The following is a 57,671-nucleotide window of genomic DNA, read 5'->3' as shown; positions in this document are numbered from 1 at the left end:
CCGGGATCAACGTCGGACCAGGCGCCGTTCTCCTTCTCGGCCCGCGCTTCGGCGGCGTCGGGATAGTCGGGGGAGGCCAGCATCGCAGCGGCGATTGTGGCCATCCACTGTCCGTCCAACCCGATCGCCGGGTCCAACAGAATCAGCGCGTCGACCAGGTCGGGGCGTGCCGCAGCCAGGTGCAGGGCGATGGCGCCGCCGAAGGAATGCGCCACCACCGGGACCGGCCCGTCGGCCGCCTCCTCAAGGAGGGAAGCCAGTGCCTCCACGTTGGCGTCGATGGACCACGGCGCCGCCCACGAGGAGCGTCCGTGGCCGATCAGATCCGGTGCCGCGACGGCGACCTCGGGCAGATGGCCGGCCACAAAACGCCAGCGGGCTCCGTGGCCGGTCAGTCCGTGGACCGCCAACAAGCCCACGGGGCCGTCCGGGCCGTAGCGGTGCACGTGCAGTCGTTGCTCGGGATTCACGCGTCGATGGTGCCAGCTGAGCCGGTACTTGTCAGAGGGCAGTGCTGTCATAGGAGGCATGGCACAGCACTGGGGTTCGCAGGCCGCGCAGGTCGCCGCGGTACTCGACCCGCGGGCCTCCGGCGTGGTCCAGGTGCGGGGCGGGCCTGGAACCGGCAAGACCACCCTGTTGGCCGAGGCGGCTAGCGCGCACATCGCTGACGGTGTGGACGCCAATTCGGTGCTGCTGCTGACGGGGGCGGGCCGGCTTCCCGCCGCGGACCGGGGGGCGCTGACGGCACGGTTGCTGGCTGCCGGCGCGCCTGCGGCGGGCCGAGCAGTCCGCGAGCCACTGGTGCGCAGCGTGCATGGCTACGCCTTCGCGGTGCTCCAACGCGCTGCGCGGCGGGCCGAGGCCACCCCGCCGCGGCTGGTGACCGGTGCCGAACAGGACAGCGTTATCCGCGAACTGCTCGCCGGGGACGGTGCCGGGGCCTGGCCGCCGGCCTTGCATGCGGCCCTGGCCACCGACGGGTTCACCACCGAACTGCGTGACTTGATGGCACGGTGCGCCGAGCGCGGAGTCGACCCGGCTGAGTTGATCAGGTTGGGCAAACGGTGCCGCCGCCCGGAGTGGACCGCCGCCGGCCGGTTCGCCCGGCAGTACGAGCAGGTGATGCTGCTGCGTGCCGCGGTCGGTACTGCAGCGCCCCAGGCGACCACGCCGGCGCTCGGTGCCGCGGAGTTGGTCGGGGCGGCGCTGGAGGCGTTCGCCACCGACCCGGATCTGCTCCTGGACGAACGCAGCCGCATCCGGCTGCTGCTCGTCGACGACGCGCAGCAGCTCGACCCACAGGCCGCCCAGCTGGTGCGGGTGCTCGCTGCCGGAGTGCACCGCACGGTGATCGCCGGTGACCCCGACCAGGCGGTGTTCGGCTTTCGTGGCGCCGAACCCACCGTGTTGCTGGACCGCGACGTGCCGGCTGATCGGGCCGCGGTGCCGGTGGTGACGCTGACGACCTCGCACCGCTGCGCCCCGGCGGTGGCCCGGGCGATCAGCTCTGTCGCCCGCCGCCTGCCCGGCTCCAGTGCCACCCGTCGGCTCGACGGAACCGGAGCGGACGACGGCGTGGTTCGCGTGTGCACCGCGCCGACCGCCCACGCCGAGGCCGCCCTGATCGCGGACACGCTTCGGCGTGCCCACCTGATCGACGGCGTGCCCTGGTCTCAGATGGCGGTGATCGTGCGGTCTGTGCCGCGGGCGGCCGCACGGCTGCCCCGGACGCTGGCCGCCGCAGGCATCCCGGTCGCGCTCCCGGCCGGCGGAGGGTTGCTGGCGGAGCAGCCCGCGGTCGCTGCGCTGCTCACGGTGCTCGAATGCACGGCTGAGGCGGTGGATGGACCACGGGCACTGGCTCTGCTCAGCGGGCCCATCGGACGGGTGGATCCGATCTCCCTGAGGCAGCTGCAACGCACGCTGCGCCGCGGCGCGGCCGGCTCCCCGGATTCGGCCGACCCCGGTGCACCCCTGGCGGCGGTACTCACCGGCGCGCCCAGGGAGCTGCCGGCCGCGCATGCCCGTGCACTGCGGCGGGTGCGTGCGGTCTTGCAGGCCGCCGCCCGCAGTCATGCCGGCGGCTGCGACCCGCACCACACGCTCTGGCAGGCCTGGAATCGGTCCGGCCTGCAGCAGCGCTGGCTCTCGGCCTCCGAGCGCGGGGGTCCGGCCGGGGCCCAAGCCAGCCGGGATCTGGATGCGGTGACCGCGCTCTTCGACCTTGCCGAGCAGTACGTGGCGCGCACGGCCGGCACCACCGTGACCGGACTCGTCGAGTACGTCACGGCCATGCAACTGGCGTCGCCGCGCACCGAATCCACGGTGGGCGCCGAGGCGGTGGCGGTGCTCAGTGCGCACGCCGCCCTCGGACGCGAATGGGATCTGGTGGTGGTCGCAGGTGTCCAGGAAGGCTTGTGGCCCAACACCGTTCCGCGGGGCGGTGTGCTGGGAACCCAGCGGCTTCTGGACACCCTGCACGGATTCGGTGAAGAGGTCTCGGCCCGGGCACCGTTACTGGCCGAAGAACGGCGCCTGCTGGTGGCTGCGCTGGGCCGAGCCCGGCGCAGGTTGGTGATCACCGCCGTCGACGGCGACGTGGACGGCGGCGCCGACGAACAGATCCCCTCGGAGTTCGTCGCCGAACTCGCCGCTTGCGCCACCGGCGAGCAGGCCCGCGTGCCCGCGGCGCCCGGTGTAACCGCGCCGGTGCTCTCGGCAGCCGGGCTGGTGGGCCGCCTGCGCGCCGTGGTCTGCGCACCTGAGGGGGTGGTGACCGATGCCGAACGTGCCGATGCGGCACGGCAGTTGGCGCGCCTTGCCCGGGCCGGGGTGCCCGGTGCCGATCCGCAGGGCTGGTATGGCACGGCACCGGTGAGCACGGAGGAACCGTTGTGGCGCCCCGGCTCGGGGGAGGTCGTCACCTTGTCACCCTCAGCCGTGCAGAGCCTGCTGGACTGTCCGCTGCGTTGGTTGGCCGAACGTCATGGGGGAACCGATGGCCCAGATCTGCGTTCGACGATCGGATCGGTGATACACGCTCTGGTCGCCGAATCGGGCCGCAGCCCACAGGAAATGATCGCCGAGCTGGACCGGGCATGGCAACAGCTGCCCTTCACCTCCCGGTGGTACTCGGCCAACGAACACGACCGGCACCGGGCCTTGATCGAGGCTTTTGCTGCCTGGCGAGCCCAGACCCGCGGCGAACTCACCGAGGTGGGCACCGAAGTGCCCTTCGACGGTGTGATCGACGCAGGCGAGGGCGTGCGCCTGCGCGGCCGGATCGACCGGGTTGAGCGTGACGCCGCCGGGCGGCTGGTGGTGGTCGACGTCAAGACGGCGAAGAGCCCGGTCAGCAAGGACGACGCGCAGCAGCACGCCCAGCTCGCCGTCTACCAGCTGGCGGTGGAGGCCGGCCTCATCGGTGCCGACGAACAGCCCGGCGGCGGCCGGCTGGTGTATCCGGCCAAGCCGGGCGGGGACGGCGCCACCGAACGCGAACAAGACGCCCTCACCCCCGAGACCGGTGGCCAATGGACGGAGCGGATCGCGCAGGCAGCCGCGGCCACTGCCGGGCCGCAATTCGCCGCCCGTGTCAACGACGGCTGCCGGCATTGCCCGATGCGTCCGGTCTGCCCGGCGCACGCTCCGGGGTGCGGCGCATGAGTGCCCGCTACGAACCCGCCGAACTGGCAGAGGCGCTGGGACTGCATCAGCCTACCGAGGAGCAGGCCGCGGTCATCGCCGCACCACCGGGGCCCCTGGTGGTGATTGCCGGCGCGGGCGCCGGCAAAACGGAGACGATGGCCGCCCGGGTGGTGTGGCTGGTCGCCAACGGCTATGCCGAACCCGGGCAGGTGTTGGGTCTGACGTTCACCAGAAAGGCAGCGGGCCAGCTGCTGCGCCGGGTCCATTCGAGACTGGCGCGGCTGGCCGGTGCCGGGCTGATGGCGGCAGAACCGAGCCAAACCGGACCGGGAAGACTCGACGCTGCCTCGGCGGCAACACCGGTGGTGAGCACCTACCACGCGTTCGCGGGTGCCCTGCTGCGCGAGCACGGGCTGTTGCTCGGAATCGAGCCGGACACCCGGCTGCTGACGGAGACCGCCTTGTGGCAGATGGCTTTCGACGTGGTCAGCGGTTATTCAGGGGAACTACGCACCCATCGGGACCCGGCTGCGGTCACCGCCATGGTGTTGCGTCTCTCCGGTGAGCTGGCCGAACATCTGGTGGACACCGGCTCACTGCGCCACACGCACCTGGAATTGGAGCGGCTGGTGCTGACGTTGCCGCCCGGGCCGCGCCAGCGTGCCGATCCCAGCCAGTCGCTGCTCAAGATGTTGGACACCCAAACCGAACGCGCTGAACTGGTGCCGCTGATCGATGCGCTGCACCAGCGCATGCGAGCGGAACGGGCCATGGACTTCGGCGCCCAGATGGCCACCGCCGCTCGCCTGGCCCGTTCTCACGAGGCGGTCGGGGCCCGGTTGCGTGCCACCTACCGGGTGGTGTTGCTCGATGAGTACCAAGACACCGGACACGCCCAGCGCATCGCCTTGTCGTCGCTGTTCGGAGGCGGCGCCGACGACAGCCTGGCGCTCACGGCGGTGGGCGACCCGATTCAGTCGATCTACGGCTGGCGCGGCGCCTCGGCAACCAACCTGCCCCGTTTCGCGACCGATTTCCCGATGTCCGACGGAAGCCCGGCCCCCACGCTGGAGCTGCGGACCAGCTGGCGCAACCCACCCGAGGTGCTGCACCTGGCCAATGAGGTCTCCGCCGAGGCGCGGCAGCGCTCCGTCACGGTGCAGTCGCTGCGGCCTCGCCCCGCCGCACCCCCCGGCGACGTGCGGGTGGCGCTGCTGCCCGACGTGACCGCCGAAGTCGAGTGGGTCGCCGAGTCGTTGCAGCGCTGCTACCAGCAGGCCGGGGCCGACGGCGTTGCCCCGCCCACCGCCGCGGTGCTGGTGCGGCGCAACGCCGATGCCGCGCCGCTGGCCGCGGCGATCCGCGCCCGCGGCGTCCCGGTGGAGGTGGTGGGCCTTGCCGGGCTGCTGTCCGTTCCGGAAGTGGCAGACCTGGTGGCGATGTTGCGACTGATCCAAGAGCCGACCGCCGGAGCTGCGGCAATGCGCGTTCTCACCGGACCGCGTTGGCGCCTGGGCGCCGCCGATCTGGCCGCGCTGTGGCGGCGTGCGGCCGAGCTGGCCCGGCCCCACGCGTCGAGCGCACCGGCCTCGGCCGCGGAGATCGCCGCCGCGGCCGGGCCAGATGCCGACACCGCCTGCCTGGCCGACGCACTCGCTGATCCCGGACCCGCCGAACGCTATTCGGCGGTGGGGCACCGCCGCATCGTGGCCCTCGCCGAGGAGCTGACCCTGCTGCGTGGCCACCTCTGGCATCCGCTACCCGACTTGGTGGCTGAAGTTCGTCGGGTGCTGGGCCTGGACTGTGAGGTGCTCGCCGCCCAGCCGCTGACGACAGGGGGATCGGGCACCGACCAACTGGACGCCTTCGCCGACGTGGTGGCCGGGTATGCCGACGCGGCCGGGGCACCTGCATCGCTTCCCGGCCTGCTGGCCTACCTGGAGGCGGCTGAAGTGGTCGAGAACGGGTTGGCGCCGGCGGCACCGGCGGTGGCCGCCGACCGCGTCCAGATCTTGACGGTGCACGCCGCCAAGGGGCTGGAATGGCAGGTGGTCGCGATCCCGCACCTGGTGGCGCGGGTGTTTCCCTCGACCGCATCGCGGCGCAGCTGGCTGTCCGACGCGGCAGAACTACCTCCGCTGTTGCGCGGCGACCGCGCTCAACGCGGTGGCGAGTTCGTCGAGGGAGTCCCGATTCTCGACACTGACGCGGTCACCCACCGCAAGCAGCTGTCCGATGCCATCGCCGAACACCAGCGCCGGCTGGACCAGCGGCGGGTCGATGAAGAGCGCCGGCTGCTGTATGTGGCGGTGACGCGGGCCGAGGACACCCTGCTGGTCTCGGGGCACCACTGGGGGGCGGGGGAGACCAAGCCGCGCGGGCCCTCGGTGTTCCTCACCGAGATCAAGGCGGTGATCGACAACGCGGCGGACGCGGGGACCCCCTGCGGAGTCGTGCAGCACTGGGCGCAGGAGCCCGCCGAAGGTGAGGCAAATCCCCTGCGCGACAGCGCCGAAGAAGGAGTATGGCCGGTCGATCCGCTGGCTGGACGGCGCGGCCACGTCGATCACGGTGCGGCACTGGTGTCCGCACAGCTGCAGGCCGACGAATCGTCGGACGGTGAGCTGCCGTCCAGCCCGTGGGCCGCCGACGTCGATGCCCTGCTGGCGGAGCGTGCCTCCTCCGCGGGGCAGCCGGTCCGCACGCTGCCCCAGCAACTTTCGGTGAGCGGCCTGGTCGAGTTGAGTCGTGACCCGGACGGCGCGCCGCAGCGCCTGAGTCGGCGCCTTCCCGCCCGTCCGGACCCGCATGCGTTGCTGGGCACGGCGTTTCACGATTGGGTTCAGCGGCTCTACGGGGCGGAGCATTTGTTCGAGCTCGACGATCTGCCAGGCGCAGCCGACGCCGACATGGCCCGCGCTGATGCGCAGGAGCTGGCCCATCTGCAGGCGGCTTTTCTGGAGTCGCCGTGGGCCGCCCGAACACCCACCGCCGTCGAGGTGCCTTTCGAGATGACCCTCGGCACTCACGTGGTGCGGGGCCGGATCGATGCGGTGTTCGCAGAGCCGGACGGCGGCGTGACCGTCGTGGACTGGAAGACCGGCACGGCTCCCGACGGCCCGGACGCTCGCCGGCACGCCGCGGTGCAGTTGGCGGTCTACCGGCTCGCCTGGGCCGCGCTGAGCGGCTGTCCGGTATCGCAGGTCCGAGCCGCCTTCCACTACGTGCGCGCCGGCAGCACTGTCGTGCCCGATGAACTGCCCGAACACCATGAGCTGGCCGCGCTGCTAGACAGCTGAGTCGTGTGGTTACAGTGGGTCCGTGCGTCACGTGCGACCGATGACCGCCCCTCGTGGCAGGGGCTAGCTGGAGGCGGTTGCGTCGCCTCGATGAGACGCTGACCGCCCAGCCCAGTTACGCACTCGTCGGCGTGCTTCGCATGCCGCACGGGCAGTACAGTCCGGGCCGCACCGTCTACCGGCGCAGCCTCATCGCACTGGCGGCGCTGGTGGTTTCCGCGTTGTTCGTCTATGTCGACCGCGACGGCTACCAGGATGTCCAGGGCGATCGCCTGACCTTCCTGGACTGCCTTTATTACTCGGCGGTGACTTTGTCGACCACGGGGTACGGCGACATCACGCCCGTCACCGAGTTCGCCCGCATGATCAATGTCCTGGTCATCACCCCGCTGCGGATCGCCTTCTTGATCTTGCTGGTCGGAACGACAGTCGAGGCGTTCACCGAGACGTCCCAGCAGGCATACCGCATTCAGCGTTGGAGGAAAAGAGTGCGCGACCACACCATCGTCATCGGCTACGGCACCAAAGGGAAGACCGCCATCGCGGCCATGCTCGGCGACGACGCGACCACCCCGAGTGACATCGTTGTGGTGGACAACGACCGGGCAGTACTCGATCGAGCCAAGAGCGCTGGGCTGGTGACGGTGGACGGCGATGCGACAAGGTCGGATGTGTTGCGGCTGGCCAGCGCTCAGCGTGCCAAGGCGATTGTGGTGGCCACCGGAGCCGACGCCACGGCGACGCTGGTGACGTTGACGGCCCGCGAGATCGCCCCCAATGCCACCATCGTGGCGTCCATCCGGGAAGCCGAGAACCAGCACCTGCTGGAGCAATCCGGCGCCGACTCGGTGGTGGTGTCCTCCGAGACCGCGGGGCGCCTGCTCGGCATCGCCACCACCACGCCCAGCGTGGTCGAGATCATCGAGGATCTGCTCACCCCCGACGCCGGGTACGCCATCGCCGAGCGGGAGGTGGAGCACAAGGAGGTCGGCGCATCGGCCAAGCACCTCAACGAGATCGTGCTCGCCGTGGTTCGCGGTGGGCGGCTGCTGCGGTTGGACGCGCCCGAGGTGGATGCGATCGAGGCCGGCGACCGGCTGCTGTATGTGCGCACGGTGAGCAACCAGTGACCCGCGGCGGGCAGCGCTGATGGGGAATTTCCAGTTACGCCAGGTTCCCCTGTTGTCTCGGGTCGGGGCCGACCGTGCAGATCAGTTGCGTACGGACACCGACGCGGCCGCCGCCGGGTGGTCGACTGCCGCGCTGATGCGGGTCGATCCCCGCAATCAGGTACTGGTTGCCGACGGCAAGGTGCTGCTGCAGGAGGCCGCCGAACTGGGCGCCACCCCGCCACCGGACGCGGTCTTTCTCGGCCGCATCGCCGACGGGCGCCATGTCTGGGCGGTCCGCGGCGCGCTGCAGGCACCATCGGGCGCCGACGTCTCCGTACTGGACTTTCGTGCCACCGGCGACCTCTTCGACGATGTCAGCGCTCAACTGGTGTCGTCGGCCATCGCATTGCTGAATTGGCATGACGCCGCGAGGTTTTCGGCTGTCGATGGCACACCGACCAAGCCGGTGCGCGGTGGGTGGGCCCGGGTCAATCCGGTCACCGGCGCCGAAGAGTTCCCCCGGATCGACCCGGCGGTGATCTGCCTGGTGCACGACGGCGCCGACCGCGTGGTACTGGCCCGACAGCACAATTGGCCGCTTCGGATGTTCTCTCTGCTGGCCGGGTTCGTCGAGGCCGGCGAGTCGTTCGAGGCGTGCGTGGTACGCGAGGTCCACGAAGAGGTCGGGTTGGCGGTACGCGACGTGACGTACCTGGGCAGTCAGCCCTGGCCGTTCCCGCGCTCCCTCATGGTGGGATTCCACGCCATCGCCGATCCCGGCCAGACGTTCGTCTTCAGTGACGGCGAGATCACCGAGGCGGCCTGGTTCACCCGTGATGAGGTGCGGGCTGCGTTGTCGGCCGGGGCGTGGAACAGCGGTGATTCGACGGCGAAACTGCTGCTGCCCGGGTCCATCTCGATCGCCAGGACCATCATCGAGTCCTGGGCCGAGTCCAGCTGACGGGCGGCCGAGCTATCCGCTGAGTTGCTCCAGCTTCGCCTTGACTTCGCGCCCGGTCGGGTTGGTCAGGGTTGAGCCGTCGGGGAAGCGCAGGGTCGGCACCGTGCGGTTGCCACCGTTGGCCGAGCTGACGAACTCCGCCGCGGTCGGGTCCTGCTCGATGTCGATCTCCTCGAAGGGGATCTCAAGCTTCTTCAACGCCGCCTTGAGCTGTCGGCAGTAGCCACACCATTGAGTCGTGTACATGACGAGCTGGTCCATAACTGCCCAAACCTAATAGGTCGCCCGATGATTCCCGAATCGGAGTCGGGGGTCGTCGGGGGCGCCTGCCAAGATGGACGCCATGGATGCGCTCATCGCCGGTCTGGACGAAGAGCAGCGCGCTGCGGTGCTGGCCCCGCGCGGTCCGGTGTGCGTACTCGCCGGCGCCGGCACGGGCAAGACCCGCACCATCACCCATCGGATCGCCCAGCTGGTGGCCGGCGGGCACGTCGCACCCGGACAGGTCCTGGCCGTCACGTTCACGCAGCGCGCCGCGGGGGAGATGCGGTCGCGACTGCGGGCACTGGGCGCAGCGGCCGGTGCCGGAGCGGCCGCCGGGGTCGGCGGAGTACAGGCGTTGACGTTCCACGCCGCGGCCCGCCGGCAACTGCGCTACTTCTGGCCGCGGGTGGTCGGTGACACCGGGTGGGAGCTGCTGGATCGCAAGTTCGGAGTGGTCGCCCGCGCCGCCGGTCATGTCGGCCTGCGGTTGAGCAACGACGATGTTCGCGACGTCGCCGGCGAGATCGAGTGGGCCAAGGCTTCCCTGATCGGGCCGGAGCAGTATCCCGAGGCGGTGGCCGCCGCCGGCCGCGACACCCCGCTGGAGGCTGCGAAGCTGGCCGACGTCTACGCAGGCTACGAAGCACTCAAGGCCCGCGGCGAAGTGGCGATGCTCGACTTCGATGATCTGCTGCTGCACACCGCGGCCGCGATCGAGAACGACGCCGCGGTGGCTGCCGAATTCCGGGATCGCTACCGCTGCTTCGTGGTCGACGAATACCAGGACGTGACTCCGCTACAGCAGCGGGTGTTGACGGCCTGGCTCGGCCAGCGCGATGACCTGACCGTGGTCGGCGACGCCAATCAGACCATCTATTCGTTCACCGGTGCCTCGCCGCGGTACCTGCTGGACTTCACGCGTCGATTCCCCGACGCGGCGCTGGTCCGCCTGGAGCGTGACTACCGGTCCACTCCCGAGGTGGTGTCGCTGGCCAACCGGGTGATCGCCGCCGCGCGGGGGCGGGTCGCCGGCAGCAAACTCAAGCTGATCGGCCAACGTGAATCCGGTCCGGCGCCGATCTTTCGGGAGCATCCCGACGAGGTGGCCGAGGCCACGGCCGTCGCCAAGTCCATCGCCCGGTTGATCCACGACGGCACCCCGGCGGCCGAGATCGCCGTGCTGTACCGGATCAACGCCCAATCGGAGGTCTATGAGGAGGCGCTCACCGAGGCCGGCATCGCCTACCAGGTCCGCGGCGGCGAGGGGTTCTTCACCCGCCAAGAGATCCGACAGGCGCTGGTTGCCCTGCAGCGGGCCTCCGAACGCGGAGCCGACGGTCCACTGCCGGAAACCGTGCGCGGTGTTCTCGAACCACTGGGCCTGACCACCGAACCGCCCACCGGGGCCAAGGCGCGCGAGCGCTGGGAGGCCCTGGGTGCCCTGGCCGAGCTTGTCGACGATGAGGTCGCCCAACGCCCCGAGCTCGACCTGCCGGCGCTGCTGGTGGAACTGCGGATGCGCGCCGATTCCCGGCACCCTCCGACCGTGCAGGGTGTCACCCTGGCCTCCCTGCACGCCGCCAAGGGGCTGGAGTGGGATGCCGTGTTCCTGGTGGGACTGGCAGACGGCACGCTGCCCATCTCGCACGCCCTGGCGCACGGTGCGGACAGCGAGGCCGTCGAAGAGGAACGGCGACTGCTCTATGTGGGTGTCACCCGGGCCCGGATCCACCTGACACTGAGCTGGGCGCTCGCCCGCGCTCCGGGCGGGCGGGCCGGGCGTAAACCGTCGCGCTTCCTCAGCGGCATCGCACCACAGGCCGATGCCAGCACCACGCCCGCCAAGCGCCGCGCCCGCGGCGCACCGAAATACTGCCGCATCTGCACCAAGGCGCTGAACACCCCTGCGGCGATCATGCTCAACCGATGTGAGACCTGCGCGGCCGAGGTGGACACCGAGTTGCTGGTGGCCCTCAAGGACTGGCGGCTGCGGACGGCCACCGAACTGAAGGTGCCCGCCTACATCGTCTTTTCCGACAACACATTGACCGCGATCGCCGAAATGCTGCCCGGCGATGAGGCGGCTCTGGTGGCCATCCCGGGCATCGGCGCACGCAAGCTGGAGCAGTTCGGCCCCGATGTGCTGGAGCTGGTCCGCAACCGGAGTTGACCGCTGCCGGAATTAATTCGGTTGTGGGCTCGCGGGGCCAGCGGCTACCCTCGGATGCCATGACCACGATCAGCGCCCTGTGGGTACGCGCGGCCGGCGCGCGCCATGCCGCCGCTGCGCAGGCGGCGGTGCGTCACGCAGCCGTCGCCGTATCCGCGTCCGTGCATCGAGGTTCGCCTTAGGGCTCCTTGCCCCAGCCACATCGATGGCCACGGACCTACCAGGATCCGTGGCCATTTCTCTTTCCTCGGCAGCCCGCCGTCCGGCCCGGATCGCACCACCACGAACCGACCGGAAAGCAGGTACATCATGTCGAGAACACTGAAGTTGCCGTGTCACAGCGATCCCGACCTGTGGTTCGCCGAGAACCCCGCCGACTTGGAGCGGGCCAAGGCGCGCTGCGCGCACTGCCCGATCCGTCAGCAGTGCCTGTCAGCGGCCTTGCAGCGCAGCGAGCCGTGGGGAGTGTGGGGCGGCGAGATCCTCGATCGCGGCAGCGTCATCGGTGCCAAACGGTCGCGGGGCCGCCCACGTAAGCAACCCCTCGCCGCCTGAGTGAGTCCCTAGGCGGGATCGGCCGAGAGTTCGGGGTCGGCGAAGCCCGGCACCAGTTCTTCGGAGATTCGCCGGATCGGAACGTGGGCGTCGAGCTGGCACATGATCGCGGTGGTGGAACCGAGCACCCGCATGGGCATCGCCAGCTTGGGCGGCAGATCCAGCTGGCGGGCGGTCTTGAGCTGCTCGACCGGCCGTTCCAACTGCTTGCCTGCGATCCGCATCAGCCATTTGCGGGTGTAGTGGAACACCTCGACCTCGACCGGTTCGACATGCTGGCGCAGCATCTCGTCGATCTCGCGCACGGAGACGGTCTGCCCCTTCTGGATGAAACCGCCGCGGCGCATGGTCGCGATGACGTTGTCGTAGTCCTTGTCCCGGGCGTAGCGCACGGCCGCACCCAGTTCGGGCGGGAAACCGCCGGGCATCGGCGCCACCGCACCGAAGTCGATGATGCCCATCCGGCCGTCGGGCAGCAGCATGAAGTTTCCGGGGTGAGTGTCGCCGTGGATCAGCTCCAGGCGGCGCGCCGCGTCCCAGGTGAATTCGGCCAGTCGGGTGCCGATCAGGTCGCGCTGCTCGACGGTGCCGTTGCGGATGATCTCGCCCATGCCGACGCCGTCGATCCACTCCTGGATCACCGTCTTGGGGGCGCTGGCCACCACGTTCGGGATGAGGAAGTGCGGGTGGCCGGCGTAGGCCTTGGCGAAGATGCGCTGGTTGTCGGCTTCGAGCCGGTAGTCCAGCTCCATCTCGGTGCGTTCGATCAATTCATCGACGACGCCCTTGACATCCACTCCGGGTGCCAGCTGCTTGAAGACGCCGGTCAACCGGCGAATGGTCTTCAGGTCCGCGCGCAGCGCCTCGTCGGCGCCGGGGTACTGGATCTTCACGGCCACCGGGCGGCCGTCAGCCCACACGGCCTTGTGCACCTGTCCGATGCTGGCCGAGGCGATCGGGGTGTCGTCGAACTCGGCGAAGCGCTCTCGCCACTTGGTGCCCAGCTGCGCGTCGAGCACGCGGTGCACCTTGTCCGCGGGCAGCGGAGGCGCGTCCTTCTGCAGCTTGGTCAGCGCTTCCCGGTAGGGCTCGCCGAACTGCTCGGGGATGGCCGCTTCCATCACCGACAGCGCTTGGCCCACCTTCATGGCGCCGCCTTTGAGCTCACCCAGGACGGTGAACAACTGGTCGGCGGCCTTCTCCATGAGCTCGGCGGTGACGTCGTCCTTGGACTTGCCGGTCAGCCGCTTGCCTAGCCCGAGTGCCGCCCGGCCGGCGAAGCCGACGGGCAGGCTGGCCAGTTTCGCATTGCGCGCCGCGCTACCGCGTTTGATCTCTGACACGTGTCCATCATCCCCCATGGCGTTGTGGTCCGGGTCACCGCGTTGACAATTTCTCGGCGGAGCAGACGGACCTAGCAGCCGCACAATGGGTGGCGAACCCATCGCCGGGTGACGATTGATCCGGTGGACAGTTCCACTTCCAGGGTGGCGTTCAGGGTCGCGGGGGCGCGCACGTCCCGCTCGGCGGCCGCCCCGCGCACCGCGGTGATCACCTGTTCGATCTGGCTGAGTGCCAGCGCAACCGTGGCCAGGATCGTGGCCCGGTCGGCGTGGGTGACGGTGTGGCGCAGCTGGGCGGCCACCGCCGGCCACGCCGAGTCCCTGTCACGCCGGTGCAGGTCCGCGCACCCCAGGCAGCTGGTGACTCCGGGCAGAACCAGCGGGCCGATGACTCCGGTTCCATCACGCACTCGCACCGGCAGGTGCGGGACCCGCTCAGCGTGCAGTTCGCGCACCAGCCGCGGATCGGTGACCAGATAGTCCGACAGCACCACGAGATCGGTCCCGGCGTGGCGAACTGCCGCATGCGGGTGACTGCTGCGCCGGACCACGGCGCTCGAGCAGCGCAGCGACTCGACCAGTAGGTCCGACAGCGGCCCGCGGCCGTGCACTCGCAGCGACACCGTGCGGCACTGGCGCCCCGGGGCGTGATTGCGGACGGCGACGCGTGCCGCCACCAGGGCTGCCAGCAGATTGTCCAGCTCGGCGGTGTCGACCGGGCCGTGCCGGGCGGCTTCGCCGCGCAGCGCGGTGACGGTGGTCGGGATCTGCATCGACCGCAAGACGGCGGCGAGCGTGGTCGGGGTCAGGCCGCGCGGCGGCTGCACCAGCACGGCCCGGCGCGGGTCCCAGCCCACCTGGACGACCCCGTCGGGGCGCACCAGCACCGGCAGTGCCGGGTCCAGGGTGTAGGAATCGGTCGCCACGGCTTGACCCTGGCATGGCCGGCGCCGCCGTCCCTGCCGTTATCCACAGCCGTGTGGGTTGGTCAGGTCTCGTCGGTGTTGCCGGCCTCGCGCTGGAACTCCGCGATCGCCTGGTCGATGGCCGAGTCCAGGTCGCTGGATCCACCAAGGATCCGGTCGATGAACGCGGCCGGCTCGTCGAGATCAGCGGGGCCGGGCAGCAGATCGGGGTGCTGCCACACCTTGTCGCGGGCGTCGGCACCGACCGCCTCGGTGAGTCGTTCCCAGAGCACCGCGGCCTCGCGCAGCTTGCGGGGGCGCAGTTCCAGGCCGACCAGAGTCGCGAAGGTCTGCTCGGCCGGGCCTCCGGTGGCACGGCGGCGGCGCAGCATTTCCGAGAGCGCGGCGGTGCCGGGGATCCGTTCGCCCAGTGCCGCGTTGACCACGGTCTGTACCCACCCCTCGATGAGGGCCAGCAGGGTCTCCAACCGCTCCAGGGCGGCGAGTTGCTCCGGGGTGGATTTGGGTTCGAACACGCCCTGGTTGAGCAGTTCGTTCATGGCAGAGGGATCGGCCATCGCCGCCGGGTCGAAGCCCTGAGCCAGTTCTTCGATGCCCCGGATGTCGATCTTCATGCCGCGGGCGTAGGCCTCGACAGCACTCAGCAGCTGATGGGACAGCCACGGCACGTGGCTGAACAGCCGGTGGTGGGCGGCTTCGCGGGCGGCCAGGAAGGTGACGATCGCACTGCGCGGCTGGTCCAGGCCGCCGGCCAACTCCTCGATGGCACCGGGCATCAGCACGGCGACCCCGCTCGGTCCCAGCGGAAGCCCGATATCGGTGGAGGTCAGCACCTCACCGGACATCCGGCCCAGCGCCTGGCCCAACTGCGAACCGAACGCCAGCCCGCCCATCTGCGACATCACCGACAGCAGCGGGCCGGCCATGGCCTTGGCCTCTTCGGGCAGCGCCGTGGCCCACACCGATGACACCTGCTCGGCCATCGGGTCGCACAACCGCTGCCACGTGCTCATGGTGTGCTCCACCCAGTCCACGGGGGTCCAGGCCGCCGCACTGGTGGTGCCGGCCGGCAGCGAGGTCGCACCGTCCAGCCAGGTCTCGGCCAGGTGCACCGCGTCGGTGACGGCGGTCGCGGTGGACGCGGAAACGGGCGTGACCGTGCCGATCGACTTGGTCGCCACCTGTCGGGCCAGGTCGTAGTTCACCGGTCCTGCGGGGCTGCCGTCGGCCGACATCCGTCCGGCGCCGCTGAACATCTGCCCGAGCTGGGTGAAGACCTGGCCCAGATCGGCCATGTTGAAGCCGGCGCCCATGCCGAACGGATCGGTGGGGCCAGAGCTTCGTTCGCGGTCGGGGTCATCCCCGGAAGAGAAACCGAAGGGCAGATCAGCCATAGATATAACCGTACCCACCGGCAACGTCCTGCGGAACGACACGCGCCCACAGCGGTCGGGCCGTCACCGCCTAGGGGGAGGCCGTTTACCATACGCGGGGTGAACAGGCGGATTCTGACGCTGTTGGCGGCACTGCTGCCGGTGGTCGCGTTCGGCGTACTACTGACGGCCGTGACCGTGCCCTTCGTGTCGCTGGGTCCGGGGCCGACGTTCGACACCCTCGGCCAGATCGACGGCAAGCAGGTGGTCGACATCGAGGGGACCACCACGCACCCCACCACCGGTCACCTGAACATGACCACGGTGGCTCAGCGTGACGGCCTGACGCTGGGGGAGGCGCTGGCCCTGTGGCTGTCCGGGCGCGAGCAGCTCATGCCCCGTGACCTGGTCTATCCGCCCGGGAAGTCCCGTCAGGAAGTCGACGACAACAACGACGCGGAGTTCCGGGCGTCGGAGAGTAGCGCCGAGTACGCCGCGCTGGGCTACCTGCGCTATCCGTCAGCGGTCACCCTTGCCGATGTTCAGGACCCGGGGCCGTCGGCGGGCGCACTGCAGCGCGGCGACGCGGTGGACGCCGTCAACGGCGAACCGGTCTACACGGTGCAGCAGTTCACCGCCCGGTTGGCAGACACCAAGCCGGGCCAGACGGTGGTCCTGGACTACCGGCGCAAGAACGCCGCGCCCGGTACCGCCCGGATTACGCTCGGAGAGAACAAGGACCGACCCAATGGATTCCTGGGCGTGTCCGTCCTGGATGCCCCGTGGGCGCCGTTCACGGTCGAGTTCAACCTGGCCAACATCGGCGGGCCGTCGGCGGGCCTGATGTTCTCCCTGGCCGTCGTCGACAAGCTGACGACGGGCACCCTGGCCGGACAGAATTTCGTCGCCGGAACCGGTGTGATCAAGGCCAATGGTCAGGTCGACTCGATCGGTGGCATCACGCACAAGATGGTGGCGGCCCGCGAGGCCGGGGCGACGGTCTTCCTGGTGCCCGCGGACAACTGTTATGAGGCCCGCTCCGATGACAAGGGGCTGCAGCTGGTCAAGGTCGACAGCCTGGCCCAGGCGGTCGGGGCGCTGCGCACGATCGCCGATGGGGGTCAGCCGCCCTCTTGCTGAGCCAGGAGTTGGCTACAGTGGGGCCGTCAGGGTCAGCCGAGCTAGGGAGCGTGTCACGTGGGGATGCGGCCCACCGCGAGAATGCCGAAATTAACCGCCCGTAGCCGGATCATGGTCGGCAGTGCGTTCGTCGTGATCGCCCTGCTGTTGGTGGGGCCGCGGCTGATCGACGGTTATGTCGACTGGTTGTGGTTTGGCGAGTTGGGCTACCGCTCGGTGTTCGTCACGACCTTGCTGACCCGTCTGATCACGTTCGTCGCGGTGTCGCTGGTGGTGGGCGGCATCGTGTTCGTGGCCATGGCCATGGCCTTTCGGGCCCGGCCGGTCTTTGTCCCCACGAACGGGGTCAACGACCCGGTGGCGCGGTATCGCACCACGGTGCTGTCGCGACTGCGGCTGGTGGGATTCGGTATCCCCGCCGGGATCGGTGTGCTGTCGGGAATCGTGGCCCAGAGCTACTGGGTGCGCATCCAGTTGTTCCTGCGCGGCGGCGACTTCGGGATCACCGATCCGCAGTTCGGCAAGGACCTCGGTTTTTATGCCTTCGATCTGCCGTTCTACCGCCTGGTGGTCGGGCTGTTGCTGGCCACGTTGCTGCTGGCCACCATCGCCAACATCACGACGCACTACATCTTCGGCGGCATCCGGTTGTCGGGTCGCGCCGGCGCGCTGAGTCGTCCGGCACGCATCCAGATGGTCAGCCTGATCGGCACCCTGGTGCTGCTCAAGGCCGCCGCCTACTGGCTGGACCGTTATGAGCTGCTCAGCCACACCCGCACCGGCAAGCCCTTCACCGGCGCCGGCTACACCGATATCAACGCGGTGCTGCCGGCCAAGATGATCCTGCTGGCGATCGCGCTGATCTGCGCGGTCGCGGTGTTCTCGGCGATCGTGCTGCGCGACTTGCAGATTCCGGCGATCGGTCTGGTGCTGCTGCTGCTGTCGTCGGTCGTGGTCGGCGCGGGATGGCCCCTGATCGTCGAACAGTTCAGCGTCAAGCCCAACGCCGCGCAGAAGGAGAGCGAGTACATCTCGCGCTCCATCGCGGCCACCCGGCAGGCCTACGGCCTGACCGAGGACGTCGTCACCTATCGGGACTATCGCGGCGATGCGCGCGCCACGGCCGCGCAGATCGGCGCGGATGCGGCCACCACCTCCAACATCCGGCTGCTGGACCCGACGATTGTCAGTCCGGCGTTCACTCAGTTCCAGCAGGGCAAGAACTTCTACTACTTCCCCGACCAGCTCACCATCGACCGCTATCGCGACGACGACGGCCAGCTGCGCGACTATGTGGTGGCCGCCCGTGAGCTCAACCCCGATCGGCTGATCGACAACCAGCGTGACTGGATCAACCGGCACACGGTGTTCACCCACGGCAACGGGTTCATCGCCTCGCCGGCCAACACCGTGCGCGGCATCGCCAACGACCCCAACCAGAACGGCGGCTACCCGGAGTTCCTGGCCAGCGTGGTGGGCGCCAACGGCGGCGTGGTCTCACCCGGCCCCGCTCGCCTGGACCAGCCGCGGGTCTACTACGGGCCGGTGATCGCCGACACCGTCGCCGATTACGCGATCGTGGGGCGCAACGGCGCTGACCGCGAGTACGACTACGAGACCAACACCGAGACCAAGAACTACACCTACACCGGCAAGGGCGGTGTGGATGTAGGAAACTGGCTGGCCCGCAGCGTCTTCGCCGCGAAGTTCGCCGAGCGCAACTTCTTGTTCTCCAACGTGATCGGTGCCGACAGCAAGATCTTGTTCAACCGCGACCCGGCCGGCCGGGTGCAGGCGGTGGCCCCGTGGTTGACCACCGACTCCACGGTCTATCCGGCGATCGTCAACAAGCGCCTGGTGTGGATCATCGACGGCTACACCACCTTGGACAACTACCCCTACTCGGAGTTGACGTCCCTGTCGTCGGCGACCATGGATTCCAAGGACGTGGAGTTCAACCGGTTGCTGCCGGATCGGCGGGTGTCCTACATCCGTAACTCGGTCAAGGCCACCGTCGATGCCTACGACGGCACCGTGAGTCTGTACGCCCAGGATGAGCAGGACCCGGTGCTGCGGGCGTGGATGAAGGTGTTCCCCGGCACGGTCAAGCCGAAGTCGGAGATCTCACCGGAACTGGCCGAACATCTGCGCTACCCCGAGGACCTGTTCAAGGTGCAGCGGATGTTGCTGGCCAAGTACCACGTCAACGACCCGGTGACGTTCTTCTCCACGTCGGATTTCTGGGATGTGCCGCTCGATCCCAATCCGTCGGCCAGCAGCTTCCAGCCGCCGTACTACATCGTCGCGAAAAACCTTGCCAAGGGCGACAATTCGGCGTCCTACCAGCTGACCAGCGCGATGAACCGGTTCAAGCGTGACTACCTGGCCGCCTACATCAGCGCCAGCTCGGACCCCGACACCTACGGCAAGATCACGGTGCTCACCATTCCCGGGCAGGTCAACGGACCCAAGCTGGCCAACAACGCGATCACGACCGACACCACGGTCAGCCAGGATCTCGGTGTGATCGGACGGGACAACCAGAACCGCATCCGGTGGGGCAATCTGTTGACCCTGCCGATCGCCCAAGGTGGCCTGCTGTATGTCGAGCCCGTCTATGCCTCCCCGGGGGCCAGTGACGCCGCGTCGTCGTATCCCCGCCTGATCCGGGTGGCGATGATGTACAACGACAAGATCGGCTACGGGCCGACGGTGTCTGACGCACTCACCGGTCTGTTCGGGCCTGGCGCGGGCGCGGCGGCCACCGACATCGCTCCCACCGACACCGGGGCGGCGTCGCAAGGGGCGCCGCCGTCGCCCACCCCACCCGTCGCGGCGGTGCCGACGCCTCCGGCTGCCGAAGCCGCGTTGTCGCCGGCGAAGGCCACAGCGCTGCGAGAAGTTGAATCGGCGCTGAGCGCGGTCCGAGACACCCAGCATCGCGGTGACTTCGCCGCCTATGGTGCTGCGCTGCAACGCCTTGACGACGCGATAGCGAAGTTCAACAGCGCCAAGTAGGACTCACCTGGCCGCGGTCGGGCTGTGCTCGGCCGCGGTGCCCAGGGCCGCGCGGGCCCGGGCGTTCCAGTGGTGCCGGGGTGCCAGCGGTGAGAGCTGACTCACCCGGACGAATTGGCGCAGTGACCAGCGATCGACGGCGCTGACGCTGACTCCGGTGAGCTCGCGGGCCGCAGGATGTTGCAGTGCACGGATGGCGGGGTGGGGGACCGTGCGCATCCACCAATCGGTGGGGGCGAAGATCTGTTCGCGAAACGGCTCGAAATGCGGGCCGGCCACCAGGTGGGTGCGGCAGTAGCCCTCGAAGTAGTCCAGGAATTCCGGCCAGGTGGCGGGCATTGGCCGAGTGGAGATGCCGTAGCGGCGATACCACGCGCAGCACTCTTGGTAGAGCTGCTCGTGCTCGTCGGCATCGAGCGGGCGGATGAACGTGTTGACCATGAACACGAGGGATTCGACGTACGTGGCGTGCTGGAAGTGGAAGAGCTCGGGAGCCAGGGCGTGGTACTTGCTTCCCGCAGCGTCCACACCCTTGACGTGCTCGTGGGCGAAGCGCATTTGGGGCCGCATGTCGTCGTCGCTGTAGGCGTAGTTGACGGCGGCGGTCACGGTGCGTTTCTTGTGCAGCCAGATGCGGTTTCGCATGAGCGCGTGCTCGGTGATGCCCGCGGCGATGCTGGGGTGCAGCATCAGCAGGCAGACCGCCCTGGGCAAGACGAACAGGAAGCGGCGGTCGGCCAGGAATTGCCACAGCAGGCTGTCGGCACCCAGGCCGTCATCAGGGCGGGGCATGTTCAGCTCCGCGGGGTGTGCCGGCGCACGCGCTGGGCAAGGTCGACCATGGGCACACTGTAATCGAAGGCGTTGCGGCTCAAGGCAGTTGTGAACGCTGCGGGCACCGCTGCGAGAGGTCGGATCGGGGCCGCACGCAGGCGATTTGGTGCCCTGGCCGCTATTGGGTAACCTTGTCATTACCGACGCGGGGTGGAGCAGCTCGGTAGCTCGCTGGGCTCATAACCCAGAGGTCGCAGGTTCGAATCCTGTCCCCGCTACTAGCGAGACGGCCCCCGGAGATTTCTCCGGGGGCCGTTTTCATTGGGTTTGAGAACACTGGTCTTGCGGTGTGCTCACGAGCTGGATTGTGCGCGAGACTGGAACCCGCACCTTAAGGCCGATCGACGTGAGAGTTCCGTTGCCTGCAAGAACCTCGGAGTGGAGAAGACCGCTCGGCATCTCCATTGTCCTGGACGGGGAGGCTCCGGTGCGCCTGGAGGGCACGTACGACAATCCGGTGCAATTGACTCGGCTTTACTTCGTAAGGCCAAGTGGATGAGAGAATGTCTGCCGTGACGAACGCCGCTGATTTCGAGCCGGGTGGTCTTGACCATTCCGAGGAGATCGAGACCGAGAACGTGCTGGACGTCGACCCGGATCAGGAGGTCGTCAATACCCGCTACGAGATCACGTCATACGGAGCTGACTACCCCGTCGACGGGTTGATCAAGCGCTTGGAGCAAGGCGACATTGTCATCCCTTCATTTGATCCGACATTCGAAGCCAGCACGGATGTCAAGGGGTTCCAACGCAAGTTCGTCTGGACTCGCCCTCAGATGGACAAGTTCGTTGAATCCCTGCTACTTGGACTACCTGTTCCGGGAGTGTTCCTCGTACGCGATCGAGACAACAAATTGCTGGTTCTCGACGGCCAGCAACGTCTCAAGACTTTACAGGCGTTCTACCGTGGAATCCATAACTCGCGGGAGTACAAGCTCACAAACGTGCAAGAATCTTTCCGAGATAGAGGATATAACGAACTTGACGACGAGGACCGTCGCCGACTGGATGACAGTATCATCCACGCTACGGTTCTACGACAGGAACATCCGGCAGGCAGTCAAGATGCTGTTTACTCAATTTTTGAGCGACTTAACACTGGCGGCAGCCCGCTCCAGCCGCAAGAAATTAGGGTTGCGCTTTATAGCGGTCCATTCCTCCAAGCGCTAAGCGAGACAAACCAAGACGCCCACTGGCGGGCTTTGTACGGTCCTGCCTCGCCTCGGCTCAAAGATCACGAACTGATTCTGCGTGTTCTCGCGCTCTATGAGACGGCTGAAACATACGAACGGCCGCTCAAGACTTTCTTGAACCACTATCTAGCCGAAAATCAGGATCGCGCCGACACAGACGACATTTGCGGCCTCTTTGCCTCAGCGGCCAACCTGATCGACGCCGCGATAGGGAAGGCGGCTTTCCGGCCCGTCCGCCCACTCAACGCAGCGGTGCTTGACTCGATAATGGTCGGCGTTATGCATCGGCTAGCGGCGGCGCCAGTGACTGACCTCACTGCCATGAAGGACGCGTACGACAAGCTGATCGCCAATCCGGAGTTTACGACAGCTACGGTCAGCTCCACTGCGGCGGAAGATTCAGTGCGAAACCGCCTCAACCTTGCGATAGCCGCGTTTCAGAATGTGCCGTAGATGGTTCGGGCCAGTGGGCGTAGTGAAGTCAAGCGCCGGCGGGATCGTCTTTATGCGGTCGTAGGTCAGATCGATGGAAAGCAATTGTCTCCTGAGCTTCTGGCGCACTTCGCTAGGTATTTGGCCGTCCTAATCTCCGGCTACATAGAGCAGTCGGTGAAGGAGCTGATCCGCGAGTATTCCCGAAGGCAAGGTGACTCGAGGGTGCAGCGACTCGTCGGTAAGCACGTTGAGCGCTTCCGCAATATCGACAACGACAAGCTTAAGCAGATGCTCGATGCTTTGGATCCGGCCTGGTGGCCGATGCTCGAAGCTGCGCACGCTGACGACCTTGAGGCACTGGGAAGTATCGCAACTCTTCGCAACAACATTTCCCACGGCGGAGACTCGGGCGTGTCTTTGATCGTAGTGAAAGGCTACTTGGAGCGCATCGAAAATGTAGTCAGGTGGCTAGTAGCGCTCCTCGATCCTCCACCGACGTAGCCCAAGTCCTGCATTCACGACTGCCCCGATACTCGTAAGTCGACAGATCCGTTCGCGGGCTTCGTCGTAAGGGGTCCGAGGTTTATTGCGTGGTCCGGGCCGGATCGGGTCGAAGCTGGCTGCCGGCGGTGACAGTCTCGGCGTCCCCCAGCTGGCCTGCCCAGGTCCGGATGCGGCCACATTCTCAGCTCGCAGCAGTGCTGGGATGCGCTTCTGTTGACGCGGGGGAGATTCAAACGACATGACCGGTCAACCTCAGAGTAATCATCTTGCATTAGTCAACCGATGTGTCGGACTGAACCGTGCCAGGGCTACCGATGCGGTGCCGCAAGGCACTGGAGGATCCCCTGACCCCTCTAGCCCCACGGATCTTTCTTTCAGGGCTCTACTCGGCTCCCTAACCCCAGACCCCGCCATACAGAAGAGGCTGCCGCAGCTTTCGCTGCGACAGCCTCTTGAAGTCTGTGTGTTCGGTCAGATGACCGAAACGCCAACAGCCTGCGGACCCTTCGCGCCCTGTTCGACCTCGAACTGGACCCGAGCGTTCTCCTCCAGGGTGCGGAATCCGCTGCCGCTGATCTCGGAGTAGTGGACGAAGACGTCAGCCGCTCCGCCGTCGGGGGCGATGAAGCCGAAGCCCTTTTCGCCGTTGAACCATTTCACAGTGCCCTGTGCCATTTACTTCACTTCTTTCATTTTTCAAGCCCATCAAGCGATGATGTGCGTCACTGACGCTAGCACGCCATACCGGAGCTTTCCTGTGAAATGCACACGAGTCGGGCTGCGGCGCGGCTGACGGCACGTTTGCCGGGTCATCCGGCCCACACGTCCTCGACGTAGCGGTCGGCTTCCACCAGGGCGATCAGCCAGTCGTGGGCCTGCTGCGCATCGCTGCCGGTGCGGGCGCGGTAGATGTCGATAAAGGCTTGGCGCACCGCCGGAGCCATCTTCGCGCCGTCGCCGCACACGAAGACGTGGGTCTGTTTCGCGGGATCGCCCAGCAGCTCCCAGACGTCGTCGGCGTCGGCGGCGATCCGGTCCTGCACGTAGCGGACACCGCCCTGGGGCGCGCGGGAGAAGGCCGGGCGCATCCGGACGATCCCCTCGGCTTCGGCCGCCTCGAACTGGTCGCGGAAGATGTAGTCCGCGTCGGGATTTCGGACGCCGAAGAAACACAACGCTGGTGAATACGGCGCGCCCTCCTGTTTGGCCGCCAGCCGGTCGCCCAGGAACCCGCGAAACGGAGCAACCCCGGTCCCGGCACTCACCAGGATCACATTCTTTGCGGGGTCGGCGCCGGCACGGAAAGCCTGGCGGGCCGGATCGACGCGCGCCCGAATCTGCGTGCCGGCGGCCATGGCGGCCAAGTGGTTGGACGCCACGCCCTGAAACAGGCCGTGGCCCGAGCGTGCCGGCGCGTCGAGCACGCTGACCACCAGCGCCACCAGCCCGGGTGCCAAGCGCGACGACGACGCTATGGAGTAATGGCGAGGTGTCATCGGTTCGAGCAGTTCGAGCAGCTCCGCGCCGGTCAGCGCGCATGCCGGGCACTCCATCAGGCATTCGAACAGGCTGAGCGGGCAGGGTTCGGCCGCTGCCGCCAACTGTTCCAGGCGTTCGCGTTCGGGCGGGCACGGGTTGGACGCGGCCAGACGGCGCAACTGGCTGGGTGTGACCGGTTTGCGTAGTTCGACGAAGTGGGTGAGCAGCTCGCGGGCGCTCACCTCCCGGTCCAGGGCGATCAACCGCCGGGACGCGCGCCGCGGGTTGATGGCCAGTCGCCGGTCACCGTCGATGCTCAGCAGCTCCAGCACGGTGGCCACCAGTTCGGGCGGATTGTCGGCCAGCACCGTCAGGTGATCACCGGTCTGATACTCGACCCCCTCGGGCAGGGCGATGCGGACAAAGCGTTTCGCTCCGCCCAGGGCGGCGTCGTCGCCGACCAGGGCGGTGTTCTCCAGGACGGTCATCGGCGTCACCGCGAACCGGGCATCGATTGCCGCGGTGACGGGGCCCAGGATGGGGCGCATGTCGTAGAGCGGCTCGTCGGTGTCGGTGATCGGCGCCGCGTCGGGATCGCCGAAGTGGGCCGAAAGCGCTTCGCGCAGTGCGGTGGAGAACTCCTCGACGGTTCCGTTGAGATCCCCGGAGGTGTCGGCCGCGGTCAGGGGGAGCAGGGGATCGGCGCCCAGTTCGCTCAGGCGCGCGTCGATGTGTCTGGGCACCGCCTGGTAGGTGTCGGCCCAGTTGCGGTCCCCGACACCGAGCACCGCAAAGCGCGGGGTGCCGTCCAGCGTGGCGTCGGCGCTGAGCAGCCAGGCCAGGAACTCTCGCGCGTCATCGGTCGGTTGCCCGTTGTAGGACGAGGCGACGATCACGACCGCGTCGGTCGCGGGCAGGGCCCCGGCGAAGTCGTCGAGCGCAGCCACGGTGGTGGTGCAACCGAAGTCGGTGGCCTCCTCGGCGAGCTGTTTGACCAAAGCGCGGCAGGTGCCGAGGTTCGAGCCGTGCAGCACGGCCAGCGTGGTGCCCGCCTTGACCGGGGTGAGTGTGCCCGCGGTGCTTTGCGGCGCAGCGGCGGCCTGCGGGGATACGGCGCTGCGCCGATCCTCGGGTGTGCGCCGCACGAGGCCTAGCTGAAACCCGACGGGGCGCCGACTGCGTTCTGAGTCGAAGTGCAGAACATAGTGTTGTGAGTCGATCAGGCGATACCGGTGGACCAGCCGCGCGATCGTCATGGTGGCCTCGTGCAGGGCGAACTGGCGTCCGATGCAGGAACGTTCCCCGGTGCCGAAGGGTTTGAACACCGCGGCCGGCCGGGCCGCTGATCGAGCAGGGGCGAACCTGTCTGGATCGAACAGTTCGACGTTGTCGCCCCACTCGGGCCGGCGGTGCAGCGCACCGGTCAGGACGCTGACCGCCTCGCCTTTCTTGATCGGGTATTCGCCGCCGATCACGGTGTCATCCAGTGCCATTCGGTCAAAGCTGAGCACCGGTGGACACAGGCGCAGCGTCTCGTTGATCACCTGCCGCAGGTATTCGAGCTTTCCGATGTCGTCATAGGTCGGCACGTAGTCGTCCTCGCTGCCGAAGACGGCGTCGACTTCGGCTGTGACGCGCGAGAGCACCGCGGGGTGGTGCACCAGGTTGTAGAGCGCGGTGGGCATCAGCTCCGAGGTGGTCAGCTGGCCGGCGATCAGAAACGTCATGATCTGGTTGCGAATGTTCTCGTCGCTCAACAGCGGATCGCCGTCGCCGTCGCGGCCGAGCATCACGTAGAGCAGGTCATCGAGTTCGGGGCTGGCCGTTGCTCGGTGCCCGGCGACCAGCTCATCGAAACTGCGATGCAGGTAGGCCAGCTCCCGATCGAATTCGGCGCTGCCCTCGGACGTGCCGAGTTCGCCCAGGGCGGCGGTGAAGCTTCGCGGGACCGGAGCCAGGCCGTCATGGGTGAAGGAGTCGAATCGGGCGCCGAACCCGGCCAGCGCGACGGTGTCCATCGCGAGCTTCTGCAGGTCGGTGGAGGCGTCGACGGTTCGATCCCCGGCGCACGCATCCCAGCGGGCCACCAGTTGGTCGCCGATATCGAGCATCGCGCCGTGATAGTTGCGCAGCCCGGCGTAGCTGAAGCCGGGCATCAGGACATCGTGTGCCCGCTGCCACGCCGGTTCACCGTGGTAGGCGGTGAACAGTCCGTCGCCGGCCAGCCGGCGTACCCGGGCCAGCGGCTGCATCGGGTTCTTGGCGAATCGGGTCTCGTCGCACAACTCCTCGACCAGCTCCCGCGAGCAGGCGTAAAGCTTGCGCACCCCGCTGTAGTCGGCGTAGAACAGCGGGCCGTGGCGCTCGCCGAGGATGTCGACCGGCAGTGCATAGGGCCGACCAGTCAGCTCAGAGGCTGCAGGCAGTGGCCCCTCGGCGGACGGAACGTTGTCCAGGTCCGGGGGCTGGGAGGCGGTGAAATCGGCCATATCGGGCAGCATAAGCTGCCACTGGATTCTGTTCCGGCACAATGCCGATCAACGCCCGGCGCGTAGTTTTCTCCCCGGTCACTGCTGCGTCGGGCGATCGGCAAAGGAAACCACCTCGCCGCGGTTGATCGACACCCAGTCGCGGGCCTGCAGATAGGGTCGGAAGGTCTCGACTATGCGCTGTTCGTCGGCAGGGGTCTTGGGCCGCTGCAGCTCGTAGAGGTGCGGAAACTCCGTCCACGCCACCACGGCCTCCCACAGCCGCACCGCGGCGTCGCCGCTGGGCGGATCGATGAGCACCGGCCCGAACAGGCACTGTCCGTCGGGAAAAAACAGTGTGGGAACCCCATAGCCGCCGGCAGCGACCACCCGGTGATGATCGGCCAGCACCTCGTCGCTGGTGGTGGGGTCGGCGATCGCCTGATCGACCAGACCCGGATCGAATCCGAGTTCCTCAAGCAGGTGCCGGGCGACCGCCTTTTCGTGCGGCTTATGGCCCTCTTCGTGCAGTGCGCGCCCGGCACGCCGGTACCACGCGTCGAGGTCGGCCATCGACTGGCGCCGCAGCAGCGCGCCGATCCGCATCATCGACCAGCCATAGGACCATTCGCGCTCCCACGGGTGTTTCTTGCCCTCTTGGCGGTTGATCTCCTCCAGGCTGAAGAAACGCCAATTCACGGTCAGGCCGGTCTGGTCTCGGACCTCCCGGATCCACCGTGACGTCTGATAGGCGTAGGGGCACATGACGTCGAAGTGAAAATCGACCGAATCCAGGCGACTGGTCACATCGTGAACCTCAGGTTGCGGGCGGTGCGGTCACCGAGTTCGTTGTCGCCCTTCCAGGTGACGGCGCCGGAATCGATCTGGGCCTGTGGGTCGATGCGCCCGCACGCCAGCTGAATGAAGGTGGTGGAATCGGTGGTCAGTGTGACATCCGGATCGGCCAGGTGGTCAACGGCTTTCGCTCGTCCATTCACGGCGACGTGTAATTGGCGAGTGAGCGGACCGGTCAGATCGAAGGTGATGCTCTTTCCTTCGGGCAGGCCCACCTTCTTGCCGACGATGTAGCCCAGCGAGCCTGCGACTTCGGCCAGCGCGATCTCGGCCGCCAGCCCGGTGTCCTCGGTGGCGCGGCCCAACGGGGTGCTGATGTCGCGTTCGTGCACCCAGAAATCGAAGACCCGGATCTCCAGGAAACGTCCATAGGTGCTGGGACCGACCGGAGTCCACGACGGGCGAGCGAGATCTGCTTCGGTCAGGGCGGCCAGGTCGTTGCGCCTGCGGTCATAGATCGCGTGCACCAGCTGGCCGTAGCCGGCCGTGTCGGTGGCGGCGTCGCGCAGAAAGTCTGCGGCCGCATCGAACGGCGGGGGAGTCTGGCCATCGTCGGGCAGCCACCCGGCCATCACGGCCTCGATGCTGGTGACGTGGTTGACCACGTCGCGGACGGTCCACTCCGGGCACAGCGATGCAGCGCCCCACTCGGCGTCGTCCAAGTCGGCGCAGAGGGCTTCGATCGCGGCGTAGCAGGACTGCAGGGCGGTGGTGATCCTGTCCACGCTGGGTACATTCACTGCGGTCTACTCCTTGCTACGAGCACCCCAGAAGGTGCTTATCTCACGAGCATCCGACAGGCGGCCGCCGATATCAAGGAAATGACGAAGCGGCCCCTCAGAGCACCCACGGTGCGATCAACGTCATGGCCCCCAGCACCACAAATCCGATGAGGAAGGCCACGACGGTAAAGCCCATCACCTGGCGCACGTGCAGCTTGGCGATCGCCAGCAGGGGCAGCAGCCAGAACGGCTGGATCATGTTCGCCACGCCTTCCCCGACGGCCACAGCCATGGAGATCAGCCCCAGGTACCCGGGTGAGCTCTGGCCGATCGCGAGCGCGGAGTCGACGGCGATCGGACCCTGCACCGCCCAGTGCCCGCCACCCGACGGCACGAACAGGCTGATGATCACCGAGCCGGCGAACGTCAGGAACGGCAGGGTGTACTGCGTCGCGCCGTTCACCAGGGTTTGGGCCAGCAACGTCTGCAGCGGCCTGGAGCCGTCGGCGCCCTGGTAGGCCAGCAGTCCCACAAGGCCGCCGTAGAGCGGATATTGCAACAGCAGCGAACCGGAGACCTTGGCGGCGCCGGTGAATGCCCGGATGAAGCGGATCGGTGTGCGGTGCAACAGCGCACTGGTGATGGTGAACAGCATGATCATCGAGGAGATGTTCAGGGCGAAGCCACTGGCCACGAAATACGTGATGCCCGCGGCGAACAGCAGCACATTGAGGATCCACTGATTCTCCAGCCACTCGGCGAGCGTGTGGTTGGCCGGTGGCTCGACGGCCCTCTCATCGTCGAACACCGCGGGGTCGGGGGCCAGTGTGTCGCAGGGCTCCATCCGCCAGATCGTCAGGGCGAGGACCGCCAGCACGACGATCGCCGCGAGCCAGCTGTAGGGCGCGAAGATGGTCTGGCTCAGCGGCACGGTGATTCCGGCGATCTTGTGGATCACGTTGATGGGGCTGCCCGCGTCGGTGTTCGCCAGTGCGATCGATGACGAAAGTCCTTGTGTCCAGACGATGAAACCCATGAATGCCGCGGCGATCAGATAGCCGAAGTGCGAGTCCGGGAATCGTCGCGCCACCTGACGGGCAAGCAATGCCCCGGCCACCAGTCCCAGACCCCAGTTCAGCAGGGCCAGGGCGGCGCTCACGCCGAAGCAGAGCAAGGCCGCCTGGACCTGGTTGCGCGGCTTGGCCGCGACACCGTTGATGGCCCGCTTCAGTGCCGGTGCTTCGGCCAGGGTGTAGCCCGTCACCAGGATCAGGACCATCTGGAAGGCGAACGTGAAGATGTTCTGGTTGCCCCACACCCCGCCGTACCAGGCCTGGAGCATGCCGCTAGCCGAGGCTCCGCGGACGAGCACCGCGACCAGCCCGGCGACGATCAGCGTGAGGATCAGCGCGAACAGGTACGGATCGGGCATCAGGCGCTCGACATAGCGGACACACAGGCCGGTGAACGACTGCAGCAGACCCCGACGCCTGGTGCGTGGTTCGGTCATTGGCGCCAACCCCTCATCCGGATCGCTCAGCGGTGCATTGTGCGATGTCACGATAGATGCCGCACCCGCCCAGATCCGGTTTTGCGCGCGGGTGTGCTGAAGAAGTCGGGGACTACGTCGAGCCCGGTCCAGTCGCTACAGTTGGCCTGATCGACAGGGGTAGTGCGCATGCCGTTCGAAGCCCGGTGTCGTCCATTCGCGGCTGGTCGCCGCAGGCCTTGCACGTCTTCGGCTGGGTCGGGATCTTCTTGTTCGGGTTGGGTGTGGCTGTTCTGGTGCCGCGACTGTTCGTCACCGGGGCCGAGATTCGCATCGACGCCGAAGGGGTCTACCTGCGAAGCGGCGGCGGGCAGGTGATTCCGTGGAGTGCCATCAACCGGATCACGACGGTGGACGGTGGCCGTGTGCAGCTGGCCTATCTGTTCCTCAAGGACCCTGCCGTCTTACGCCGGCGCAGGCGATTGGGGGCCAAGTCTTTTGGCGATGTCGCCGTGTCGCTGCAGGGCACCGACGGAAAGATCAGCGAGATGCGGGCGGCATTCGACCACTTCGCTCCGGGCAGGCGCGACCGCGCACGGGACTGATCCCGTCGTGCTGCCCGCGCCGGCGGATGTGCTACTACTGCCTGTGATCCTGGATGAAAGGGTGTGCCATGGCCGGGCTCTACCACGCCGCTGTCGTCTTCCTGATCGTCCTGACGATCGTCACTTTCGCCAGCAGCTTCTGGTTCACCAACCCTTACGGCCGCTTCGCCAGTCCAGACGAACGCTTCACGCTGCCCGGCAAGATCAGCTGGCTGATGTTCGAATGCCCGCAGTGGTGGGCCTTCACCGTGACGTTCTGGCTTGTCGCGCATCAGCACGGGGCGCCGGCCGTCGTCTTATACGCACTGTGGCAGTGCCACTACCTCTACCGGGGGTTGATCTATCCGCTGAGCCGTAAGGGCGATGGCAAACGATTCCCCATCTCGGGTATCGCGTTCGGATTCACCTTCAACGCCATCAACGGGTTCGCCAACGGATATGCCGTAGCGCTGGCCCCGCACCTGCAACATGAGCACTGGTTCGTCGACCACCGCTTCCTCGTGGGGCTGGTGGTCGCGGTGGCAGGCTGGGTGATCAATTTCCAGGCCGACCGTATCCTGATCGGCCTGCGTTCCGACGGCGGCAGCGGCTACCGCATTCCCTACGGCGGGGCGTTCCGTTGGGTGTCGGCGGGCAACTATTTCGGTGAACTCGTGTTGTGGACGGGTTGGGCGATCATGGCTTGGACTCTGCCGGGGCTGATCTTCGTGCTGTTCTCCATCGCCAACCTGGGGCCCCGGGCGGTCGCGACCCACAAGTGGTACCGGCAGCAGTTCCCGGACTACCCGCCCAATCGCAAGGCGATCATTCCCGGGCTGCTCTAGCCGATATACAGGCGGACCGCGGAAATGGTTCCCGCGGACGCGGCTTTGTCGGAGAACTCGAACAGCCCCACCCCGCGCTTGCCATCCAACCGCACAGTCGCCGTGACGGTGCGCCCCGCGGCGATGAGCTTCTCGACCTCAAGATGCCGTGCCGTCGAGACGAATTCGGCGACCGCTATCTCGGTCACACCGTCTGGGCTCAGCGTGGCGGTGGGCGTCAGAAGTGACGCGACCGCGGCCGAATCGGAGCGGCCCAGTGCCGCAACCAGCTCGAGCACCCGCTGCTTTCCGCGTTTGCGTACCCCTGACAGGCCGCGCATGAATCCGGCGCAGCCGGAAAGTCCTTGGTGGCGCAGCAATTGCGGGCCCAAGATGATCGAGGCGAGCAGGCCGCGACCGCCGGAACCCAGCAACTGCCCGACCATCTTCTGCAGCTCCCAATGCGCGAACAGTCGCTGAATCTTCAGGGAGCCGTCCGGTCCTTCGCTGACCATGTCATAGCGCAGGTGCATCGGGATGTGCATGGTGACACCGGTGGACATCGTGGTGTGCACCGTGAGGTCGCGCAGGACCGACATGCCTGCGACCACATCATTGTCGACGTCGAACTCGATGGTGTTGGGCGCGATGAAGGTATCGAAGAATCGTCCGATGGCGGCCGCTCCGATGTGCGGAGTCGACCCGACGGGATCGTTCACCTGCCCGTCGGCGGCAAAAAGGCCGACCCAGGCCGCCTTATCGTGGACTGCGACGGCTTTCGGCGACTGTTCGGCGGCTTCCAGTAGTGCACCGGGGCTAGGGGAAGCATGTCGATCCGGCATCGGGATTCCTCTCGTCGTAAGAACCGCGCGGGCCCTCAGTCGCGCATCCGCAGGACGACCTTGCCGGCCGCGGTGCGATTCTCCAGTGCCGCCAGCGCCTCGGCCGCCTGATCGAGGTCGAACAGGTCCGGCTGGGGCGGGGCTACCTTCCCCGACGCCAGCAGCGGTTCCAGCACCGCCCACTGCCGCTCCAGCTCGCCGGGATGGGACATGATCCAGGCGCCCCAACCGACGCCCACCACGTCGATGTTGTTGAGCAGCAGCCGGTTCACCTTCACGGTGGGGATATCGCCGCCGGTGAAACCCACCACCAGCAGCTTCCCGCCGGGAGCCAGGGACCGCAGCGAATCGGTGAACCGGTCACCGCCGACCGGGTCGAGCACCAGATCCACTCCGCGCCCGCCGGTCAGTTCGGCCACCGCCTCCCGGAACCCTTCGGCAAGCACCGTGTCGGTGGCGCCGGCAGCGCGAGCCACCTCGGCCTTCTCCTGGGTGGAGACCACGGCGATCACTCGGGACGCGCCCAACGCTCCGGCCAGGCGCAGGGTGGACGTGCCGATACCCCCGGCGGCGCCGTGCACCAGAACGCTCGCGCCCTGCGCCAGCTGGCCGCGTGTGGTCAGCGCGAACAGCACCGTCAGATCGTTGAACAGCAGCCCGGCACCGGCTTCGAACGACACCGTGTCCGGCAGCTTGAACACCCGCTCGGCGGGCACCGAGATCACCTGTGCCATCGCACCGTTGAGCATGGTCAGCACCGCAACCCGATCCCCGGCGCGCACATGTGCCCCGGGCGGGGCACTGCGCACCACGCCGGCCGCCTCACCGCCGGGGACAAACGGCAGATCCGGCTTGTACTGATAGAGCCCGCGTGATTGCAACACATCGGGAAACGCCACGCCGGCGGCGTGAATGTCGATGACGACCTGATCGTCGCCGGCCGGCTCGTCGAGCTCTACCACCTGGGCGGAAGCCGGTCCGTCGAGTTGCGAAATCTGTACCGCGCGCATGGGCGAACCCTTCGTCAGAAGTGCTTTCGATGAAAACCTAGTCCACCCAGGCGTATGCTCGCGATGCGGCAGCGTTGCCGCGATTCCGGTGAGGTGACGATGAGTGCTCAACGGCCCAGTCGGCGGCGAAATGTCGGCACATTCCCGGCGGAGTTGCCGCCTGCCCGCACCATGGCAGTGCGCTCCGCGGACGGAACAAAGCTGCACACCCAGGTCTTCGGTCCGGCCGACGGATATCCGATCGTGCTGGCACACGGCATCACCTGCGCCATCCGGGTCTGGGGTCATCAGATCGCCGATCTGGCCACCGATCACCGAGTGATCGCCTTCGACCACCGCGGTCACGGCCGCAGCGGGGTGCCCAAGCGCGGCGGATACAGCCTGACGCACTTGGCTTCGGATCTGGACTCGGTGCTGGACGCCACCCTGGCTCCGGGAGAGCGTGCCGTCATCGCCGGGCATTCCATGGGCGGTATGGCGATCAGCGCGTGGTCGGACCGCTACCGGCACAAGGTGCAGCAGCGGGCCGATGCCGTGGCACTGATCAACACCACCATCGGCAACCTGCTGGCCGAGGTCGAGCTGTTCCAGGTGCCACCGCCGCTGCAGCGGGCCCGGGTGCAGGCGGCACGGCGCGGATTGCTGGCCTTTGGCAGCGTGCCCATCGTGGGCCCGGCGAATCTGGCCGTCCGGCAATTCGTGCACATGCTCGCCGTCGGTGGCGAAGCCCACCCGTCTGTCACCGCGCTGATCTGCGATCTGTTCGCCAGCACCCCGGCCGCCAGTCGTGGCCACTGGGTGCGGGCCCTGGTGGATGCACTGGGCCCGGCGTCCTACATCGACCTCGACGGTCTGACCGTGCCCACCTTGGTGATCGGCAGCAGGCGCGACCGGTTGCTGCCTCTGCTGGCATCACAGCGGATCGCCGACGCAGCACCGAATCTGACCCGTTTCATCGAGGTCAGCGGGGGACACTGCTCGATCCTCGAGCACCCCGCGGTGGTGAATCGGGAGCTTCGGGACCTGGTAGACGTGGCCTCCGGCTCCTCCGGTGACGTGGCCGTCGGTTCTGGAACCCGTCCCTAGGGTGCCGCAACAGCGTTGAAAGTACACACCGCTCTCAGTGGGCTCACCGGTGTCATCGATCAGGCCCGTGAGCTGCGCGAAGCCGGCGTCCGCGGTGTCTTCACCTTCGAGGGGCCGCACGACGTCTTCGCCCCGTTGACGCAGGCCGCCGGTGTGGGTGGCCTGGATCTGATGACCAACGTTGCGATCGCCTTCCCGCGCAACCCGATCCACCTGGCACACCAGGCCAACGACCATCAACTGCTCAGCGAGGGCCGGTTCGTCCTGGGTCTGGGCACGCAGATCCGTGCGCAGATCGAGAAGCGGTTCGGTGCGGCCTTCGACAGGCCGGTAGACCGGATGGTCGAACTCATCGGGGCGCTGCGGGCGATCTTCGACTCGTGGAACACCGGCGCCCGGTTGGACTTTCGCGGTGAGTTCTACCGTCACACGCTGATGACCCCGACGTTCAGTCCGGGACCGAATCCCTATGGAGCGCCGCCGATCTATGTGGGGGCGCTGGGGCCGCGGCTGACGCGTGCGGCGGCCGCTCATGCCGACGGGCTCCTGGTCATGCCGTTCTCCACCAAGCGGTTCCTGCACGAGAGCACCATGGCAGCGGTGCGCGCCGGGTTGGCTCAATCCGGGCGCTCTGAAAGGGATTTCGCGGTGGTACCCGAGATCATCGTGGCCACCGGCGCCACCGACGGCGAACGTGAGGCGGCCGAAGCCGCCACCCGGATGCTGCTCGGCTTCTATGCCTCGACACCGGCATACGCCCCGGTGCTGGCCGCGCACGGCTGGCAGGATCTGCAGCCCGAGCTCAATGCACTGTCCAAGCAGGGGCAATGGGCCCAGATGGGTGCACGGATCACCGACGAGATTCTGCACACCATCGCCGCGTGCGGCACACCGGCGCAGGTGGCCGAGCGCATTCGTGACCGGGTCGACGGGATCGCCGACACCGTCTGCATCTACCAGGCGGCGCCCATAGCCCCGTCGCTGATCGGTGAGATCGTCGCCGAGCTGCGCTAACTGAAAGTCAGTGCGTGCGCGGATCGGTCAGAATCTCTACCAGCGCTGGACCGCGATGTTCCAGGGCCTGGGTGATTGCCGAGTCCAGGGCGGCGGGATCGGTCACTCGCGTGCCATGGGCGCCGCAGTCGCGCGCAAACGCAGCGAAATCGGGGTTCAGTAGCGAGGTCTGCCAGACCTCGTATTCGGCGCTGCGCTGCTCTTCACTGATCTTGGCGAGTTCCCCGTTGTTGAGCAGGATGTGGGTGATGTTCATGTCGTACTTCACCGCGGTGGTGAAGTCGGCCAAGTACTGGCCGAATCCGCCGTCGCCGGTGATCGCGACGATAGGGCGGTCAGGGGCGGCAGCCCAGGCGCCCATGGCCGCCGGAAATCCGAAGCCGATCGAGCCGAGGTAGCCCGACATCAACACCGACTGCTGCTTGGTCTCGAAGTAGCGGCCGAACGAGTAGGCGTGATTGCCGACGTCGACGGCCAGCACGGCGTCCTCGGGTACCAGGTCGCTGAGCGCGGCGAAGATAGCCGCAGGCGCGACCCGACCCGGGACGCGCGTGCCGGCGCGCCGGGCTTTCTCCGCCCGCCACACCGCCCACCTCTCGGCGACTTCGGCGCGTTGGTCGACCAGTTCGGGGGCGGTGCGAACGCTCTCGAGCAGCGCGGTGGCCGTCACGCCGACATCGCCGAGAACCGGCACGGTGACCGGTCGGAACCGGCCCAAGGTGAGTGGGTCGGTGTCCACCTGAATGGTGGGCTTGTAGGGCGAGATGCCGGTGTGGTTGGAGAAGGAAGCGCCGAAAACCAGCAACAGGTCGGCTTTGTTCATCATCCACGAGGCCACTGGTGTGCCCGAGCGGCCCAGTACGCCGGCGGCCAGCGGATGACTGTCGGCGATCTGGCCCTTGGCTTTGAACGTGGTCAAGATGGGGGCGTGCAGTCGCTGCGCGAGCGCCACGATCGCGGGCATGTCGAACTTCGCGCCCGCACCGACCACCACCACTGGCCGGGTCGCTGCGGCAATCTGGTCGAGGGCCTGACCCAGCGCTGCGGCCGGCGGTGCGACTCGCAGGTCGGGCATGCGGCCCGCCGGCCCCGACGCTGTGGGGTTGGGGGCCGCCAGCACCTGGACCTCGTCGGGGAGCACGAGATGGCCGACGCCGCGGTCGAGGATGGCGTGCTTGAGTGCCATCGTCATCAACTCCGCGTGATCGGATCCCGCGCGCACCATCGCCGAGTAGACGGCGACATCGGCAAAGGCCGCCAGCAGGTCGATGTCTTGGAACGCGCCCTTGCCGGCCACCGACGAATCCACGTTGCCCGAAATCGCCAGCACGGGAACTCGGTCGGCCTTGGCGTCGTAAAGCCCGGTGAGCAGGTTGGTAGAGCCTGGCCCGGCGATCCCGAAGCACGCCGCGGGACGGCCGGTCAGCTTGCCGTAGGCCGATGCGGCGAAAGCGGCTGCCCCCTCGTGCCGAATACCGAAGTACCGCAGCTTCCCGGCGGTCTCGGCGCGGTGCATCGCCTCGGCCACACCGAGATTGGAGTGCCCCACCATTCCGAAGACAGTGTCCACGCCCCAATTGGTCATCGTCTCGACCAGAACGTCACTGACGGTTCGTGGCGGGTCCACCGGCGCTGGGGTTCCGACGTACACGCCGTCCGTCCGGACTTCGACCGGGTAGGTGCGGACGTCGAAGTCAGGCCCGCCTGCTGCCTCACCGGTGAAAGGATCGAAATCGAAACCGTGCCAGGGGCAACGGATCTTCCCGTTCTCCACGGTGCCCTGACCCAGTGGCCCGCCCTGGTGCGGGCAGCGGTTGTCCACCGCGCCGAATTTGCCGTTGAGTCGAGTCAGGGCAACGGCCTTGAGCCCGACGGGACAGGCCTTCACCTGGCCTTCGTCGAGCTCGTCGACGTCAACGGCCTTGTGCCACAGCAGTGCGGGGCCCTCGTCGTGTGCGTTCGGTGTGTCCTTCTCCAGGGTCACAGCGGTACGACTCCTGCGTAGGGGACTCCGCTGAGATAGGCGAAGTCGCGGTCAAATGTCACCAGATCGTCCAAGGAGAATTCGGCGAGGCTGCGATGCCCGCAGGCACGCGCCAGCACCACCATCAAGTCCACAGCGGAACGCAGGAACCGGTCCAACCGTTCTGCGGCCAGCTGGACCGGCAACCTGCTGCGAAGATGCGGATCCTGGGTGGCGATTCCGACCGGACAGGTGTTGGTATTGCATGCCCGCATCCCGACGCATCCGATGGCCTGCAAGGCGGAGTTCGACAGTGCGATCGCGTCGGCGCCCAGGGCTAGGGCCTTCACCATGTCGGCGGGCGTGCGGATCCCGCCGGTGATGGCCAGCGTCACCCGATCTGCCTGGGATCGATCCAGATGTCTGCGTGCGCGCGCCAGGGCGGGAATGGTCGGGACCGAAATGTTGTCCCGGAAAATCTTTGGTGCGGCTCCGGTTCCGCCGCCGCGGCCGTCGAGGATGATGTAGTCGACGCCGATGGTCAACGCGGCATCGATATCACGCTCGATGTGCTGTGCGCTCATCTTGTAGCCCACCGGGATGCCGCCGGAGACCTCACGGACCTGGTTTGCGAAGTCACGGAACTGCTCCACCGACGTCCAATCGGGGAACCGGGCCGGTGAGATGGCCGCCGTGCCGGGCGGCAGGCCGCGGACCTCGGCGATCCGACCGACAACCTTGTCCCCGGGCAGATGCCCTCCGGTGCCGGTCTTGGCGCCTTGGCCGCCCTTGAAGTGGAATGCCTGCACCTTGCTCAGGTTGTCAAAACTCCATCCGAAGCGCCCGGATGCCAGCTCGTAGAGGTATCGCGAATTCGCCTGCTGCTCTTCGGGGAGCATGCCGCCCTCGCCCGAGCAGATCCCCGTCCCGGCGAGTTGGGCGCCCGCCGCCAGCGCGGTCTTGGCCTCCTGCGACAGGGCTCCGAAGCTCATATCGCTGACGAACAGCGGGATATCGAGCATGAGCGGCTTGGCGGCGCCCGGCCCGATCACCGTCTGGGTGCTGACCGGCTCGTCATCCAGCAGGGGCAGCCGGGCCAACTGACCGGTCACCAGCTGGATCGAGTCCCAGGAGGGCAGCAGGTCCCGCGGCACACCCATGGCCGCCGTGGCCCCATGCTTTCCGACCCTGTTCAGACCGTGCGCGGCCAGTTCGTGGATCTGCGTCACGAACGGTTCCTCGGCGGTATCGGAGGGCGTGATCCACCTGCCCTGGTAGCCGTCGTCGCCGTAGGTCTGGGGATTCGCCTGCGCAAAAGCGGAAACCGCCCGGGCGTCGATGTACACCGCGCCGTCTGAGGTCCAGGCCGGAAACGTGGTCAGCTTCACCGCGGGGTTGACGGGGGACACGCCGGTGTCGGCGTCATAGCGCCATCCGTGCACCCCACAGATCAACAGACCATCGTCGAACCGGCCATCGGCCATCAGGGCGCCGCGGTGCGCGCACCGGCCGTACAGCGCCGAGACCACGTCGCCGCGGCGCACGAGAACCACGTCCACGCCGTCGACCACCACGGGGTGCGGCACACTGTCGGCCAGTTCGGCGGTGGATGCGACGCGCAGCGCGGTCTCCGGTTCGGAAGTCACGATCCGCGGATCCGATACCGCTCCGCCCCAGAGCCCTTGATCGCTGTGCTGTCTATCCCCACGGGTTGAAATGTACGCCTGAAAAAGCAGACGCACATCACTGTTCGCTGCGGCGGGATAGGCGCCGGTTCCTGTCAGAATTGTGTTGTGCCGCTACTCTTCGAACCCTTGCGCCTGCGCGACCTGACCATTCCGAATCGGATCTGGATGTCGCCGATGTGCCAGTACTCCGCCGCCCCCACCGGCCCCTCGATGGGCGTGCCGACGGATTGGCACCGTACCCATCTGATGAGTCGGGCCGTCGGCGGCGCCGGGATCATCTTCACCGAGGCCACGTCGGTGAGCCCGGAGGGCCGCCTGTCGCCGTATGACACCGGGATCTGGAATGCCACGCAGGAGCAAGCCTGGTCGGCGATCGTTGACGATATCGAGAGCTGCGGAGTGGTCGCCGGAATTCAACTCGGGCACGCTGGACGCAAAGCATCGACGGTGGCGCCGTGGGACGGGCACCGGTCGCTGGACCCGTCGGATCCCCTGAGCTGGAGCACCCTGGGACCGACCAGCCAACCCTATGGGGAATTCGTGGCGCCCAAGCAGGCGACGGTCCACGACATCAGCAAGATCATCGATGACTACATTGCGGCCGCCGAACGCGCGCTGCGGGCCGGCTTCCGGGTGCTGGAGATCCATGCGGCACATGGGTATATCCAGCATCAGTTCTTGTCGGCGGCCAGCAACACCCGCGACGACGACTACGGTGGCGACTTCCACCGGCGGGTCAGGCTGACGCTCGACACCGTCGCCGCGGTCCGCAGCGTCTGGCCGCAACACCTTCCCTTGTTCGTGCGGGTCTCCGCCACCGACTGGGTCACCGACGAGCCGGGGCTGGAGGTGGGCAGCTGGACCGCCGACCAAACCGTTGAACTGGCGAAACTGCTGGCGGAACGTGATGTCGATCTGCTCGATGTGTCCTCCGGTGGGAATGTGCCGCATGTGCGGATTCCGGTGGGCCCGGGTTACCAGGTGCCGTTTGCCCGTCGTGTGCAGCGCGAAACAGCGTTGCCCGCCGCGGCGGTCGGGATGATCACCGAAGCAGCTCAGGCGGAGTCCATCCTGGCCGAGGGGGATGCGTCCGCGCTGATGATCGCTCGACAGCTCTTACGCGATCCCTACTGGCCTCGTCATGTCGCCCGCGAGCTGGGAGCCACGATCAACCCGCCCGTTGCTCGCCAGTACGCCCGGGCCTGACACCAGCGTTAGGTCCTAGGGAGCCATGGTGACCCAGTCCGGGAATCCCGTCGGGTCGTGGCGTCCCAGCACGCCGTGTTCGTAGAGGCCCCAGCCCTCGACCGGGGCGGCGTCCCCGTCGCGGCACACCGCCCGCCCCACGTGGTCGATCATCCCGAAGCTGGTGCGCCCCAGGACGCCCGGATCGGTCATGTCATAAGTCAGCCGCTCGGTGAACTTCTCACCCTTCCACTGGCCGTGCAGCCAGTCGATGTCGCCGCCGTAGCCGCCGCCGACGTGGATGGGTACCGGCAGCTTGGACTCCACCTCGAAGACCACCGGTGTGCCGTCGGGCCGGCTTGCCTCGATGGTGGCCCCGGTGGCGATGCGGGTGCCTGGCCGGTAGCGGGTGGAGATTCGTGGCCAGCCCAACTGCTCGACGCGGCCGTCACGCCAGATACGGCTGCAGTCGTTGAGGGAACGGAAGCCGTCGGGCTCTTCCTGGATGATCATCACCACCGCGAAGTCCTCGAATGCCATCGGCAGGTACAGCCACCACATGCCGTCGAACGGCGGGTCGGCGGGCCGGCCGGCGGGCTCGCGTTCCCCGACCGGCCGAATGCCCCACGAGCGGTCGCGTGATCCGATCCAGACGTCGGGATCGACGGCGATCTCTTCACCGTCGATCACGATCTGTCCACTCCAGCAACCGACTTGGGCAAAGCGCTGTGCATCCAGGGTCACCCGGTTGCCGGTACGCAGAATGTGCCGCTGCTCCTGCACGGGGTCGAACAACCCTTCCCAGCGCAGGTCGAGCGCGATGCCCTCGGTCTCATCCATCACCACCCGCAGGCGGCGCAGCGGATCGGTGACCTCTATGCGGTAGGCGCCGATCCGCTGATTGAGCCGGTCTTGGTCCATGGCGTCGGACAGGTGCACCGCGGTCTGGGTGTCGCCGCGGCGTATCAGGACGTAGGCGTCCTTGACGCCAAGGTTGGGGTAGTAACCGGACCCGGTGATCAAGAAGATGTCCCCGGTTCGGTCGTGGGCGTTGAGGTAGCAGCGGTCATAGAAATTGCGATCTGAAGAACCCGGCCAGGCGATCGGTTGGGGTATCTGGTGAATCGGAAACTCGTCGAGTGGGCCGAGCATCAGATCTGTTCTCCGATCAACTTTTTCAGCAATCCGGCGTGATAGAACAACGATTCGGGGTCATCGGGCTTCTCCATCTCCCCGAAGTGGACCCGGCGGGCCCCGGTGCGCATGAACACGATCGCCCACATCACCCCGGCGTAGACGTAGAACCAGTGCAGGTCGCCGAGTTCGACGCCGGTGAGCTGCTGGTAGGTGGCCCGGACGTCGTCCTCGCGCAGTACCTGCGGAAGACCGGGCAGCCCTGCCAGGCCCGCGAGCTCTTCGAACACCAAGTGCGCGAAGATAACCCACGACACATCCAGCTCGCGAGGTCCCAGCGCCACCATCTCCCAGTCCAGCACGGCAACGGGCCGGAAGTCGCGATAGAGCACATTGCCCACTCGGGAGTCGCCCCAGCACAGCACCGTGTCGCCGGCGGCCGCGTCGGCCGGCCAGTTGTCCTCCAGCCAGGCCAGGGTGCGGTCCAGCAGCGGGGAGCGCCCCATGTCGGGGACCGCGAACTCATACCACTGCCGGACGCCTTCGAAATGACGTCGCAGGGCGGTGTCCCCGCCCGATCCCTCGTCGAGGAAGGCGAACGTCTGCGCCGCATCGGGAATCGCGTGCAGCTTGGCGAGCACCTCGATGGTGGAGTCCTGCAGGGTCCGCTGCTGTTCGGGCGTCGCGTCGGCGAACCAGTTGCTGCCGAAGGTATAGGGCATGACGTCGGGCGGCACTTCGCCGTCGACGCGGTCCATCAGGAAGAAGGGCCGGTCCAGCACGTCGCCGGTGGGCTCGATCCAGCGCACGGTGGGTACCGGCACGTCGGTGAGTTCGCCGACGAGCCGCATCACCTCGAACTGATGGTCCAGCCGGTAGGACGGAAACACCGGAACGTCTTCGGCTGCAGGGGCCACCCGCATCACCCAGCGCTGTTCGCTGGGGGCACCGTCGGACGTCCAGTGGCCGGCGAGCATGATCGTCTCCGAGGACATGCCGTTGGTGTCGACGCCGCTTTCCACGGTGATCTCCGGCGTGGCCGAGCCCGGCAACTGGGTGGCGAGCCAGCGAGACATTACCGTGGGCAGGGTGGTCACATCGCGGCTCGAACGTTGGATTCGACCGACGTCCTTCTCCACAGTCGGTTGGTCGACCACGGTTGTATCCTCCGTCAGGGTAATTACGATACGACAGGTAGCGTTATGAAAGCAGAACCTTCACCGGTTGACAAGGGGTCCGGAGCCGGACGGCCCCGCGACCCCCGCATCGACGCTGCCATATTGCAGGCCGCCGTGGAACTGGTTGTCGAAGTTGGCTATACGAATCTGAGCCTGGCCGCCGTCGCCGAGCGCGCCGGCACGACCAAGACCGCGCTGTACCGGCGGTGGCCCAGTAAGGCCGAGCTGGTGCACGAGGCGATCTTCTCGGTGCCGCCGAGCGCGGTCACCGCCCCGCCGGGCGATGCCGCCGGTGACCTGCGGGCGATGATGGCCGGTGCGCGCGACGCCTTCACCAACCCGGTGGTGCGCGCGGCGCTGCCCGGCCTGATCGCCGACATGGCGACCAATGCCGAGCTGACCGCGCGAGTGCTGGAACGCTTCCAGGGCCTCTTCGAGGTGATGCGCCGTTGGGTGGCCGACTCCGTGGGCCGCGGCGAGGCGCGGCCAGGGGTGGACCCCGACCGGCTCGTCGAACTGATCGGCGGCGCGGCACTGTTGGCCATGATGCTGCGGCCCGGCGACGACCTCGATGACGGCTGGGTGCAACGAACCGCCGACATCATCGCCCACGGAGTCATGGCCTAGTCCGATGTCTCCAGCGAACGATCCGCAGCCCGTGACCCCGAGCACCGGCACGCTGCGCATCGGCGTGCTCGGCGCGGCGCGGATCACCCCGGATGCCCTGCTCAAACCGGCCGCCGCCCATCCCGAGGTGGTGGTGAGTGCCGTGGCGGCCCGCGACGCCGAGCGCGCCCGCGGCTTCGCCACCAAGCACGGTATCGACCGGGTGCACACCAGCTACGACGCGCTGATCGCCGACCCGGATCTCGACGCCGTCTACATTCCACTGCCCAACCACCTGCACGGCAGCTGGACCCGCGCTGCGCTGACGGCCGGCAAGCATGTGCTCTGCGAGAAGCCCTTTACCGCCAATGCGGCCGAGGCTCGTGAGATCGCCGCGGCGGCCGCCGCAACCGATCGCGTGGTGATGGAGGCGTTTCACTACCGCTATCACCCGATGACCGCCCGCATCGAAGAGGTGATCGCCTCGGGCGAGCTCGGGGAGCTGCGCCAGGTGGACGCCGCACTCAGTTTCCCGCTGCCGCGGTTCTCCGACATCCGCTATGACTACGCACTGGCGGGCGGGGCGCTGATGGACGCCGGCTGCTACGCGGTGCACATGGCGCGTACCTTCGGCGGAGCAACCCCGGAAGTCGTTTCCGCGCAGGCAAAGCTGCGCGATCCGCTCGTCGACCGCGCGATGACGGCGCAGCTGCGGTTTCCCGCCGGCCACACCGGGACCATCCGCTGCTCGCTGTGGTCGACCAACCTGCTGCAGGTCAGTGCCCGCGTGATCGGTGAGCGTGGCGAACTGCGGGCACTCAATCCCCTGATGCCGCAGTACTTTCACCGGCTGCAGATCCGCTCGCCCCGCGGCAGGCGAGTCGAGCGGTTCACCCACCGCGCGTCCTATGCCTACCAACTCGACGCGTTCGCCGACGCGGTATTACGCGGCGCGCCGGTGCGCACCACCCCGCAGGACGCGATCGAGAACATGACTGTCATCGACGCGATCTATCGGGCGGCCGGGCTCCCGCTGCGCGAGCCGGCAGCGCGCCGCTGAGTTCCGGTCAGGCCTGGTGGCCCGGCTCGAAATCCTTGACATCGGAGAACGACAGCAGGTCGACGTCACCCTCAGGCGCATGGCCGGCGACAGGTTCCATGAAGTGGCCGAGGTGATCACCGAGGTCGATGCGACGCAGGATCTTGCCGACGAACCACCCGGGCGCGTCATCGAGAATGGGCATGCCCGCCGGCCCAGGGTGCCAGGAGCAGCGCGCGAACTTGTCGATGTCGTCGCCGGTCTGACTGCCGAACAGCCGAGCCAGTGCGACATCGCGACGTGCCAGGACGTGGATGGCCAGATGGTCGGACTGGGCGGCCACGGCGAAGGTGTGGTTGCGCTTGGACACCCCCACCAGAAACCTCGGAGGATCGATGCTGGTCTGGGTGGCGAAACCCACCAGGCAGCCTGCGGGGTGACCGTCGGCCGCCGTGGTCACCACGAACATGCTGTAGTCCAGCTTGGCCACCAGTGCGTCGAAAGACTCGTCGGGCATATCAGGGGTGTACCCGCCCCGGGCGACAGGCATACCCCACTTACTGCGCGAATTGCGTTGCCGCGTCCACCAGGTCCAGCAGCGGCTGCGGCAAGATGCCCAACAGCACCGTGGCCGCGGCGCACAGCGCTATCGCCGCTTTGCTCCACACACTGGGAAGCACCAGATGCGGCGGGTCGGCGGGGGAGTCGGTGAAGAACATCAACACGATGACTCGCACGTAGAAGTAGGCCGCAACGCCGCTGGCCACCACGCCGACCACCACCAGGGGCGCCGCACCACCCTCAGCGGCCGCCTTGAACACCGCGAACTTGCTGATGAATCCACTGGTCAACGGGATTCCGGCGAAAGCCAGCAGGAACATCGAAAACAGCAGACCCACAATGGGATATCGCCGGCCCAAACCGGCCCACCGGGACATGTCGAGCTCTTCTTCGCCGCCGGGGTTGCGGATCAGATTGACCACGGCGAAGGCCCCCACCGTGGAGAAGCTGTAGGCCACCAGGTAGAACAACGTCGCGGAGATGCCGGCCGGGATCGCCGAAAGCACACCGGTCAACACAAAGCCCGCATGGGCGACCGAGGAATATGCCAGCATCCGCTTGACCTCGGTCTGAGTGATCGCCGCGATGGTGGCGACCACCATGGTCAGCACCGCGATCAGCCACAGCAGCGGACGCCAGTGGTCATGCAACGCAGGCAGTGCCACGTAGAGGATCCGCAGCATCGCACCGAAGGCGGCGACTTTGGTGGCGGCCGCCATGAAACCGGTGACCGGTGTCGGAGCACCGACGTAGACGTCGGGAACCCACGAATGGAACGGCACGGCTCCGACCTTGAAGAACAGGCCCACCAGGACCAGGCCGGCGCCGATCAGCGCCAGCGGATCACTGCTGTGGGAGAACAGCTGCTCGCCGATCTCCGGCAGTGCCAGCGTCGCGGTGGCGCCGTAGAGCAACGCCGCACCGAACAGAAACAACGCCGAGGAGAACGCACCCAGCAGGAAGTACTTCAGCGCCGCCTCCTGCGAGAGCAGGCGACGGTAGCGCGCCAGCCCGCACAACAGATACAGCGGCAGGGAGAGCACTTCCAGTGCCACGAACATGGTGACCAGGTCATTGGCCGCCAGAAACACCATCATGCCGCCCACCGCCAGCAGGGTCAGTGGGAACACCTCGGTCTGGGTCACCCCGGCGCGCGCCGCGTCGAGTTCGGCGACGCTGTCCGGCACGGCAGACGCCTGCGGTGTGAAGGCGTCCAGGCCCGCGTGCCTGGGGGCGGCCGTCGGCGCGGTCGCCGCGCCCGGACCCTCGGGAACGCCCGCACCGATGTTGCGCTCGGCGATGAACACGACGGCCATGATCCCGACCAGCACCAGGGTGCCCTGCAGCACCAACGCCGGCCGGTCGACGGCCACGGCACCCAGTACGGCGATGCGCCCGGAGGCGGGCAGTTCGCGGCCCACCGCCACGATGGCGGCGAATGCTGCGGCCAGCCCGGCGACCGCAAGCAGCACCTGCATGACGTAGCGCGCCCGGCGCGGGACGAACGCCTCGAACAGCACGCCGGTGACCGCGGTGCCGAAAACGATCAGCAGCGGCAGCAGGAGGCCGTACTCGACGGATGGGATTGGCATGCCCGACATGGTCAGTGCGCCCCCTCAGCGGTCAGCGGTGCCGGGTCGGTTTGACCGATGGTGGTCAAGGTGTGCGCGACGCCCGGATTGATGATGTCCAGTGCGGGTTTGGGGTAGAAACCGAGGAACAGCAGCAGGGCGATCAACGGCGCGACCACAAGCAGCTCGCGGGGCACCAGATCTCGGATGCCCTCATTCTCGTGCGTGACCGGGCCGGTCATGACCCGTTGATACAGCCACAGCATGTAGATCGAGGACAGCACCAGCGCCGTGGAGCCCACGGCAGCGGCAACCCAATAGCGGTTGAATGTGCCGACCAGGACCAGGAATTCGCTGATGAACGGGGCCAGCCCAGGTAGCGACAGGGTGGCCATGGAGGCCACCATGAAGGTTCCCGCCATCACCGGCGCCACCTTCTGCACGCCGCCGTAGTCGGAGATCGCCCGGGCGCCGCCACGGCGGGCGACCAGGAACCCGGCGATCAGGAACAGTGCCGCCGTGGACAGTCCGTGGTTGAGCATGTACAGCGTCGAACCGCTCTGCCCCTGACTGGTCATCACGAAGATCCCCAGAATGATGAACCCGAAGTGCGAGATCGAGGTGTAGGCGATCAGTCGCATCATGTCGCGCTGGCCGATGGCCACCATCGCGCCGTAGACCACGCCGATGACTGCCAGCACGATGATGGCCGGCCGAAAATACGTTGAGGCATCCGGGAACAGCTGCAGGCAGTAACGCAGCATCCCGAAGGTGCCGACCTTGTCCATCACCGCCATCATCAGCACTGCGGTCGCCGGGGTGGATTCCACGGCGGCATCGGGCAGCCAGCGGTGCAGTGGCCACAGCGGGGCCTTGACCGCGAAGGCGAACATGAAGCCGGCGAACAGCAGTTTGAGGACGCCCGGGTCCACGGTGGTGGTCGCGGGGGAGAACATCGAGACCAGTTCCCGGAAGTCGAACGTGCCGCCGGAGGTCCCTTCGCCGGAGCTGACCACGTACACCCCGATGACCGCGGCCAGCATGATCAGGCCGCCGAACAGGTTGTACAACAGGAACTTCAACGCAGCTTGTGATCGCTTGGCTCCGTTGCCGAATCCTCCGATCATGAAGTACATCGGGATCAGCATCGCCTCGAAGAACACGTAGAACAGCAGCACATCGAGTGAGACCAACGAGATCAACACCATCGCCTCGACGGTCAATATCAGTGCTGTGAACGCGTGCGGGCCCCGGCTGCGCAGTCCCGTGCCGTCGGTATCGCCGTCGTTCCAGCCGGCCAGCATGAGCAGTGGCACCAGGCCGGCGGTCAGCAACGCCAGAATCACCGCGATTCCGTCCACACCCAGTGTGTAGCTCGCCCCGAACGCCGGAATCCACCGGTGGGACTCCACGAACTGATACGGCGCGGCCACCGGGGTGGTGTCGAACTCGGCCGTGACCACGACCGCCACCGCCAACGTCACGAAACTCGCCAGCAGACCTACGCATTTGGCCAGGCCGGCCCGCCCGGCAGGCAACACGATGACAAGTCCGGCGCCGACCAGTGGCACCAGCCACAGCAGGCTCAGCAGGGGCAGTCCGTTGGTGTTCACAGCTGCACCGCCAACACCACCGCGACCACCAGGACCGTGCCGGCCAGCATCGTCAACGCGTACGAGCGCACGAACCCGGTCTGCAGTCGCCGCACCAGATATGACGCGAGCGCCACCAGCCCGGCGGTCGTGTTGACCGAACCGTCCACCACCCGGTCGTCAACGGTGACCAAGGCCTGAGCCAGTCGGTTTCCCGGACGCATGAGCACCTCCTCGTTGATGGCATCGCCGTAGAGATACTTGCGGGCCGCGACCGTCAGTGCGGACACGTCCGTGGGTGCGGTGACCGGTATCGGCTTGCGGCCGTACATGTTGTAGGCCACGGCAACTCCGAGCCCGACAACGCCCAGCGTGATCGCACCGGTCAGCCAGGCCGGGATGGCGTGGGCGGCCTCGTGGTCGGCGACCGCCGCCACGGAGCGCACCACCGGCTCCAGCCAATGCTCCAAGCGCCCGCCGATGGCCAGGGCCGCCCCGGCGAAGACCGCGCCCAGGGCGAGGACGATCATCGGCCAGGTCATCACCCGCGGCGACTCGTGCGGATGCTGCAGTGCCCGCTCCGCGCTCACCTCGCTCTCGTCGGCGGCCCAGCGACGCTCTCCGCCGAACGTCATGAGCATCACCCGGGTCATGTAGAAGGCGGTGATCCCGGCGCCCAGGATCGTGACGGCTCCCAGCACCCAGCCGCGCGTGCCGCCGGAGGCCAACGCCGCCTCGATGATGGCGTCCTTGGACCAGTAGCCCGCAAACGGCGGCACTCCGATGATCGCCAGGTAGCACAGACCGAAGGTGGCGAACGTGACCGGCATGAAGCTGCGCAGCGCGCCGTAGCGGCGCATGTCCTGTTCGTCGTTCATTCCGTGCATCACCGAGCCCGAGCCCAGGAACAGCCCGGCCTTGAAGAATCCGTGGGTGAGCAGGTGCATGATCGCCACCGCGTAGCCGGCCGGCCCCAGGCCCGCGGCCAGCACCATGTAGCCGATCTGGCTGACCGTGGACGCCGCCAGCGCCCTCTTGATGTCGTCGTTGGCGCAGCCGATGATCGCCCCGAACAGCAGGGTCAGGGCCCCCACGACGACCACCGCCAGCCGGGCGTCCGGCGACAGATCGAACACCGGGCCCGACCGCACGATCAGGTACACACCGGCGGTCACCATGGTGGCGGCGTGGATCAGCGCCGAGACCGGGGTGGGACCCTCCATGGCATCGAACAACCAGGCCTGCAACGGAACCTGCGCGGACTTGGCGCACGCCCCGACCAGCAGCAGCAAGCCGATGGCGGTGGTCAGCCCGCTCGGTCCCGCGTCCTCGACCGCGCCGAACAGGCCCTCGAAGGACAACGTGCCGAAACCGGCGAACATCACGAACATGGCCAGCGACAGTCCGATGTCGCCGACCCGGTTGGAGACGAACGCCTTCTTGCCGGCCGCGGCAGCCACCGGCTTGGTGTACCAGAATCCGATCAGCAGGTAGGACGCCAGACCGACGCCCTCCCAGCCGACATACAGGCCCAGATAGTTGTCGGCGACGACCAGCAGCAGCATCGCCGCGACGAACAGGTTCAGGTAGGCGAAGAAGCGCCTGCGGTCGGGGTCGTGCTTCATGTAGCCGGTCGAGTAGATGTGGATCAACGAGCCGACGCCACTGATCAGCAGGACGAAGCAGATCGAGAGCTGATCGACCAGCATGCCGAAGTCGACCTGCAGGGCGCCCACCGGAACCCAACTGAACAGATGCGTGTGGATGGCCCGGTCTTCGCCGTCTCGGCCCAGCATGTCGGCCAGCAGCGCCAGCCCGATCCCGAAGGAGGAGAGCACGGTGACGCAGGCCAGCAGGTGACCCCATCGGTCGGTTCGGCGACCGCCGAGTAGCAGGATCAGTGCACCGGCCGTGGGCAGGGCTACCAGCAGCCAGCTCAACTGGCTCACGTTCGTCATAGGCTCCCCAACTCCTAGCCGCGCAGTAGGTTCGCGTCGTCGACCGAGGCGGATCGCCGGGCCCGGAAGATCGTCATGATGATGGCCAGGCCGATCACCACCTCGCAGGCGGCGACGACCATGGTGAAAAACGCCACCATCTGGCCGTCGAGCTGGGAGTGCAGCCGGGCGAAGGTGACGAATGCCAGGTTGGCGGCATTGAGCATCAGTTCGACGCACATGAACATCACCAGTGCATTGCGTCGCAACAACACTCCGGTGGCTCCGATGGTGAACAGCATCGCCGACAGGTAGAGATAGTTCTCCGGATTCACTGGCCCGCGTCCTCCCTGTCGGCGGCACTGTCGGCCTCGGCGTGTGCCGCATTGCCCGTCGCGCCGACCCAGCGGTGGGTCAAGGTGTCCGACACTGACAGCGGCGAGTAGCTCCCGTCGGGCAGCAGCGCGGCGATGTCGACGGCATTGTGGCGGGCGTAGACGCCGGGGGTGGGCAGCGGTGTCGGCCGTCGGCCGGATTGGAAGCGTTGAATGGACAGCTCCCGCTGCGTCATTCGCGGCTGCAACCGCTCGCGGTGTGTCAGCACCATGGCGGCGAGCACCGCGGTGATCAGCAGTGCACTGGTGAGTTCGAATGCCCACAGGTAGCGGGTGAAGATCAGCGCGGCCAGGCCCTCGACGTTCTGCTGGCTCAGGTCGGCCGCGCCGGAGTCGGCGGCAGCGGGCGTGCCGATGCGCTGCAGGTGCATGGTGGCACCGCCGATCCCGGCGATCAGCAGGATCCCGAACGCGATCCCGGCCAGGGTGGCAGCGGTGCGCTGGCCGCGCAGGGTCTCCACCAGTGATTCGGCGGAGTCCACACCGATCAGCATCATCACGAACAGGAACAGCATCATCACCGCGCCGGTGTAGACGACGATCTGCACCACACCGAGGAACATCGCGTCCTGGACGAAGTAGAACACCGCCAGGATCAGCATCGTCATCGCCAGGAACAGGGCCGAGTACACCGCCTTGGCGGCGGTGACCACGCCGATGGCACCGATCACGGCGATAACGCCCAGCGCCCAGAAAGTGACCGCTTCCCCGGTTGAGGTGCGCACCACGATGTCGGCGGCCGCCAGTGTGGTGCTCATCAGGCTTTACCCTGCTTCACCCGGTCGAGCATGACGAACAGGTCCGGGTCCTCATCGAGGCCGGCCGGGCTCACCCTGCCCAGGTAGTAGTCCTTCTCGGTGGCGCCGGGTGGCATCGCGTGCGGCGGCGCGATCATGCCGGGTTGTAGCGGGGCCAGCAGTTGGTCGCGTTCCCAGATCAGCTCGGCGCGGTTGTCGGCGGCCATCTCGTAGTTGTTGGTCATGGTCAGTGCCCGGGTGGGGCAGGCCTCGATACACAGTCCGCAGCCGATGCAGCGCAGATAGTTGATCTGGTACACCCGGCCATAACGTTCGCCGGGGGAGAAGCGCTCCTGGTCGGTGTTGTCGGCGGCTTCGACATAGATGGCGTCGGCCGGGCACGCCCAGGCGCACAGCTCGCACCCGATGCACTTCTCCAGCCCATCCGGATGCCGGTTGAGCTGGTGGCGGCCGTGGTAGCGCGGCGCCGTCGGCTTCTTCTTCTCGGGATAGCCGTCGTTGATCGGCCGTTTGAACATCGTCTTCCAGGTGACGCCGAACCCGGCCAGGGCGTCTCGCAGGCTAGCCATTGACGTCCTCCTTGATCCGCGGTGAACCGCGTTGGGGCAGCGGTGGTGTCGGGAACGAACCCTCGGTGGCGACGGTGGGGACCGCGGCGGTGGACTCGTCGAGGCGGGCGTTGAGCGCGCTGAATCGCCGATGGAGGAACACCAGGACTACGAGGGTGGTCACGGTACTGATGGCGGCCAGCGCAGGCTGCCAATGCTCGTAGCCGCTATTGCGCAGGGTGCGCATTCCCGCGGCGACCAGCACCCAGGCCAGCGCCACCGGGATGAGGATCTTCCAGCCCAGCGCCATGAACTGGTCGTAGCGCAGCCGGGGCAGGGTGCCCCGCAACCAGATGTAGACGAAGATGAAGCCCCAGAGCTTGAGCGTGAACCACAACAGCGGCCACCAGCCGGTGTTGGCCGCGGCCCACATGTTGAGCGGGAACGGCGCGTGCCACCCGCCGAGGAACAGCGTGACCGCCACGGCCGAAACCGTGGTCATGTTGATGTACTCGGCGAGGAAGAACAGGGCGAACTTCAAAGAGGAGTACTCGGTGTGGAATCCGCCGACCAGTTCGCCTTCGGCTTCGGGCAGGTCGAAGGGCGCCCGGTTGGTCTCACCGACCATCGCGGTCAGATAGACCAGGAACGCCGGCATCAGCAGGAAGGCGAACCACATCCGATCCTGGGCCGCCACGATGCCCGAGGTCGCCATGGTGCCGGCATAGAGGAACACCGACGCGAACGCCAGGCCCATCGCGACTTCGTAGGAGATCACCTGGGCGGTGGAGCGGATGCCGCCGAGCAGTGGGTAGACAGAGCCGGACGACCACCCGGCCAGGATGATCCCGTAGACCCCGATCGAGGACATCGCCAGCACGAACAGCACTGCGATCGGCAGGTCCGCAAGCTGCAGCGCGGTGTGATGACCGAAGATGCTGACTTCCGGGCCCAGGGGGATCACCGCGAACGCGGTGATGGCCGGCACGGTCGAGATGATCGGGGCCAGCGCGTAGATTGCGCGGTCGACGTTGAACGGGGTGATGTCCTCTTTAAGCGCCAGCTTGATGGCATCGGCCAGGCTCTGCAGCCAGCCTTTAGGGCCGACGCGGTTGGGGCCGGGACGCATCTGCATGCGGCCCACGACTTTTCGCTCGATGACGATGGCCAGCACAACCGTCAAGAGCAGAAACAAGAAGATGCCCAGCACCTTGACCAGCATCAACCACAAAGGATCGCTCATGGTGTGCGTCCAATCTGTACTGTTGCGCCGGGGCTGACCCCCAGGTCCCGGTGTACCGCCGAGCCCGCCGAGTTCAGCGGCAGCCACACCACGTTGTCGGGCATGTCGGTGATGCTCAGCGGCAAGGTGATTCGGCCGCGCGCGGTGCTCACCGTGACCGAATCCGCCTCCGCCGCGCCGATCTCGGCGGCCGTCGACACCGACAGCCGCACCACCGGTGTGCGTGCGGTACCGGCCAGGTTGGGTTCGCCGTCCTGCATCAGTCCTTTGTCGAGCAGCATGCGCCAACCGGCCAGCACCGCCTCACCGGCACCGGGCTGCGGTGGGGTACCGGCGGCCGCGTCGGGGCCGGCGGGCCGTTCACCTGACCAGGCGCCCAGCGCCGCCAGCTCGTCGCGGGCCGCTTCCAGCGTGGCAAGTCCCAACGCGATGCCCATCTCCTCGGCGATGACGTCGAGCACCCGCCGGTCGGGCAGGGAACCGGTGTCACCGAGCGCAACACCGAACCGGCGGTGGCGCCCCTCCCAGTTGACATAGGTGCCGGACTTCTCGGTGGCGGCCGCTACCGGCAGCACCACGTCGGCGCGTTCGGTGACGGCGCTGTGCCGCAACTCCAGGCTGACCAGGAACTCGACCGAGTCCAGGGCCGCCAGCGCCGCCGCCGGGTCGGCCAGGTCAGTTGGTTCTATCCCGCCGACCAGCAGTGCACCTAGAGCCCCGTCGGCTGCGGCCGCCAAGATGGCGTCGGTGTCACGCCCGGCCTGCGAAGGCAGGTCGTCGGGGCTCGCCAGCCCCCATGCCTGCGCCACCTCGGCCCGTGCCGCCGGGTCGGTCAGCGGACGCCCGCCGGGTAGCAGGCCCGCCAGCGCTCCACTGTCCAGGGCACCGCGTTCTCCGGCGCGCCGTGGCACCCAGGCCAGGCCGGCCCCGGTGGCCTCGGCCAGCCGGATCGCCGCCGAGAGGGCGCCCGGCGATCCCGCCAGCCGTTCGCCGACCAGGATGACTGCGCCGGGTTGGCGAAGCGCCTGTCCGATGTCGCCGTCGTGCAGGCCGTCCAGCGCTGTCGCCTCACCGCCGGGAACGGTGGTCAGCAGTGTGCCCAGCATCTTTGTCAGCCCGCGGTCGGCGAACGGGGCCAGGCTGAAGACCTTGGTGGCGTTCTTGCGGGCTGCCTTGCGCAGCCGCAGGAAGACCATCGGTGCCTCTTCCTCGGGCTCCAGCCCGGCCAACAGCACTGCGGGGGCGGCCTGCAGCTGGGCGTAGCTGACCTCGATGCCGCGGCCCGCCACCTGGGTGGCCAGGAACGCGGCTTCTTCGGTGGAGTGCGGGCGTGCCCGGAAGTCGATGTCGTCGCTGTCGAGCGCCAGCCGGGCGAACTTGGCGTAGCCGTAAGCGTCTTCGGCCGATACCCGGCCGCCCACCAGGACACCTGCCTGACCGCGCGCCGCGGCCAGCCCTCGTGCCGCTACCGCCGCGGCGTGCGGCCAGGACGTCGGGACCAGGTTTCCGCTGTCGTCGCGGACCAGCGGCGTGGTGATCCGGTCGCCCTGGGTGGCGTAGGTGAAAGCCCACCGGCCCTTGTCGCAGTTCCATTCCTCGTTGACGTCCGGGTCTTCCCCGGCCAGCCGGCGCAGAACCTTGCCCCGTCGGTGGTCGGTGCGTTCGGCGCAGCCGCCCGCGCAGTGCTCGCAGACGGTCGGGGTGGACACCAAGTCGAACGGGCGGGCCCGGAACCGGTAGGAGGCGCCGGTGAGGGCTCCCACTGGGCAGATCTGCACGGTGTTGCCCGAGAAGTAGGAGTCGAACGGTGTGTCGCTGTAGATGCCGACCTGCTGCAGCGCGCCGCGGTCCATCATCTCGATGAGCTTGTCGCCGGCGATCTCGTTGGAAAAGCGGGTGCAGCGGGCGCACAGGATGCAGCGATCCCGGTCAAGGAGCACCTGCGAGGAGATGTTGATGGGTTTGGGGTAGTGACGTTTGGTCTCTTCGAAGCGGGTTTCGGTGCGGCCGTGGGCCATTGCCTGGTTCTGCAGTGGGCATTCGCCACCCTTGTCGCAGGTCGGGCAGTCCAGCGGGTGGTTGATCAGCAGCAGCTCCATCACCATGTGCTGAGCCTGATCGGCTTCGGGGGAGGTGTGCTGGGTGCGCACCACCATGCCGTCGGTGGCCGCCACCGCGCACGACGGTTGCGGCTTGCGCTGGCCCTCCACCTCGACCATGCATTGCCGGCACCACGCCACCGGGTCCAGGAGCGGATGATCGCAGAACCGGGGGACCTCGATGCCCAATTGTTCGGCGGCGCGAATGATCAAGGTGCCCTTGGGCACGGTGACCTCTTGGTCGTCGATGGTGAGTGTTACCAACTCCTGGGCACCCGGCTGAGATGTCTGGGTCACGCCACACCGCCGTCAGATCCGCCTGCCACGTACATGCTCGCTTTCGGGTCGAACGGGCAGCCCCCCTCAAGGTGGGCGATGTATTCGTCACGGAAGTACTGGATCGAGGACTTCACCGGCATAGCCGCGCCATCACCCAAGGCGCAGAACGATTTCCCGAACAGCACGTCGGCGATGTCCAGCAGGGTGTCGAGGTCCTCGGGGGTGCCGCGCCCGGTCTCGAGGCGCTCGTAGATGGGCACCAGCCAGTAGGTGCCCTCCCGGCACGGCGTGCACTTTCCGCAGGACTCGTGCTTGTAGAACTCCGACCAGCGACCCGCCGCGCGCACCACGCAGGTGGTTTCATCGAAGATCTGTAATGCCTTGGTGCCCAACATCGAACCGACCGACGCCATACCCTCGTAGTCCAGCGGCACGTCGAGGTGCTCCTCGGTCAGGATCGGGGTTGACGACCCACCCGGCGTCCAGAACTTCAGTCGGTGGCCGTCGCGGATCCCGCCGGCGTAGCCGAGCAGTTCGCGCAGCGTGATACCCAGCGGCGCCTCGTACTGTCCGGGCCGGTTGACGTGCCCGGACAGCGAATACAACGTGAACCCGCGGGACTTCTCGGTTCCCATGGACCGGAACCACTCGGGTCCGTTGCGCAGGATGGAGGGCACACTGGCGATCGATTCGACGTTGTTGACCACCGTCGGCGAGGCGTAGAGACCGGCCACCGCGGGGAACGGCGGGCGCAGCCGGGGCTGTCCCCGGTAGCCCTCCAGCGATTCGATCAGCGCGGTCTCTTCACCGCAGATGTAGGCGCCGGCCCCGGCATGCACGGTGATGTCCAGGTCGAAGCCACTGCCGCCGATGTCGTTGCCCAGCAGTCCCGCGGCGTAGGCCTCGGCGACCGCGGCCTGCAGCCGTCGCACCACCGGCAGCACCTCGCCGCGGACGTAGATGAAGGCGTGGCGCGCACGGATTGCGTAGCAGCACACGATCATGCCTTCGATGAGCACGTGCGGCGTCGCCATCAGCAGCGGCATGTCCTTGCAGGTGCCCGGCTCGGACTCGTCGGCATTGACCAGCAGGTAGTGGGGTTTGGCGCCCGCTCCTTCGGTGCCCTGCGGGACGAACGACCACTTGGTGCCGGTGGAGAATCCGGCGCCGCCCCGGCCGCGCAGTCCTGAGTCTTTGACCAGCTCGATGACCTCGTCGGGGGTCATCGACAGCGCCCGCTTCATGCCGGCATAGCCGTCGTGGCGACGGTAGGTCGCCAGCGTCCACGACTCCGGCTCGTCCCAGTAGCTGCTCAGGACCGGGGTCAGCGGCGTGCCCTCGGCAAGTGTCATTTCTCGCCCCCACTGGTGTTGCTGCCCGGCTCCGGCGCGGCCATTCCACGCTCACGTGCCACCTGCAGGCCGGCCAGCGTCGCGGCGCCGGCACCACCTTGGCCGTCGTCGGGGCGCTCATCGGCAAAGCCCGCGAGAATGCGTTCGGTCGCCGCGAAACTGCACAGCGGCATCCCACGGGTGGGACGCACCTCGGCGCCGTCGCGCAGCCGGTCGACCAGCTCGCGCGCCGATTCCGGGGTCTGGTTGTCGAAGAACTCCCAATTGACCATCACCACCGGCGCGTAGTCACAGGCGGCGTTGCACTCGATGTGCTGCAGCGTGACCGACCCGTCGGCGGTGGTCTGATCGTTGCCGACGCCCAGATGTTCTTGGAGTTCCGCGTAAATGGCGTCGCCGCCCATCACCGCGCACAGCGTGTTGGTGCAGACCCCGACCAGATAGGTGCCGGTGGGATCGCGCCGGTACATCGAATAGAACGAGGCGACCCCGGCGACGTCTGCGGTGGTCAGGCCGAGCAGTTCCGCGACGAACGACAGGCCGGCCGGGGTGACGTAGGTGTCTTGGGCCTGTACCAGGTGCAGCAGCGGCAGGACCGCTGAACGTGGCTGCGGGTAGCGCCCGATGATCTCCTTGGCGTCGGCCTCCAGCGCGGCTCGCACCTCGGGGGAGTAGGCGCTGGGGGCGCCGGGATGGTTGAACTGATTGGGCTCTTCGGGCTGCCGGCCCAGCTGCAGGAAGACCCGGGTGCCGTCGGTGCCGGCGGTCGGCGGCATCAATCGGCCGCGTCCGGTCTTGTTCACGCCGACCTTGTCGATCTCGCCGCCTGCCGCGCTCACCGGTCCACCCCGCCCATGACCGGGTCGATGCTGGCGACCGCGGCGATCACGTCGGCGATCAGTCCGCCCTCACTCATGGCGGCCACCGCCTGCAGGTTGGTGAACGACGGGTCCCGGTAGTGCACCCGGTAGGGGCGAGTGCCACCGTCACTGACCATGTGCACCCCCAATTCGCCACGGGGCGACTCGACCGAGACGAACACCTGACCGGGCGGCACCCAGAGGTCTTCGGTGACACGTTTGAAGTGGTGGATCAGTCCCTCCATCGAATGGCCCATGATCCAGCCGATGTGCTCGCGCGAATTGCCCTGGCCGTCGGGGCCGATGGTCAGGTCGGCCGGCCACGCGATCTTGCGATCGGCGACCATGACCGGCTCTCCCTGCAGCTTGGTCAACTTCTCCACACACTGCTCGACGATCTTCAGGGACTCCTTGATCTCTGCGATACGGATCAGGTAGCGGCCGTAGGCATCACAGCCGTCATCGGTGATCACCTCGAACTCGTAGTCCTGGTAACCGCAGTACGGCTCGGCGCGACGCACGTCATAGGGCA

Annotated in this window: 46 protein-coding genes and 1 tRNA gene (2 of these 47 cut by a window edge); 18 read left to right on the top strand and 29 right to left on the bottom strand. The window is 67.4% G+C overall.

Features of this window, described 5'->3' with window-relative positions; genetic code table 11:
* Positions 1–521, bottom strand: the 5' portion of a protein-coding gene (locus BST15_RS00505) for an alpha/beta fold hydrolase (RefSeq protein WP_083070756.1). 319 nt of this gene lie to the left of the window's left edge; the window shows 521 of its 840 coding nt (coding positions 1–521); it begins with the start codon at positions 519–521; its stop codon lies beyond the left edge, outside the window.
* Between the two features lie 7 nt (positions 522–528).
* On the opposite strand from BST15_RS00505, the gene BST15_RS00500 reads away from it, so the two are divergent.
* From BST15_RS00500 to nudC, 4 genes are read left to right on the top strand one after another with little or no spacing between them, the layout of a single operon-like run.
* Positions 529–3,669, top strand: a complete 3,141-nt coding sequence (locus BST15_RS00500) for an ATP-dependent helicase (RefSeq protein ID WP_046191174.1) — start codon at positions 529–531, stop codon at positions 3,667–3,669.
* A complete protein-coding gene (locus BST15_RS00495) occupies positions 3,666–6,950 on the top strand; it encodes an ATP-dependent helicase (protein WP_083070770.1) in 3,285 nt (1,094 codons plus the stop codon). The genes BST15_RS00500 and BST15_RS00495 overlap by 4 nt, the downstream gene beginning before the upstream one ends.
* 53 nt (positions 6,951–7,003) lie before the next feature.
* Positions 7,004–8,080, top strand: a complete 1,077-nt coding sequence (locus BST15_RS00490; protein WP_046188443.1) for a potassium channel family protein — start codon at positions 7,004–7,006, stop codon at positions 8,078–8,080.
* A 19-nt stretch (positions 8,081–8,099) separates the two neighbouring features.
* Positions 8,100–9,023, top strand: coding sequence for an NAD(+) diphosphatase (nudC, locus tag BST15_RS00485; RefSeq protein WP_046188444.1), 924 nt, complete (start codon positions 8,100–8,102; stop codon positions 9,021–9,023).
* Positions 9,024–9,035: 12 nt separating this feature from the next.
* Here nudC and BST15_RS00480 read toward each other — a convergent pair whose 3' ends face one another.
* Complete coding sequence (locus BST15_RS00480; RefSeq protein WP_046188445.1) at positions 9,036–9,284, bottom strand: mycoredoxin; 249 nt, start codon at positions 9,282–9,284, stop codon at positions 9,036–9,038.
* A gap of 73 nt (positions 9,285–9,357) precedes the next feature.
* On the opposite strand from BST15_RS00480, the gene BST15_RS00475 reads away from it, so the two are divergent.
* Positions 9,358–11,457: an ATP-dependent DNA helicase UvrD2 gene (locus BST15_RS00475; protein ID WP_046188446.1), complete on the top strand. Its 2,100-nt coding sequence runs from the start codon at positions 9,358–9,360 to the stop codon at positions 11,455–11,457.
* 309 nt (positions 11,458–11,766) lie between these two features.
* Positions 11,767–12,012: a WhiB family transcriptional regulator gene (locus tag BST15_RS00470; protein ID WP_046188447.1), complete on the top strand. Its 246-nt coding sequence runs from the start codon at positions 11,767–11,769 to the stop codon at positions 12,010–12,012.
* An 8-nt stretch (positions 12,013–12,020) separates the two neighbouring features.
* On the opposite strand, the gene BST15_RS00465 is transcribed toward BST15_RS00470, so the two are convergent.
* From BST15_RS00465 to BST15_RS00455, 3 genes are all read right to left on the bottom strand, one after another.
* Positions 12,021–13,373 (bottom strand): macrolide-binding ATPase MABP-1, encoded by a 1,353-nt coding sequence (locus BST15_RS00465; protein WP_046188448.1) that lies wholly within the window; start codon positions 13,371–13,373, stop codon positions 12,021–12,023.
* A gap of 53 nt (positions 13,374–13,426) precedes the next feature.
* Positions 13,427–14,281, bottom strand: a complete 855-nt coding sequence (locus BST15_RS00460) for a TOMM precursor leader peptide-binding protein (RefSeq protein WP_046188449.1) — start codon at positions 14,279–14,281, stop codon at positions 13,427–13,429.
* A gap of 62 nt (positions 14,282–14,343) precedes the next feature.
* On the bottom strand, positions 14,344–15,675 hold the full coding sequence (locus BST15_RS00455) for a zinc-dependent metalloprotease (RefSeq protein ID WP_046188450.1): 1,332 nt from the start codon (positions 15,673–15,675) through the stop codon (positions 14,344–14,346).
* 99 nt (positions 15,676–15,774) lie between these two features.
* On the opposite strand from BST15_RS00455, the gene BST15_RS00450 reads away from it, so the two are divergent.
* Positions 15,775–16,794 (top strand): YlbL family protein, encoded by a 1,020-nt coding sequence (locus BST15_RS00450; protein ID WP_046188451.1) that lies wholly within the window; start codon positions 15,775–15,777, stop codon positions 16,792–16,794.
* Between the two features lie 57 nt (positions 16,795–16,851).
* Complete coding sequence (locus BST15_RS00445; protein ID WP_046188452.1) at positions 16,852–19,812, top strand: UPF0182 family protein; 2,961 nt, start codon at positions 16,852–16,854, stop codon at positions 19,810–19,812.
* Positions 19,813–19,815: 3 nt separating this feature from the next.
* On the opposite strand, the gene BST15_RS00440 is transcribed toward BST15_RS00445, so the two are convergent.
* Entirely contained in the window at positions 19,816–20,604 is a 789-nt protein-coding gene (locus BST15_RS00440) for an oxygenase MpaB family protein (RefSeq protein ID WP_046188453.1), read from the bottom strand.
* Between the two features lie 186 nt (positions 20,605–20,790).
* Here BST15_RS00440 and BST15_RS00435 point away from each other — a divergent pair.
* From BST15_RS00435 to BST15_RS00425, 3 genes are all read left to right on the top strand, one after another.
* A tRNA-Met gene (locus BST15_RS00435) sits at positions 20,791–20,864 on the top strand.
* Positions 20,865–21,158: 294 nt separating this feature from the next.
* A complete protein-coding gene (locus BST15_RS00430; RefSeq protein WP_157861717.1) occupies positions 21,159–22,292 on the top strand; it encodes a DUF262 domain-containing protein in 1,134 nt (377 codons plus the stop codon).
* A complete protein-coding gene (locus BST15_RS00425) occupies positions 22,293–22,775 on the top strand; it encodes a HEPN domain-containing protein (protein WP_131701174.1) in 483 nt (160 codons plus the stop codon). It abuts the gene before it with no gap.
* A gap of 474 nt (positions 22,776–23,249) precedes the next feature.
* Here BST15_RS00425 and BST15_RS00420 read toward each other — a convergent pair whose 3' ends face one another.
* The 5 genes from BST15_RS00420 to BST15_RS00400 all read right to left on the bottom strand — a co-directional run bounded on the left by BST15_RS00420 (position 23,250) and on the right by BST15_RS00400 (position 29,812).
* Positions 23,250–23,453 carry a cold-shock protein gene (locus tag BST15_RS00420; RefSeq protein ID WP_046188455.1) on the bottom strand — a complete coding sequence of 68 codons (204 nt, stop codon included), beginning with the start codon at positions 23,451–23,453 and terminating at the stop codon, positions 23,250–23,252.
* Between the two features lie 134 nt (positions 23,454–23,587).
* Complete coding sequence (locus BST15_RS00415) at positions 23,588–26,746, bottom strand: bifunctional cytochrome P450/NADPH--P450 reductase (RefSeq protein ID WP_046188493.1); 3,159 nt, start codon at positions 26,744–26,746, stop codon at positions 23,588–23,590.
* Between the two features lie 78 nt (positions 26,747–26,824).
* Positions 26,825–27,520, bottom strand: a complete 696-nt coding sequence (locus BST15_RS00410; protein ID WP_234708213.1) for a mycothiol-dependent nitroreductase Rv2466c family protein — start codon at positions 27,518–27,520, stop codon at positions 26,825–26,827.
* A gap of 8 nt (positions 27,521–27,528) precedes the next feature.
* Positions 27,529–28,320, bottom strand: coding sequence for a maleylpyruvate isomerase family mycothiol-dependent enzyme (locus BST15_RS00405; RefSeq protein ID WP_046188457.1), 792 nt, complete (start codon positions 28,318–28,320; stop codon positions 27,529–27,531).
* Positions 28,321–28,417: 97 nt separating this feature from the next.
* Entirely contained in the window at positions 28,418–29,812 is a 1,395-nt protein-coding gene (locus tag BST15_RS00400; protein ID WP_046188458.1) for a TIGR00366 family protein, read from the bottom strand.
* Positions 29,813–29,997: 185 nt separating this feature from the next.
* Here BST15_RS00400 and BST15_RS00395 point away from each other — a divergent pair, with 185 nt between their 5' ends.
* Both BST15_RS00395 and BST15_RS00390 read left to right on the top strand, forming a co-directional pair.
* Entirely contained in the window at positions 29,998–30,396 is a 399-nt protein-coding gene (locus tag BST15_RS00395) for a PH domain-containing protein (RefSeq protein WP_046188459.1), read from the top strand.
* 68 nt (positions 30,397–30,464) lie between these two features.
* Positions 30,465–31,220, top strand: a complete 756-nt coding sequence (locus BST15_RS00390) for a DUF1295 domain-containing protein (protein ID WP_046188460.1) — start codon at positions 30,465–30,467, stop codon at positions 31,218–31,220.
* Here the strand turns inward: BST15_RS00390 and BST15_RS00385 are convergent.
* A complete protein-coding gene (locus BST15_RS00385; protein ID WP_046188461.1) occupies positions 31,217–32,041 on the bottom strand; it encodes a nuclear transport factor 2 family protein in 825 nt (274 codons plus the stop codon). The genes BST15_RS00390 and BST15_RS00385 overlap by 4 nt on opposite strands.
* 35 nt (positions 32,042–32,076) lie before the next feature.
* On the bottom strand, positions 32,077–33,051 hold the full coding sequence (locus BST15_RS00380; RefSeq protein WP_046188462.1) for an NADPH:quinone oxidoreductase family protein: 975 nt from the start codon (positions 33,049–33,051) through the stop codon (positions 32,077–32,079).
* A gap of 99 nt (positions 33,052–33,150) precedes the next feature.
* Between BST15_RS00380 and BST15_RS00375 the strand changes: the two genes are divergently transcribed.
* Positions 33,151–34,137 (top strand): alpha/beta fold hydrolase, encoded by a 987-nt coding sequence (locus tag BST15_RS00375; protein WP_046188494.1) that lies wholly within the window; start codon positions 33,151–33,153, stop codon positions 34,135–34,137.
* A gap of 15 nt (positions 34,138–34,152) precedes the next feature.
* The gene (locus BST15_RS00370; protein ID WP_046188463.1) at positions 34,153–35,151 is read left to right on the top strand and encodes a TIGR03617 family F420-dependent LLM class oxidoreductase; all 999 of its coding nucleotides are present in this window, start codon (positions 34,153–34,155) and stop codon (positions 35,149–35,151) included.
* Positions 35,152–35,158: 7 nt separating this feature from the next.
* On the opposite strand, the gene BST15_RS00365 is transcribed toward BST15_RS00370, so the two are convergent.
* Together BST15_RS00365 and BST15_RS00360 are read right to left on the bottom strand one after the other, a co-directional pair.
* On the bottom strand, positions 35,159–37,135 hold the full coding sequence (locus BST15_RS00365) for a thiamine pyrophosphate-dependent enzyme (protein ID WP_234708212.1): 1,977 nt from the start codon (positions 37,133–37,135) through the stop codon (positions 35,159–35,161).
* A complete protein-coding gene (locus BST15_RS00360) occupies positions 37,132–38,760 on the bottom strand; it encodes a glutamate synthase-related protein (RefSeq protein WP_046188464.1) in 1,629 nt (542 codons plus the stop codon). The genes BST15_RS00365 and BST15_RS00360 overlap by 4 nt, the downstream gene beginning before the upstream one ends.
* A gap of 147 nt (positions 38,761–38,907) precedes the next feature.
* On the opposite strand from BST15_RS00360, the gene BST15_RS00355 reads away from it, so the two are divergent.
* Positions 38,908–40,008: an NADH:flavin oxidoreductase/NADH oxidase gene (locus BST15_RS00355; RefSeq protein ID WP_046188465.1), complete on the top strand. Its 1,101-nt coding sequence runs from the start codon at positions 38,908–38,910 to the stop codon at positions 40,006–40,008.
* 15 nt (positions 40,009–40,023) lie between these two features.
* On the opposite strand, the gene BST15_RS00350 is transcribed toward BST15_RS00355, so the two are convergent.
* Positions 40,024–41,139 (bottom strand): Rv3169 family protein, encoded by a 1,116-nt coding sequence (locus BST15_RS00350; RefSeq protein WP_046188466.1) that lies wholly within the window; start codon positions 41,137–41,139, stop codon positions 40,024–40,026.
* Positions 41,139–42,278, bottom strand: coding sequence for a phosphotransferase family protein (locus BST15_RS00345; protein WP_046188467.1), 1,140 nt, complete (start codon positions 42,276–42,278; stop codon positions 41,139–41,141). The genes BST15_RS00350 and BST15_RS00345 overlap by 1 nt, the downstream gene beginning before the upstream one ends.
* Before the next feature lie 45 nt (positions 42,279–42,323).
* On the opposite strand from BST15_RS00345, the gene BST15_RS00340 reads away from it, so the two are divergent.
* Entirely contained in the window at positions 42,324–42,926 is a 603-nt protein-coding gene (locus tag BST15_RS00340) for a TetR/AcrR family transcriptional regulator (protein ID WP_046188468.1), read from the top strand.
* Between the two features lie 4 nt (positions 42,927–42,930).
* Positions 42,931–43,965: a Gfo/Idh/MocA family protein gene (locus BST15_RS00335; protein WP_046188469.1), complete on the top strand. Its 1,035-nt coding sequence runs from the start codon at positions 42,931–42,933 to the stop codon at positions 43,963–43,965.
* A gap of 7 nt (positions 43,966–43,972) precedes the next feature.
* On the opposite strand, the gene BST15_RS00330 is transcribed toward BST15_RS00335, so the two are convergent.
* The 12 genes in view from BST15_RS00330 to BST15_RS00275 are tightly spaced (at most 59 nt apart) and all read right to left on the bottom strand, a layout consistent with a single transcriptional unit that may run on beyond the window.
* Positions 43,973–44,461 (bottom strand): flavin reductase family protein, encoded by a 489-nt coding sequence (locus tag BST15_RS00330; RefSeq protein ID WP_046188470.1) that lies wholly within the window; start codon positions 44,459–44,461, stop codon positions 43,973–43,975.
* Between the two features lie 40 nt (positions 44,462–44,501).
* On the bottom strand, positions 44,502–46,106 hold the full coding sequence (gene nuoN, locus BST15_RS00325; protein WP_046188471.1) for an NADH-quinone oxidoreductase subunit NuoN: 1,605 nt from the start codon (positions 46,104–46,106) through the stop codon (positions 44,502–44,504).
* Positions 46,107–46,108: 2 nt separating this feature from the next.
* Entirely contained in the window at positions 46,109–47,689 is a 1,581-nt protein-coding gene (locus BST15_RS00320; protein WP_046188472.1) for an NADH-quinone oxidoreductase subunit M, read from the bottom strand.
* Positions 47,686–49,626 carry an NADH-quinone oxidoreductase subunit L gene (nuoL, locus tag BST15_RS00315; protein WP_046188473.1) on the bottom strand — a complete coding sequence of 647 codons (1,941 nt, stop codon included), beginning with the start codon at positions 49,624–49,626 and terminating at the stop codon, positions 47,686–47,688. Before nuoL ends, BST15_RS00320 begins: the two co-directional genes overlap by 4 nt.
* Positions 49,627–49,640: 14 nt before the next feature.
* On the bottom strand, positions 49,641–49,940 hold the full coding sequence (gene nuoK / locus BST15_RS00310; protein WP_024442457.1) for an NADH-quinone oxidoreductase subunit NuoK: 300 nt from the start codon (positions 49,938–49,940) through the stop codon (positions 49,641–49,643).
* A complete protein-coding gene (locus BST15_RS00305; protein WP_046188474.1) occupies positions 49,937–50,758 on the bottom strand; it encodes an NADH-quinone oxidoreductase subunit J in 822 nt (273 codons plus the stop codon). The genes nuoK and BST15_RS00305 overlap by 4 nt, the downstream gene beginning before the upstream one ends.
* The gene (gene nuoI, locus BST15_RS00300; RefSeq protein WP_046188475.1) at positions 50,758–51,327 is read right to left on the bottom strand and encodes an NADH-quinone oxidoreductase subunit NuoI; all 570 of its coding nucleotides are present in this window, start codon (positions 51,325–51,327) and stop codon (positions 50,758–50,760) included. Before nuoI ends, BST15_RS00305 begins: the two co-directional genes overlap by 1 nt.
* Positions 51,320–52,549: an NADH-quinone oxidoreductase subunit NuoH gene (gene nuoH / locus BST15_RS00295; protein WP_046188476.1), complete on the bottom strand. Its 1,230-nt coding sequence runs from the start codon at positions 52,547–52,549 to the stop codon at positions 51,320–51,322. The genes nuoI and nuoH overlap by 8 nt, the downstream gene beginning before the upstream one ends.
* Positions 52,546–54,945 carry an NADH-quinone oxidoreductase subunit G gene (locus BST15_RS00290; protein WP_046188477.1) on the bottom strand — a complete coding sequence of 800 codons (2,400 nt, stop codon included), beginning with the start codon at positions 54,943–54,945 and terminating at the stop codon, positions 52,546–52,548. Before BST15_RS00290 ends, nuoH begins: the two co-directional genes overlap by 4 nt.
* Positions 54,942–56,279, bottom strand: a complete 1,338-nt coding sequence (nuoF, locus tag BST15_RS00285; RefSeq protein ID WP_046188478.1) for an NADH-quinone oxidoreductase subunit NuoF — start codon at positions 56,277–56,279, stop codon at positions 54,942–54,944. Before nuoF ends, BST15_RS00290 begins: the two co-directional genes overlap by 4 nt.
* Positions 56,276–57,055, bottom strand: coding sequence for an NADH-quinone oxidoreductase subunit NuoE (nuoE, locus tag BST15_RS00280; protein ID WP_046188496.1), 780 nt, complete (start codon positions 57,053–57,055; stop codon positions 56,276–56,278). The genes nuoF and nuoE overlap by 4 nt, the downstream gene beginning before the upstream one ends.
* A gap of 59 nt (positions 57,056–57,114) precedes the next feature.
* Positions 57,115–57,671: the final stretch of an NADH-quinone oxidoreductase subunit D gene (locus BST15_RS00275; RefSeq protein WP_046188479.1), read on the bottom strand. 757 nt of this gene lie beyond the right edge of the window; 557 of the gene's 1,314 nt are visible here — the last part of the coding sequence; its start codon lies off the right edge, out of view; the stop codon is at positions 57,115–57,117.

It is taken from the genome of Mycolicibacter arupensis (genome assembly GCF_002086515.1).
GTDB classification, from domain to species: Bacteria; Actinomycetota; Actinomycetes; order Mycobacteriales; family Mycobacteriaceae; genus Mycobacterium; species Mycobacterium arupense.
The sequence above is the reverse complement of the archived record's forward strand: the minus strand, read 5'-3'. Positions and strand labels throughout refer to the sequence as shown.

Bases quoted from the DNA above. Each gene is read 5' to 3' on its own strand.
- BST15_RS00480 (WP_046188445.1), bottom strand. From the start codon at position 9,284: ATGGACCAGCTCGTCATGTACACGACTCAATGGTGTGGCTACTGCCGA.
- nuoH (WP_046188476.1), bottom strand. From the start codon at position 52,549: ATGAGCGATCCTTTGTGGTTGATGCTGGTCAAGGTGCTGGGCATCTTC.
- BST15_RS00330 (WP_046188470.1), bottom strand. From the start codon at position 44,461: ATGCCCGACGAGTCTTTCGACGCACTGGTGGCCAAGCTGGACTACAGC.
- BST15_RS00400 (WP_046188458.1), bottom strand. From the start codon at position 29,812: ATGACCGAACCACGCACCAGGCGTCGGGGTCTGCTGCAGTCGTTCACC.
- BST15_RS00425 (WP_131701174.1), top strand. From the start codon at position 22,293: ATGGTTCGGGCCAGTGGGCGTAGTGAAGTCAAGCGCCGGCGGGATCGT.
- BST15_RS00380 (WP_046188462.1), bottom strand. From the start codon at position 33,051: ATGCGCGCGGTACAGATTTCGCAACTCGACGGACCGGCTTCCGCCCAG.
- BST15_RS00390 (WP_046188460.1), top strand. From the start codon at position 30,465: ATGGCCGGGCTCTACCACGCCGCTGTCGTCTTCCTGATCGTCCTGACG.
- BST15_RS00420 (WP_046188455.1), bottom strand. From the start codon at position 23,453: ATGGCACAGGGCACTGTGAAATGGTTCAACGGCGAAAAGGGCTTCGGC.
- nuoL (WP_046188473.1), bottom strand. From the start codon at position 49,626: ATGACGAACGTGAGCCAGTTGAGCTGGCTGCTGGTAGCCCTGCCCACG.
- BST15_RS00495 (WP_083070770.1), top strand. From the start codon at position 3,666: ATGAGTGCCCGCTACGAACCCGCCGAACTGGCAGAGGCGCTGGGACTG.
- nudC (WP_046188444.1), top strand. From the start codon at position 8,100: ATGGGGAATTTCCAGTTACGCCAGGTTCCCCTGTTGTCTCGGGTCGGG.
- BST15_RS00465 (WP_046188448.1), bottom strand. From the start codon at position 13,373: ATGGGGGATGATGGACACGTGTCAGAGATCAAACGCGGTAGCGCGGCG.
- BST15_RS00335 (WP_046188469.1), top strand. From the start codon at position 42,931: ATGTCTCCAGCGAACGATCCGCAGCCCGTGACCCCGAGCACCGGCACG.
- BST15_RS00340 (WP_046188468.1), top strand. From the start codon at position 42,324: ATGAAAGCAGAACCTTCACCGGTTGACAAGGGGTCCGGAGCCGGACGG.
- BST15_RS00470 (WP_046188447.1), top strand. From the start codon at position 11,767: ATGTCGAGAACACTGAAGTTGCCGTGTCACAGCGATCCCGACCTGTGG.
- BST15_RS00350 (WP_046188466.1), bottom strand. From the start codon at position 41,139: ATGCTCGGCCCACTCGACGAGTTTCCGATTCACCAGATACCCCAACCG.
- nuoI (WP_046188475.1), bottom strand. From the start codon at position 51,327: ATGGCTAGCCTGCGAGACGCCCTGGCCGGGTTCGGCGTCACCTGGAAG.
- nuoF (WP_046188478.1), bottom strand. From the start codon at position 56,279: ATGACACTTGCCGAGGGCACGCCGCTGACCCCGGTCCTGAGCAGCTAC.
- BST15_RS00440 (WP_046188453.1), bottom strand. From the start codon at position 20,604: ATGCCCCGCCCTGATGACGGCCTGGGTGCCGACAGCCTGCTGTGGCAA.
- BST15_RS00475 (WP_046188446.1), top strand. From the start codon at position 9,358: ATGGACGCCATGGATGCGCTCATCGCCGGTCTGGACGAAGAGCAGCGC.
- nuoE (WP_046188496.1), bottom strand. From the start codon at position 57,055: ATGCCGCCGACCGCCGGCACCGACGGCACCCGGGTCTTCCTGCAGCTG.
- BST15_RS00385 (WP_046188461.1), bottom strand. From the start codon at position 32,041: ATGCCGGATCGACATGCTTCCCCTAGCCCCGGTGCACTACTGGAAGCC.
- BST15_RS00375 (WP_046188494.1), top strand. From the start codon at position 33,151: ATGAGTGCTCAACGGCCCAGTCGGCGGCGAAATGTCGGCACATTCCCG.
- BST15_RS00305 (WP_046188474.1), bottom strand. From the start codon at position 50,758: ATGAGCACCACACTGGCGGCCGCCGACATCGTGGTGCGCACCTCAACC.
- BST15_RS00500 (WP_046191174.1), top strand. From the start codon at position 529: ATGGCACAGCACTGGGGTTCGCAGGCCGCGCAGGTCGCCGCGGTACTC.
- BST15_RS00415 (WP_046188493.1), bottom strand. From the start codon at position 26,746: ATGGCCGATTTCACCGCCTCCCAGCCCCCGGACCTGGACAACGTTCCG.
- nuoN (WP_046188471.1), bottom strand. From the start codon at position 46,106: ATGTCGGGCATGCCAATCCCATCCGTCGAGTACGGCCTCCTGCTGCCG.
- BST15_RS00455 (WP_046188450.1), bottom strand. From the start codon at position 15,675: ATGGCTGATCTGCCCTTCGGTTTCTCTTCCGGGGATGACCCCGACCGC.